The sequence below is a fragment of the Paenibacillus sp. GCM10027626 genome, assembly GCF_042676285.1.
In the GTDB taxonomy this organism is placed as follows: Bacteria; Bacillota; Bacilli; order Paenibacillales; family Paenibacillaceae; genus Paenibacillus_Z.
The window spans coordinates 1-57,671 of record NZ_JBHTHC010000024.1 but is presented as its reverse complement, the minus strand read 5'-3'; the positions used below and the strand labels follow the sequence as shown (position 1 = coordinate 57,671).

53 protein-coding genes and 1 riboswitch (1 of these 54 running past the window's edge) are annotated in these 57,671 nt (G+C 50.4%); of the genes, 19 read left to right on the top strand and 34 right to left on the bottom strand.

Annotated features, from left to right (window positions below; genetic code table 11):
• Nucleotides 1-919, bottom strand: the 5' end (the start) of a protein-coding gene (locus tag ACFQ0N_RS31640) for a DNA polymerase III subunit alpha (protein ID WP_379334061.1). Its footprint begins 2,651 nt before the window's first position; the window shows 919 of its 3,570 coding nt (coding positions 1-919); the start codon lies at nucleotides 917-919; its stop codon lies off the left edge, out of view.
• A gap of 143 nt (nucleotides 920-1,062) precedes the next feature.
• On the opposite strand from ACFQ0N_RS31640, the gene ACFQ0N_RS31635 reads away from it, so the two are divergent.
• From ACFQ0N_RS31635 to ACFQ0N_RS31625, 3 genes are all read left to right on the top strand, one after another.
• The gene (locus ACFQ0N_RS31635; protein WP_379334059.1) at nucleotides 1,063-1,395 is read left to right on the top strand and encodes a YtrH family sporulation protein; all 333 of its coding nucleotides are present in this window, start codon (nucleotides 1,063-1,065) and stop codon (nucleotides 1,393-1,395) included.
• Nucleotides 1,396-1,397: 2 nt separating this feature from the next.
• Entirely contained in the window at nucleotides 1,398-1,901 is a 504-nt protein-coding gene (locus tag ACFQ0N_RS31630) for a sporulation membrane protein YtrI (RefSeq protein WP_379334057.1), read from the top strand.
• 85 nt (nucleotides 1,902-1,986) lie between these two features.
• Nucleotides 1,987-2,274: a YtpI family protein gene (locus ACFQ0N_RS31625; protein WP_379334055.1), complete on the top strand. Its 288-nt coding sequence runs from the start codon at nucleotides 1,987-1,989 to the stop codon at nucleotides 2,272-2,274.
• A gap of 144 nt (nucleotides 2,275-2,418) precedes the next feature.
• Here the strand turns inward: ACFQ0N_RS31625 and ACFQ0N_RS31620 are convergent, their stop codons facing one another.
• Complete coding sequence (locus ACFQ0N_RS31620; protein WP_379334053.1) at nucleotides 2,419-3,765, bottom strand: DRTGG domain-containing protein; 1,347 nt, start codon at nucleotides 3,763-3,765, stop codon at nucleotides 2,419-2,421.
• Between the two features lie 165 nt (nucleotides 3,766-3,930).
• Between ACFQ0N_RS31620 and ACFQ0N_RS31615 the strand changes: the two genes are divergently transcribed.
• From ACFQ0N_RS31615 to ACFQ0N_RS31590, 6 genes are read left to right on the top strand one after another with little or no spacing between them, the layout of a single operon-like run.
• Nucleotides 3,931-5,295: a YheC/YheD family endospore coat-associated protein gene (locus ACFQ0N_RS31615; protein WP_379334051.1), complete on the top strand. Its 1,365-nt coding sequence runs from the start codon at nucleotides 3,931-3,933 to the stop codon at nucleotides 5,293-5,295.
• Nucleotides 5,296-5,320: 25 nt separating this feature from the next.
• Nucleotides 5,321-6,472, top strand: coding sequence for a YheC/YheD family endospore coat-associated protein (locus ACFQ0N_RS31610; RefSeq protein ID WP_379334049.1), 1,152 nt, complete (start codon nucleotides 5,321-5,323; stop codon nucleotides 6,470-6,472).
• A gap of 48 nt (nucleotides 6,473-6,520) precedes the next feature.
• Nucleotides 6,521-7,894: a YheC/YheD family endospore coat-associated protein gene (locus ACFQ0N_RS31605; RefSeq protein ID WP_379334047.1), complete on the top strand. Its 1,374-nt coding sequence runs from the start codon at nucleotides 6,521-6,523 to the stop codon at nucleotides 7,892-7,894.
• The gene (locus ACFQ0N_RS31600; protein WP_379334164.1) at nucleotides 7,894-9,030 is read left to right on the top strand and encodes a YheC/YheD family endospore coat-associated protein; all 1,137 of its coding nucleotides are present in this window, start codon (nucleotides 7,894-7,896) and stop codon (nucleotides 9,028-9,030) included. Before ACFQ0N_RS31605 ends, ACFQ0N_RS31600 begins: the two co-directional genes overlap by 1 nt.
• Before the next feature lie 22 nt (nucleotides 9,031-9,052).
• Entirely contained in the window at nucleotides 9,053-9,493 is a 441-nt protein-coding gene (locus tag ACFQ0N_RS31595; protein WP_379334044.1) for a GNAT family N-acetyltransferase, read from the top strand.
• Between the two features lie 18 nt (nucleotides 9,494-9,511).
• Nucleotides 9,512-10,648 carry a YheC/YheD family endospore coat-associated protein gene (locus ACFQ0N_RS31590; protein ID WP_379334042.1) on the top strand — a complete coding sequence of 379 codons (1,137 nt, stop codon included), beginning with the start codon at nucleotides 9,512-9,514 and terminating at the stop codon, nucleotides 10,646-10,648.
• Between the two features lie 91 nt (nucleotides 10,649-10,739).
• On the opposite strand, the gene ACFQ0N_RS31585 is transcribed toward ACFQ0N_RS31590, so the two are convergent.
• Nucleotides 10,740-11,729, bottom strand: coding sequence for a phosphodiester glycosidase family protein (locus ACFQ0N_RS31585; RefSeq protein ID WP_379334040.1), 990 nt, complete (start codon nucleotides 11,727-11,729; stop codon nucleotides 10,740-10,742).
• A gap of 305 nt (nucleotides 11,730-12,034) precedes the next feature.
• Nucleotides 12,035-12,133: riboswitch (guanidine-I (ykkC/yxkD leader) on the top strand.
• An 89-nt stretch (nucleotides 12,134-12,222) separates the two neighbouring features.
• On the opposite strand from ACFQ0N_RS31585, the gene ACFQ0N_RS31580 reads away from it, so the two are divergent.
• Together ACFQ0N_RS31580 and ACFQ0N_RS31575 are read left to right on the top strand one after the other, a co-directional pair.
• Nucleotides 12,223-12,567, top strand: coding sequence for a DMT family transporter (locus ACFQ0N_RS31580; protein WP_379334038.1), 345 nt, complete (start codon nucleotides 12,223-12,225; stop codon nucleotides 12,565-12,567).
• Nucleotides 12,567-12,881, top strand: coding sequence for a DMT family transporter (locus ACFQ0N_RS31575; protein ID WP_379334036.1), 315 nt, complete (start codon nucleotides 12,567-12,569; stop codon nucleotides 12,879-12,881). The genes ACFQ0N_RS31580 and ACFQ0N_RS31575 overlap by 1 nt, the downstream gene beginning before the upstream one ends.
• A 1,212-nt stretch (nucleotides 12,882-14,093) precedes the next feature.
• Here the strand turns inward: ACFQ0N_RS31575 and ACFQ0N_RS31570 are convergent.
• The 3 genes from ACFQ0N_RS31570 to ACFQ0N_RS31560 are packed head-to-tail and all read right to left on the bottom strand — an operon-like array spanning nucleotide 14,094 to nucleotide 15,922.
• Nucleotides 14,094-14,450 (bottom strand): YolD-like family protein, encoded by a 357-nt coding sequence (locus tag ACFQ0N_RS31570; protein WP_379334034.1) that lies wholly within the window; start codon nucleotides 14,448-14,450, stop codon nucleotides 14,094-14,096.
• Nucleotides 14,451-14,463: 13 nt separating this feature from the next.
• Complete coding sequence (locus ACFQ0N_RS31565) at nucleotides 14,464-15,726, bottom strand: DNA polymerase IV (protein WP_379334032.1); 1,263 nt, start codon at nucleotides 15,724-15,726, stop codon at nucleotides 14,464-14,466.
• Nucleotides 15,716-15,922 carry a hypothetical protein gene (locus tag ACFQ0N_RS31560; RefSeq protein ID WP_379334030.1) on the bottom strand — a complete coding sequence of 69 codons (207 nt, stop codon included), beginning with the start codon at nucleotides 15,920-15,922 and terminating at the stop codon, nucleotides 15,716-15,718. Before ACFQ0N_RS31560 ends, ACFQ0N_RS31565 begins: the two co-directional genes overlap by 11 nt.
• 161 nt (nucleotides 15,923-16,083) lie before the next feature.
• Here ACFQ0N_RS31560 and ACFQ0N_RS31555 point away from each other — a divergent pair, with 161 nt between their 5' ends.
• Nucleotides 16,084-16,929, top strand: coding sequence for an ATP-dependent DNA ligase (locus ACFQ0N_RS31555; protein ID WP_379334028.1), 846 nt, complete (start codon nucleotides 16,084-16,086; stop codon nucleotides 16,927-16,929).
• 102 nt (nucleotides 16,930-17,031) lie between these two features.
• Here ACFQ0N_RS31555 and ACFQ0N_RS31550 read toward each other — a convergent pair whose 3' ends face one another.
• From ACFQ0N_RS31550 to ACFQ0N_RS31515, 8 genes are all read right to left on the bottom strand, one after another.
• Nucleotides 17,032-17,601 carry a manganese catalase family protein gene (locus ACFQ0N_RS31550; RefSeq protein ID WP_379334026.1) on the bottom strand — a complete coding sequence of 190 codons (570 nt, stop codon included), beginning with the start codon at nucleotides 17,599-17,601 and terminating at the stop codon, nucleotides 17,032-17,034.
• A gap of 36 nt (nucleotides 17,602-17,637) precedes the next feature.
• On the bottom strand, nucleotides 17,638-17,904 hold the full coding sequence (locus ACFQ0N_RS31545) for a spore coat protein CotJB (RefSeq protein ID WP_379334024.1): 267 nt from the start codon (nucleotides 17,902-17,904) through the stop codon (nucleotides 17,638-17,640).
• A 2-nt stretch (nucleotides 17,905-17,906) separates the two neighbouring features.
• Entirely contained in the window at nucleotides 17,907-18,137 is a 231-nt protein-coding gene (locus ACFQ0N_RS31540) for a spore coat associated protein CotJA (protein WP_379334022.1), read from the bottom strand.
• A gap of 143 nt (nucleotides 18,138-18,280) precedes the next feature.
• A complete protein-coding gene (locus ACFQ0N_RS31535) occupies nucleotides 18,281-19,615 on the bottom strand; it encodes a hemolysin family protein (protein WP_379334020.1) in 1,335 nt (444 codons plus the stop codon).
• A 35-nt stretch (nucleotides 19,616-19,650) separates the two neighbouring features.
• Nucleotides 19,651-20,778, bottom strand: a complete 1,128-nt coding sequence (gene yfkAB, locus ACFQ0N_RS31530; RefSeq protein WP_379334018.1) for a radical SAM/CxCxxxxC motif protein YfkAB — start codon at nucleotides 20,776-20,778, stop codon at nucleotides 19,651-19,653.
• A 122-nt stretch (nucleotides 20,779-20,900) separates the two neighbouring features.
• Nucleotides 20,901-22,013, bottom strand: coding sequence for an HD-GYP domain-containing protein (locus ACFQ0N_RS31525; protein WP_379334016.1), 1,113 nt, complete (start codon nucleotides 22,011-22,013; stop codon nucleotides 20,901-20,903).
• 141 nt (nucleotides 22,014-22,154) lie between these two features.
• Nucleotides 22,155-23,000 (bottom strand): undecaprenyl-diphosphate phosphatase, encoded by an 846-nt coding sequence (locus tag ACFQ0N_RS31520; protein WP_379334014.1) that lies wholly within the window; start codon nucleotides 22,998-23,000, stop codon nucleotides 22,155-22,157.
• A gap of 41 nt (nucleotides 23,001-23,041) precedes the next feature.
• Nucleotides 23,042-24,499, bottom strand: coding sequence for a bifunctional metallophosphatase/5'-nucleotidase (locus ACFQ0N_RS31515; RefSeq protein WP_379334012.1), 1,458 nt, complete (start codon nucleotides 24,497-24,499; stop codon nucleotides 23,042-23,044).
• Between the two features lie 448 nt (nucleotides 24,500-24,947).
• Here ACFQ0N_RS31515 and ACFQ0N_RS31510 point away from each other — a divergent pair, with 448 nt between their 5' ends.
• Entirely contained in the window at nucleotides 24,948-26,021 is a 1,074-nt protein-coding gene (locus tag ACFQ0N_RS31510) for an HD-GYP domain-containing protein (protein ID WP_379334010.1), read from the top strand.
• A gap of 54 nt (nucleotides 26,022-26,075) precedes the next feature.
• Here ACFQ0N_RS31510 and sufB read toward each other — a convergent pair whose 3' ends face one another.
• Genes sufB through sufC form a run of 5 tightly spaced genes read right to left on the bottom strand, consistent with a single transcriptional unit; the run spans nucleotide 26,076 to nucleotide 31,259 of the window.
• Nucleotides 26,076-27,473 (bottom strand): Fe-S cluster assembly protein SufB, encoded by a 1,398-nt coding sequence (gene sufB, locus ACFQ0N_RS31505; protein ID WP_379334008.1) that lies wholly within the window; start codon nucleotides 27,471-27,473, stop codon nucleotides 26,076-26,078.
• 45 nt (nucleotides 27,474-27,518) lie between these two features.
• Nucleotides 27,519-27,938: a Fe-S cluster assembly sulfur transfer protein SufU gene (gene sufU / locus ACFQ0N_RS31500; protein ID WP_379334006.1), complete on the bottom strand. Its 420-nt coding sequence runs from the start codon at nucleotides 27,936-27,938 to the stop codon at nucleotides 27,519-27,521.
• Nucleotides 27,925-29,154 (bottom strand): cysteine desulfurase, encoded by a 1,230-nt coding sequence (locus tag ACFQ0N_RS31495; RefSeq protein WP_379334004.1) that lies wholly within the window; start codon nucleotides 29,152-29,154, stop codon nucleotides 27,925-27,927. The genes sufU and ACFQ0N_RS31495 overlap by 14 nt, the downstream gene beginning before the upstream one ends.
• A complete protein-coding gene (gene sufD / locus ACFQ0N_RS31490; RefSeq protein ID WP_379334002.1) occupies nucleotides 29,151-30,458 on the bottom strand; it encodes a Fe-S cluster assembly protein SufD in 1,308 nt (435 codons plus the stop codon). The genes ACFQ0N_RS31495 and sufD overlap by 4 nt, the downstream gene beginning before the upstream one ends.
• A gap of 21 nt (nucleotides 30,459-30,479) precedes the next feature.
• Nucleotides 30,480-31,259, bottom strand: a complete 780-nt coding sequence (sufC, locus tag ACFQ0N_RS31485) for a Fe-S cluster assembly ATPase SufC (RefSeq protein ID WP_379334000.1) — start codon at nucleotides 31,257-31,259, stop codon at nucleotides 30,480-30,482.
• 453 nt (nucleotides 31,260-31,712) lie between these two features.
• Here sufC and mtnK point away from each other — a divergent pair, with 453 nt between their 5' ends.
• Nucleotides 31,713-32,933, top strand: a complete 1,221-nt coding sequence (mtnK, locus tag ACFQ0N_RS31480; protein WP_379333998.1) for an S-methyl-5-thioribose kinase — start codon at nucleotides 31,713-31,715, stop codon at nucleotides 32,931-32,933.
• Nucleotides 32,934-32,952: 19 nt separating this feature from the next.
• Nucleotides 32,953-34,011: an S-methyl-5-thioribose-1-phosphate isomerase gene (mtnA, locus tag ACFQ0N_RS31475; protein WP_379333996.1), complete on the top strand. Its 1,059-nt coding sequence runs from the start codon at nucleotides 32,953-32,955 to the stop codon at nucleotides 34,009-34,011.
• A gap of 53 nt (nucleotides 34,012-34,064) precedes the next feature.
• Here mtnA and ACFQ0N_RS31470 read toward each other — a convergent pair whose 3' ends face one another.
• On the bottom strand, nucleotides 34,065-34,376 hold the full coding sequence (locus ACFQ0N_RS31470) for a YunC family protein (RefSeq protein WP_379333994.1): 312 nt from the start codon (nucleotides 34,374-34,376) through the stop codon (nucleotides 34,065-34,067).
• 205 nt (nucleotides 34,377-34,581) lie between these two features.
• On the opposite strand from ACFQ0N_RS31470, the gene ACFQ0N_RS31465 reads away from it, so the two are divergent.
• Nucleotides 34,582-35,085, top strand: a complete 504-nt coding sequence (locus ACFQ0N_RS31465; protein ID WP_379333992.1) for a hypothetical protein — start codon at nucleotides 34,582-34,584, stop codon at nucleotides 35,083-35,085.
• Between the two features lie 66 nt (nucleotides 35,086-35,151).
• On the opposite strand, the gene ACFQ0N_RS31460 is transcribed toward ACFQ0N_RS31465, so the two are convergent.
• Entirely contained in the window at nucleotides 35,152-37,074 is a 1,923-nt protein-coding gene (locus ACFQ0N_RS31460; protein ID WP_379333990.1) for a putative bifunctional diguanylate cyclase/phosphodiesterase, read from the bottom strand.
• A gap of 26 nt (nucleotides 37,075-37,100) precedes the next feature.
• Entirely contained in the window at nucleotides 37,101-37,493 is a 393-nt protein-coding gene (locus ACFQ0N_RS31455; RefSeq protein ID WP_379333988.1) for a DUF423 domain-containing protein, read from the bottom strand.
• A 91-nt stretch (nucleotides 37,494-37,584) separates the two neighbouring features.
• Between ACFQ0N_RS31455 and ACFQ0N_RS31450 the strand changes: the two genes are divergently transcribed.
• Together ACFQ0N_RS31450 and yhbH are read left to right on the top strand one after the other, a co-directional pair.
• Nucleotides 37,585-38,022 carry a hypothetical protein gene (locus ACFQ0N_RS31450; RefSeq protein WP_379333986.1) on the top strand — a complete coding sequence of 146 codons (438 nt, stop codon included), beginning with the start codon at nucleotides 37,585-37,587 and terminating at the stop codon, nucleotides 38,020-38,022.
• 71 nt (nucleotides 38,023-38,093) lie between these two features.
• Complete coding sequence (gene yhbH / locus ACFQ0N_RS31445; protein ID WP_379333984.1) at nucleotides 38,094-39,248, top strand: sporulation protein YhbH; 1,155 nt, start codon at nucleotides 38,094-38,096, stop codon at nucleotides 39,246-39,248.
• 97 nt (nucleotides 39,249-39,345) lie between these two features.
• Here the strand turns inward: yhbH and ACFQ0N_RS31440 are convergent, their stop codons facing one another.
• From ACFQ0N_RS31440 to ACFQ0N_RS31430, 3 genes are all read right to left on the bottom strand, one after another.
• Complete coding sequence (locus ACFQ0N_RS31440; RefSeq protein ID WP_379333982.1) at nucleotides 39,346-40,278, bottom strand: nucleoside hydrolase; 933 nt, start codon at nucleotides 40,276-40,278, stop codon at nucleotides 39,346-39,348.
• A gap of 135 nt (nucleotides 40,279-40,413) precedes the next feature.
• On the bottom strand, nucleotides 40,414-41,181 hold the full coding sequence (locus ACFQ0N_RS31435) for a helix-turn-helix transcriptional regulator (RefSeq protein ID WP_379333980.1): 768 nt from the start codon (nucleotides 41,179-41,181) through the stop codon (nucleotides 40,414-40,416).
• A gap of 17 nt (nucleotides 41,182-41,198) precedes the next feature.
• Nucleotides 41,199-42,452 carry an MFS transporter gene (locus tag ACFQ0N_RS31430; protein ID WP_379333978.1) on the bottom strand — a complete coding sequence of 418 codons (1,254 nt, stop codon included), beginning with the start codon at nucleotides 42,450-42,452 and terminating at the stop codon, nucleotides 41,199-41,201.
• Nucleotides 42,453-42,689: 237 nt separating this feature from the next.
• On the opposite strand from ACFQ0N_RS31430, the gene ACFQ0N_RS31425 reads away from it, so the two are divergent.
• Nucleotides 42,690-43,547, top strand: coding sequence for a class II fructose-bisphosphate aldolase (locus ACFQ0N_RS31425; protein WP_379333976.1), 858 nt, complete (start codon nucleotides 42,690-42,692; stop codon nucleotides 43,545-43,547).
• A 258-nt stretch (nucleotides 43,548-43,805) separates the two neighbouring features.
• Here ACFQ0N_RS31425 and ACFQ0N_RS31420 read toward each other — a convergent pair whose 3' ends face one another.
• The 9 genes from ACFQ0N_RS31420 to ACFQ0N_RS31380 all read right to left on the bottom strand — a co-directional run bounded on the left by ACFQ0N_RS31420 (nucleotide 43,806) and on the right by ACFQ0N_RS31380 (nucleotide 57,369).
• Complete coding sequence (locus ACFQ0N_RS31420) at nucleotides 43,806-44,141, bottom strand: hypothetical protein (RefSeq protein WP_379333974.1); 336 nt, start codon at nucleotides 44,139-44,141, stop codon at nucleotides 43,806-43,808.
• Between the two features lie 35 nt (nucleotides 44,142-44,176).
• Entirely contained in the window at nucleotides 44,177-44,674 is a 498-nt protein-coding gene (locus tag ACFQ0N_RS31415; RefSeq protein WP_379333972.1) for an SMI1/KNR4 family protein, read from the bottom strand.
• A 159-nt stretch (nucleotides 44,675-44,833) separates the two neighbouring features.
• Nucleotides 44,834-47,827, bottom strand: a complete 2,994-nt coding sequence (locus tag ACFQ0N_RS31410; protein WP_379333970.1) for a GAP1-N2 domain-containing protein — start codon at nucleotides 47,825-47,827, stop codon at nucleotides 44,834-44,836.
• Nucleotides 47,827-49,086, bottom strand: a complete 1,260-nt coding sequence (locus tag ACFQ0N_RS31405; protein WP_379333968.1) for a TRAFAC clade GTPase domain-containing protein — start codon at nucleotides 49,084-49,086, stop codon at nucleotides 47,827-47,829. Before ACFQ0N_RS31405 ends, ACFQ0N_RS31410 begins: the two co-directional genes overlap by 1 nt.
• A 15-nt stretch (nucleotides 49,087-49,101) precedes the next feature.
• Nucleotides 49,102-49,737, bottom strand: a complete 636-nt coding sequence (locus tag ACFQ0N_RS31400; RefSeq protein WP_379333966.1) for a beta-mannanase — start codon at nucleotides 49,735-49,737, stop codon at nucleotides 49,102-49,104.
• Nucleotides 49,738-49,759: 22 nt separating this feature from the next.
• The gene (locus ACFQ0N_RS31395; protein ID WP_379333964.1) at nucleotides 49,760-51,043 is read right to left on the bottom strand and encodes a VWA domain-containing protein; all 1,284 of its coding nucleotides are present in this window, start codon (nucleotides 51,041-51,043) and stop codon (nucleotides 49,760-49,762) included.
• A 58-nt stretch (nucleotides 51,044-51,101) separates the two neighbouring features.
• On the bottom strand, nucleotides 51,102-53,531 hold the full coding sequence (locus tag ACFQ0N_RS31390; protein ID WP_379333962.1) for a transcription initiation factor TFIID: 2,430 nt from the start codon (nucleotides 53,529-53,531) through the stop codon (nucleotides 51,102-51,104).
• 2 nt (nucleotides 53,532-53,533) lie between these two features.
• The gene (locus ACFQ0N_RS31385) at nucleotides 53,534-56,923 is read right to left on the bottom strand and encodes a tubulin-like doman-containing protein (protein WP_379333960.1); all 3,390 of its coding nucleotides are present in this window, start codon (nucleotides 56,921-56,923) and stop codon (nucleotides 53,534-53,536) included.
• An 86-nt stretch (nucleotides 56,924-57,009) separates the two neighbouring features.
• Entirely contained in the window at nucleotides 57,010-57,369 is a 360-nt protein-coding gene (locus ACFQ0N_RS31380) for a hypothetical protein (protein ID WP_379333958.1), read from the bottom strand.
• Nucleotides 57,370-57,671: the final 302 nt, after the last annotated feature.

The window sequence follows — 57,671 nt, the reverse complement described above, 5'->3', positions numbered from 1 at the left end:
CTTTGCACAGCGCCGCCAAATAATCCGCACTGCTCATCCCTTCAGGAAGCGGTGCAAAGGCCGGGAGCAGCGTCCGCCCGAAGGTTAGCTCAAGGTTGCATTTGGCGGCAATTTCCGCCGTGCGCGCAACCGCCTCCGGCACATGGCGGAACAATGCCTCCATCTCCTCGCCGCTTTTCAAATAAAGCTGATCGGTCGCGATGCGAAGACGTCCTTCCTCCTCGACCGTTTTGCCGGTGCCGATGCAGATCAGCACATCCTGCATGACGGCATCCGCCGCCTCGATATAGTGGACATCATTGGTCGCGGCCAGTGCAATCCCCGTCTCGCGGGACAGCGCGATCAGCCCCTGCATGACTTTCTTCTGATCAAGCAGGCCGTGATCCTGCAGCTCCAGGTAAAAATCATCGCCGAAAATATGCTGATACCTGAGGGCAGCGGCTCGCGCCTCCTCAGGACGATCCTGCAGCAGGAGCCAGGGCACTTCGCCGCGCAAGCAGGAGCTTAGACAGACCAGCCCCTCCGAATGCGCTGCCAACGCCTCCATATCAATCCGCGGCTTATAGTGAAAACCTTCCAAATGACCGATAGAGCAAAGCTTCATCAGATTTTGATAGCCGATCCTGTTCTTGGCCAGCAGAATTAAATGGTAGGCCGGGTTTTCTTTACGGGAGCCTTTATCGAAGCGGGAGCCGGCAGTAAGATACATCTCGCAGCCGATAATCGGCTTGATGCCGTGCTCGCGGCAAGCTTTATAGAACGGAATAGCGCCGTACATGACTCCATGATCGGTCAATGCCAGCGCCTTCATTTTCATGTCTGCTGCACGGGCTGCCAAATCCCGTATGCGCGCGGCTCCATCCAGCAGACTATATTCACTATGCACGTGCAAATGTACGAAATTATGACCGTCGCTCATCGGTCTTAGCCCTCCCCCCGCATGCGCAGCATCTTTTTCTATTAGTTTATCATATTGCCGCAGTTTCCGCTCATAGAATGATAGTGAGGAAGACAAGACTTCCCTATCAAAACTACATTCAGCCTGGGAGGCGAAAGGTCCTTATGTCTCTTGCTCATGTTCTGTCTGTCGCCATACTTGATTTTTTCATTGCGTTTGGCGTTGTGTTCGGCGGCGCGATGCTTGCCGGCATCGGCTCTGTCTTTCTATTTATGCCGCCGGCAACAATGATGCTGAACACCGCCTCCCAGCTTAAAATATGGGCGCTTGTCGCAGCTGTCGGCGGCTCGATCGATCCGATGCGCATCATCGAAAGCAATATTACGCAAGGCCATCTATCGCCTGTAGCCGTGCAAATCTTTTATATGGTATGCGCCTTTCTGGGCGCCCATCTCGGCACGGAGCTGATCCGCTGGCTGTGCAGAGGAGCGATCTGACGATGCGAGTCCCGCCCTTTGAACGCTACCGCTCATTCATGCAGGGAATGGCCGGATTTGTCGTCGGCCTTATCGTTGGCGCGATGCTGTACCATATGTTGTTTATGGCGAGCTTCGACGCCTTGAAAAATGTAAACCTTCAGCTGGAAGGAAAGCTCGTTCAATATGAAAAAGATATTAAACAGCTGACAAAATTCAAAAATCAGCACAGCATTATCAAGAGCATCATGCCGATTATGGAAGACGATTTGAAGCGGCCGATCGACGAGTTAACGCAAACCGCTTTAAAAAATCGGCTGCGCGACAATTTGGAAGTATTGCTTGGCCACAGCATTTACGATATCGATTCAGATGCCAAAATTGCCCGGCTGCTTCTTAACCGCAAAATTTTTTATGACATCAATAAGAAAGATTACAAGATTGAAATCAAAACGATGCTCGTCGTCGAAAATGTGCTGCGCGTCTGGTTTAAGGCAGAGGTCTATGAGCGCGGTGTCGCTTCCTGAGCGTAAATTTCGCCAAATGCTTCCTCTCGTGGTACAATAATTATCATCTATTCACTGCACAGGAAAAGGAGCTGCACCACTGTTTATGGTTATTTTGAACTGGCTGCTCGTCATCTGCGTTTTCGCCTCACTGTTTGGCTCAGTCATTTACAGCTACAAAGCGCGGCGGGCAAAAGATACGCGGCTGCGCGGCAAGCATACCGCCGTAATGAACATTATGATGGGCCTTATGCTGCTGCTTGTCGCCTTGCTGTTTATGCTTGTATACAGCGGATCTACAATCAAGGTTATTATCGGCGCACTGTTTATCGTGATCGGCTTGTTCAACCTTTTTGCCGGACTGCGCAATTACAATTTGTACCGCCCGCGATAAACGCGGATAAGGCTGCTCTCCATTCAGGTAGCCCACGCAACTACTTTTGAGAGCAGCCTTTTTCCATCCGGCCGGGAAGCTGAGAAATGCGAGTTCAAAAAGTCGGGTTTTCAGCACCGAGAAGGCCCGCGAGAACCTGAACCTCTAGAACGGATCGATCAATTGTGCGGTCAGCATCGCCTTGGCCGCCAGGCCGTGCGCATCGGACAGCTCGACCTCCAGCTTGGCGTTTTTGCGGCTCATTTCGAGCAGCTTCGGCACAATTCGCACTTCGCTTTCCAATTGGATCGGCCGTACAAAATAGCTCGTCAAGCTTTCCACCATATGGTCGCGCTTGCCAAAATCTCTGACAAGGCCTCTGGCCGCTTGTGTCATTAAGGCGACCAGCACCCCTTCGGAAATAGTCCCGAGCGTCCCCGACATTTGCGGTGTAATTTTGCCGCGGTATACCCAGCCTGCCCCCTCTTTCTCCTCCGTCTTGGCAAAGCCTGCCCCGATCAGCTCGTCGAATGTCTCGCCCGATTCCGACTGGCGGCCGGTGTAGCGCATCGCCTCCAGCACCTCGCTGCGGCTGATTGCAGCCAGCAGCTTTCGGTTTTTATCGACAATCGGAAGAAGATCGATCCCTTCCGCAACCATTGTATGGGCAGCCGAGGTAATCGGGATATTCGGCGCCGCCGTAATGAGATGGCGGGTCATCAGTTTGTCAATCAGCTGGGTGGCTGCCGCCCCTTCCGCATCCTTTAATGTCATCATGCCGACAACCCGTCCGCGGTCATCAAGTACAGGAAAGCGCGACCCTCCGGTGCGCACCGACAATTTGTGAAAATCGCCCACCGTCTCGCCAAGCCGCATCGTCTCGACCGGACGGCTGTACGTGACGATATCTTCAACCAGCATAATTTTTTGCTTGATCAGCCGGTCAAACATAGCCCGGTTAATCATCGACGCAACGGTAAAGGTATCGTGCTTGGAGGAAATAATCGGCAGTCCTTGCCGATCGGCCAGCTGCTTCACTTCCTCGCTTGTGCCAAAGCCCCCTGTAATAAGCACGCCGGCGCCCTGCTCCAGCGCACACCGGTGGGCGCCTTCCCGATTGCCTACAATAAGCAGGCTGCCGGCATCGATATAGCGGACCATTGCCGCCAGCTCCATGGCACCGATGACAAATTTATGTAAGGACTTGTCAAGCCCCGCCGCTCCGCCGTACAGCTGTCCTTCAACAATATCCGCCACCTCGGCAAACGTCAGCCTTTCCAGCGAACCGCGCTTTTTTCTTTCAATGCGCACCGTTCCGATCCGCTCCTTCGTGCTGACGAGCCCCAGCGTTTCCGCCTCTTTGATCGCTTTATAGGCCGTGCCCTCACTGACATCGAATTGCTCGGCCACCGATCTTACGGACAGCTTGGTTCCTATTTTCATTTTCTCAATCAACTGGATAAGCTTTTCGCGTTTCGTCGCTGTCTCGCCGTGTTGCTCCTCGATCGACATCGTCATCCTCCTCCCAAAATAAAAATCAGGCTTATTCTACCGCCCAACTCAAGGCTTGCGCTAATCACCAAGGGGTAGATGTCCTCATATGATGAAGTAATTCGTGTCGAAGACCTTTCAATCGCCAACTGTTCGTCGTTACTATCCAGCCGGAAGGAGACTCCCATGCTGAAATCAAAAATCGCCGTACATGTCATCAGCTCGGGCATACTTCCCGAAGATACCATCATGCTTGGCGAAGCTTATTTGAAACAATGGAAAATTCCGCTTGGCCAGCCGATAACGCTCAAATTCGGCGCACTGCGCCAGCCTGTCAAAGTCGTCTCTGTCGTGAAGTTCGATGGGATGCGCATTAGTCAGCTGCTTGCAGGGCGCATGGGGATTCATGCTGACTGCCCCTTGCGGATCCAGTATCGCAGAGATAGCTCCACCTTGTCGCTCGGCCCCTTGATCGGGGTGCTTATCAGCCGCGACAATCCCGAACTGCCCTCGCGCCCTTTCGGATCGATTACGTTATTTTGCCGAGAGCTAGTTGCCGCTTGTGCCGCGCAAGGCGCTTATGTCTATTTCTTCACCCCTGAGCATATTCGGGGGATCAGCACAGTAGAAGGCTGGATTTATGAAGATGGCTGGCGCAAAACAGCACTGCCTGCACCGGACATCGTCAATAACCGCCTTACCTCGCGCAAGCTGGAGAATAGACCCAGCGTACAACAATTTTTAAAAGAAGTAAAACTGCGTTACAACACCACTGTCTTCAACGAAAAGTTTCTGGATAAAACTGAAGTGTTCGATGCGTTGAAGAAGGACGCGGCATTAATCCGCTATTTGCCGGAATCTCATGTGCTTCGCACGTTCACGACCTTAAAGACGATGTGCACCCGCTACAACACCGTTTTTATCAAACCGGTCCGCGGCAGTCTGGGCAAAGGCATTATCCGCGTCTCACGCGCTGAAGGAGACAAATATTTAGCTCAGTACGCAACAGTTGGCGGAACTAAAAAGCAACAGTTTTCCAGCTTGAACAAATTATTCACTTCCCTTTCCGGTAAGATGAAAACAGTCAAATACCAGATTCAGCAAGGGCTGAATCTTATTACGATCAACGGGCGCCCTGTCGACTTCCGGGCGCTCGTGCAAAAAAATCAAACCGGAAATTGGTCCTTAACCTCCATCGTAGCCCGTACCGCAGGCAATCATCATTTTGTCTCCAATCTCGCCCGCGGCGGTACACTTAGCACGGTGAAGGAAGCTGTCATGAAATCAAACTTGTCCTTTGCAAGCAGCAATGACGCGCCTGCCCGCCTGCAGAGGGCGGCACTGGAAATCGCCAGAGGAATTGACAGTCACATTCCGGCTCATTTTGGCGAATTGGGCATCGATCTTGCAATGGATTCCGTCGGGCGCATTTGGCTGCTTGAGGTTAACTCCAAGCCTTCCAAAAACGACAATACACCGCTCCCGGATCAAAAAATTCGGCCGTCTGTCCGCAATGTGATCCGCTATTCAAGGCATTTAGCCGGCTTTTAATCTGCATGAAGGAGGTTTGCTTACCATGACCAATCACAGGCGAAATATCGGCGTTCTTATTAGTGACTCATCCGATAGCGAGACAGAAACTGCACAGCTTCCCGAAAGCGGGTTTTGCCGTGAATTGTGCAGCCATGGAGCAAAGCTCGGATTGTTTGTCTATCTTTTCCGCGCTTCAAGTGTTAAAAAGCTTGGCGACACGATTACAGGATTCGTTCCTGCCGCGTCAGGCTGGAAGATAGCCGACTGCCCGCTGCCGGATGTTATCTATGACCGGAGCATGGAGCGGGGCAGCAATAAAAGCATACTGCTTGAAGAGCTGCGCAAACATCATTCCTTTCTCCTTCTAAACGGCTCATTGCCTGGAAAATGGATCGTATACAATGCTTTACAGCAAGATCCTTCCATCCGCCCCCTGCTGCCCCCCACCTGTCGCTACGAGGGACATCGACAGTTAATGAGTCTGGCCAAACAATATAAAAGCGGCCTGTTCCTCAAGCCGATCGCCGGCTGTCAGGGGCGCGGCGCACTCTGTATGCAGCATAGCGGCGGGACGTGGTCCGTCAGCGGCAGAACAGTGCGAAATCACTCCTTTCATCGCAGTTTCCCTTCTCTGGACACTTGCACTGAATGGATCGGGCGCTTCATTCGCTCTGCTTCTTATATCGTACAGCCTTATTTGCAGTTAAAGGATAAGGAGGACAGAGCATTCGACATCCGGACGCTCATCCAAAAAGATAAGCAAGGGGAATGGAGCATGACTGGAACTGCCCTTCGCGAGGGAGCTTCAGGAAGCATCACAGCCAACTTGCACGGCGGCGGTGCTGCGCAAAGCGCACAGCCGGCATTAGCAAAGCGTTATGGCGAAGAGCGCGCTCTTGCCTTATTGCAGCAAATTCAACTTGTCAGCATGCAAATCGCCCTCAGGCTCGAAAAAAGCTTCGGCCGCCTATGCGAGCTCGGGCTCGATTTCGGTATCGATCAGGACGGACGTTTATGGTTCATTGAAGCGAACAGCAAGCCAGGCCGGCTTTGTATGCGGGAAGTAACAGATATAGCAGCACAACAAGCTGCCTTAAAGCCATTGCAGTACGCGTCGCTTCTTATCCAGCGTCGTTCCCCTCTGCTTTCTGTCCACTGTCAAATCCCTGCTGATGCGGCTGTTTGCGAGCATTAGCACGATCGCAATATGAATCCAGAGGAGATCCAACCAGGAGGTTCATCCATGAGTTTGACATCGTGTCATGTTCACTTCACACCTAGCAGCGATAAAGTCATCCACTTGTCGGGATCGCTCCTTAAATCACTGCAGTTATCCGGCAAGAAAACCGTTCATCTCAAGCTCGGCAAAGAGTCCATTACCGCTTCATTAAAGCAGATCAAACGCCCCGGGCATCACTTATATTTGTCAGCCGGCGTCCGCAATACGATCAGGGTGCCCAAAAGCGGCAGTGTTTCCTTACTGCAAGCGAACGAGAACGATATTAAGCTCGGGCCGCTGATCGGCGTGCTTACCGATACTTCAGCAAGGTCGACCGCGGCTCCGTTCGGCTCGCGCACCGGATTTATCCGGCAGCTCCTGCGCACTGGAGAAAGCAAAGCCTATTTCTTTGCCTTTACTCCGCGCGACATTAATTGGCAGCGGCAGACGGTGTACGGCTACTTTCTAAATGGCCAGAATGGCTGGCATCGGCGAACCGTGCCGCTGCCGGATGTCGTTTACAACCGGCTCTCCAGCAGACGGGCGGAAACGAGCAGCAGCATTATTAGTTTGCGTGAACGGTTCGTCCGCCACAAAATTCCCTTTTTCAACTGGAGCTTCTTCGATAAATCAGATGTTTACCAAATGCTCGACCAGGATCTCGAGGCTTTACAACATCTGCCGGAATCAATCAATAACCCGAAGCCGGAGAAAATTAAAGAAATGCTCACGAAACATCAGTTTTTATACTATAAACCTTCGGCCGGCAGTCTGGGCATCGGCATTTATCGCTTGACATACCATCCCAAGCAGGGCTATTTTGCCCGCTATCGCCGCAACGGCTCCAACGTTTTGCTGCGCTTCACCCGCTTCCAAAGCTTGATGCGGATGCTGCAAGGAAGACACGGCAGCGGCTTGAACCGCTACGTATGCCAACAAGGCATACGGCTGGTAGAAATAGACGGCTGCCCGCTCGACTTCAGGTTTCATATGCACAAAAATGGAGAGAACAAATGGGTTCCCGTCGGCATCGGCGCCAAAAAAGCTGGACGCGGCAGCGTCACCACCCATGTCAAAAACGGCGGCTCCCTGCTTACGCCCGAGCAAGCGCTCAGCCGCACCTTCGGCGACCGCGCAGAAGATGTGCTGGAAAAAGCCAAACGGGTGTCCGTCAAGCTATGCGAGGCTATCGAACGGAATTTTCCTCATATGCTTGGCGAGCTCGGACTTGATATCGGGATTGATAAAGATGGTGAAATTTGGATGTTCGAAGCTAACTCCAAACCCGGACGCTCTATATTCACTCATCCGGCACTGCGCGCACAAGGGCGCGACTCCTATATGCATATCGTCGACCATTGTATGTACCTGAGCCGCTTTAAAGGGAGTGAAGAATGATGCTGCCGGAACAGCAGGAACTAATAACTGAGCCGTCCTCGCCCAACACGAAGCCTGTGCTGGCGATTCTTACAATTGATGACGATGTCCAGTTATTTCGAGGTAACCGCAGTAATTTCGCCGATTTGATCCGCACCGGCAAATCTCATAACTTTCTCGTTTACGTGCTTACGGTTAAACATTTAAACTTTAAAAGAAAGATGCTGGAGGGATTTACCTACGACGAGGATAATGACCTATGGATTCGTCAGCAGTTTCCCTTCCCTGACTTGATTTATAATCGGATTCCGCTGCGCGAGGATGAGATGCAGCCAAGAACGAGGCAAAAGATCGCCGCTTGTATGCGCAGCCCGCGCGTCCAGTTGTTCAACCCTAAATTTTTTAATAAGTGGAGTCTGTTCAAATGGCTGCGTCAATCCAAGATGACAAGGCCATATACGCCGATGACCCGCCGCCTGCTTACGCAGGAAAGCCTGAAGGTAATGATGCGGGAATTTCCGTATCTCTATCTGAAGCCGATAAGCGGCAAGGCCGGGCATGGAATAATGACGATTAAGGTGCAATCTGAAAAATCGCTGCCTTATCTTCTCAAAGTGCAGGCGGATAAAAAAAGCGTCACCTACAATTGCGCTACATTGCAGCAGCTGTGGCAGCGCATTAAAAAAGAAAGCGGCGGCGAGCGCTATATCGCCCAGCAAGGCATCCGGCTTGCGGCCTTTAACGACCGCCGCTTCGACCTTCGTGCACTCGTTCAAAAAAACAAGTCCGGACAGTGGGATCTGTCCGGACTTGGCGCCAGAGTCGCGGGCTCCCTAAGTATTACGACTCACGTTCCGCGCGGCGGCAGCATTGAGGATCCGCAAAAATTGCTAGTAAGCGCATTTGGCCAAGATGAGGCGCGTAGACTATTAGGTAAAACACGGAGCGCAGCGCTAATGATCGCCAAGCAAATCGAACGCGGCTCCGGCCATAAGCTTGCGGAAATGTCCATGGATTTAGGCGTTGATCGTACGGGCGGCATCTGGTTTTTTGAAGCGAATGCCAAACCGATGAAGTTCGATGAGCCAGAAATCCGCAAAACCTCGCTGGATCGGATTTTCCAATATGGTAAATATTTGCTTCGTTCAAAAAAATAGGTTGGATTGGAGGTGCTGAGAGATGCGCATCATGCTTCTGCCACAAAATCGCTGGCATGAATTCCGCGATATACTCCCGGCATTCGCGTACCGTTTTGGCGAACAGCGGCTGACGGCCGACGGGATGGGCACGCTGTGCTCCTTGCTCTCGGCGCCCCCCTCCCCTGCTTCTTCCGCAGTCATTACACTTGCGATCGAGCATCAGAAGCTGCTCGGGTTTGCGGTTGCCAAAGATGCCGGCGAGCTCGCCTGCCTTGTCGTCGTACGTGCGGAAATGCGCGGCAAGGGCATCGGAACTAAGCTGATGCAGTCGTTGTGCCGGCATTTCGGCACCCTTACATGCAATGTTGCCTGCGATAATTATTCCAGTATGCAGATGTGCTTCCGGGCTGGAATGGCAGCAGTCAGCATGCATGAGGGCCCAACCGGAAAGATGACGCTTCGATTCGTACGCACGCCATAACAGCTAGGAGGAATTCGCATGGGACAGCCCGTGCTTGGTATATTAACCCTTTATCTCAATGAAGACCGGGCGCTTGAAGAAAGACCCATTTATCAAAAAATGACTTCCGCCGGCAAATCGATAGGGCTTGACGTTTTTGTTTTCACACCGCAGGACGTCAACTACAAACAAAATCGGATTCACGCGATGGTCTATAACCCGGAAACAAAGAGCTGGACAAGAAAATGGCGCACCTTCCCGCATATGATATATGATCGCTGCCGGATTCAGCGCAGCCGCCGCTTTGAGCAATTGCTCCACTTCCGCAAAAAATACGGTCATCTCACTTTTTTGAATCGGGTACTGCGCAATAAGTGGACGGTATACAAAACGATGCGTGCCGACGAACGCTTCCGCAAACATCTGCCCGCAACAACCATGTACGACAGCATCCAGGACGTCCTGCTTATGTTGCGCAAATACCCGATCGTCTTTTTAAAGCCGATCGGCGGTACTGGAGGACGCGGCATTCTCAGAATCGAAAAATTGCGAAACGGGCAAGTCTTAATTCAAGGCCGGGATCAATCGCGGCGTATAATCAGTCCGCAGCGCGTGCCCCTCTCATCGCTTTCCAGCCGGCTTGCCAAATGGGATCTTAAATCGAAACGATATATGGTACAGCAAGGCATCCAGTTAAAGCTGCCCAACGGGCGCGTGCATGATTACCGTATGCTCGTCCAAAAAAATGGGCAAGGCCTGTGGGAGGTGACCGGCTGTGCCGCTAGAATCGGAGCGCCGCGCAGCATCACGTCCAATCTGCATGGCGGCGGAGAAGCTACGTCTATGAGCAGCTTGCTGGAGCAATGGCTCGAAAACAGCGATACGGCCGGGGAAGTAAAGCAGACCGCCGATAATTTCGGTGTTGAAACTGCTGCCTTCCTAGAAAAATCATATGGACGCTTATGTGAATTGGCGCTGGACATCGCCATCGACCGCAAAGGCCATATTTGGCTGCTGGAGGTCAATCCAAAGCCGGCGCGAGAAGTATTCAAGCAGGCGGGGGAGAAAGAAACTTACCGGCAGGCTATTACACGACCGCTGGAGTACGCGATGTGGTTGTACGCGCAAAAAAAGCAGCGCAAGGAAGCTAAGGAAGCTGCTGTGACCCCTCTATAACGAAAAAGAGCAAGTTCTGGTCATGATGACTTCAGAACTTGCTCTTCTCAACACTGCATGGCCAGTGGCCAACAGCCAGCAGCCAGCTAAGCTACCATGTACTCGCATCAATGTCCTGCGGACGCAAGCCTTCCCAAATATTCTTGATCTCGGCTTGTTCCGGGTGCTCAAATACTAGCCACGCCGTAGGCAAATACCTTCCTTCGCCGCTCTTGGTGGAAGGCTTGTTCATAATAACATTGTCCTTGACCAAAATTGTCGACGATCCGCCGTCCAAATTAGCGGCAATCACGGCGCCGCGCTCCAACAAAATATTTTGCACGTCAAAAAGATTAACGCCGACACTATGTGTCGCATCGCGTCCGTCTATAATAACGAATAATATCGCGCCGTCCTCGCGCTGCCCCATCGCCGTTCTCGGCGCGATTCCCCAGCCATCCCCGGCGTTTTTGATTAATCCTTTGCCATTGACAATAATGCGCGGCTGAAACGTCACTGCCTCTTGAATATTCATATCCAGCATTTCTTGCATCGTATAACGGCCGGCGATCATTTTGCCGTCCTTGTCAATGCCGACAATATTGGTTGAGCTTTTCTTGCCCAGGTCATTGTAAAAAACTTTGCCTTGAGAAATTACGACCCCGATTGGCTGGAATCCATTCCCGTTCCAGTTCGGATCGGCAAATCCCCCTCCATTGACAGCTGCAATTGCACCAGTACGCTCCGCCATGTCACGCACGCGCTCCCCGCGCCCGCGCTTAGCCGGCACGCCCAGACGGAGCTTGGTTGGATCGTTTACTGTCAATACAAAGCCTTTGTAGCCAAAGCCTTGGGAGCCTTTGCCGCTAATTTCCTCAACTTCAATCAGCGGCTTCTGCTCATCCGCCTTGTCCGGTACAGGCGGCATTGTAATGGTATGGGTATCGCGCTCTACTCCCATATCGTCGAATCGCTTATTGTATTCGGCAACCCGTTTATCAAGCTCTGCTTTTCCAATTACATATTTCGCCCATTCGCGATGCTTGGTCGTAATAATTGTATCTGCCATTAAATAACGCAAATTCGTACCCGAAGGTGTCAAAAAAAGCCATCCTAACCCAAGGCTAGTAACTAACATGAAAATCGATAAAGCATAAAGGATTACAGTACGCAGTTTACGACGTTTCTTTTTTGCCGGCTTCTTCTGTTTTTGAACCGTCAACCTCTCTTTACGGCTTGGCAACGTAACTTGTGTCTCTATCTCTCCCGCTCTCCTTACTTATGCAAAATGATTCGTAACATCTATACGACGACTTAGCCCGTCAAAATGTTTCAATATTTTCACTTGCATTTTCATATCTTGTCGGATAAAGTATAAGAAATTATATGTGCAAGCGCAATTATATATTTTTGGTTTTCTAGGGTTCCGCGGCTATGCCGGTCTGGTCCGAGGGAAAACGCGCCGCTTACGCTGCGAGTACACGGAGGGAAAAAAGCCCGGGAGATATCGGATACCGATATTTCCCGGGCTTTTTTTCCTGATTGCTTGTGCACACTTTTAATCTGGAGAGTAAGAAAGGAGCTGGAAGCAAGCCATGAAGTTGACCTGGTTAAAAGTAGTTGCCGCTGCCCTGTTTGAAGTGGGCTGGGTCATTGGCTTAAAGCATGCCGAGACCGCTTTGGAATGGAGCGGCACTGCCATTGCTATTGTTGTAAGCTTTTATTTAATGATCGATGCTAGCCGCGATCTGCCTGTTGGGACAGTGTACGCTGTCTTTGTCGGATTAGGTACAGCAGGAACAGTTATTGCCGAGATTATCCTGTTTGACGAGCCCTTCAAAATAGCCAAAGCTGCGCTCATCATTCTCTTGTTAGCCGGCGTCGTTGGCCTCAAGCTCGTTTCAGGTAAGACGCCTGCGGCTAAGGAGGAGGGCAAATAATGGCTTGGATTAGTCTTATTTTTGCCGGCTTATTCGAAATGGCCGGCGTCGCCATGATCAATAAACTGAATAAGGATCGCAACTGGCAGGCGTTATGCCTGATGCTCGCTTCCTTTGGCGCCAGCTTTATTTTTCTGTCGGTTGCCATGGAGTCGCTGCCGATGGGAACGGCTTATGCCGTCTGGACTGGCATTGGCGCCTCCGGCGGCGCCATTCTCGGCATGCTGTTTTATAACGAGCCCAAGTCCGTTCTGCGCATTTTGTTCATCGCGATGGTGCTTGGCGCTGCCATCGGCTTGAAGCTGATCTCGTAGCTTTTGATGCGGCGGCATGCTCGGGGGATACCTATTCCAGCGACCTGTGTTAGCTCCAAAAACAGGCGATTGGAAGTTTTCGCGGACAGTGATCCGTTATTTGCGAATTTTGGCTGATTTTCGCGGCGATTTGAGCAGAATAACGGAACCAGTGTCCGCTTCCCTACCATTTCGGCACGTTTGTTCACAGATAGCGGATCTACGGTCCGCTTAGATCCGCTCAAGGTCCGGTTCACCCACATTACCAAGGAACCTCAACAGACGTCGATGCTGCGAACCATTGTTGGAGCGGGCGAGATCTAAGCTGCCGCTAACGAACCTGAGAAAACCTGAGAATCCTTATTGGGCCCAAAATGAGGCCTTGTGGGCTGTAACGAATCTACCAATCGTTATTCACCGAAAATCGGCCGCTTCCCGGCCTTTTTTCCATCAATAGCGTGTCTCTGGTTCGTTACACGCGGATCAAGCCGATTTTTCGGCCAATAGCGTGTCTGAGGTTCGTTAGCCCTAATCGTCAACATAGGGAGGATGAAATGGATGGCATTCGGTGATATAATAAAGAAAATTGTTTTTTGTGTGAGGGGTGCAAAATGAAATTTGGTAAACGAAAATTAGAACGTTTTGCTGATATCGTTTCGTTGATAGCTGACGTTGTCTTCTACATCCCACGCTTACTAATTAAGCTTTTTACTTAATCCTGCCGGGTGTTGCCTCCCCTTTTTCCAGTTTTTGATCATATCGGCTCATACAAGCACCCTTCCTTATTCAATCTTCTTGCCAGCATGGATTGCGAGTTCACCTTCATGCCAAAGTAAACCCAGTTGAGGACTCGTACCTTTTTCCTTGGAAGCAATCACCCCACCTATGGCTGGCGTATCGTTATGGATCTACATGTTCGTCATGTTCTTTCGTGGCTCATGGATGAGCCTAATGAAGTATAAGGGAACGTTCAGACCAGAGGTTACCTGATTAACCATTGCCCGCAATTCATCTATCCGTCCAAAAAGAATTTGTTTTCCCGCACAGCCTGGAAACTTATAAATTTGAAAAAAACCGGGAAATATCAGTATCCGATCTCTCCCGGGCTTTGTTACCACATAAGAATTTAAAAAACGCAGCTTCCTTTGTGGAGATCATTTCCTAATGAGCAAACTCTTCTGTTCTAATATGCTCATTAACCAAGCGGCTCTCCCGCACTGAAATATTCAGTCTTTATCTAAATTGATAATTATCCACCTTCAGTATTCGTTTAAACTCAATCCACTCATCCCCAGCTGCAGCCTGCAGCAAAATCTTGCCGCGGCGCTCATCCACCCTGACGACATACCCGGTTATCTGTTCATCCTCGTACTCATCAAAGAGCGTTACTGTTATCTCTGACTTATACTCCTGAGACTCACTAATCTTATACATAATATCCTCGATCGCTTGACTGTCCAGCTGCGGTTTTTCACGCTTTTTTAAACTCTCCCGGTGCTGGACGATCTCAAGCTTATGCTCCGGCAGCATCATGCGGCTGCTTTCCCAAAATAGATTGCTTCCTGGTGTTAATTTATTGACCTTCCCCATTCGTTACATCTCCTTATTTATAATGACCGCCGATTTTTACTGCTCGATCAAGCGCTTGGCCGGCTGCTGTTTTGGACACAGCGCGGATGATCACCCCATCTCCATATTTATTTTTCAAGCGGTCTGTAGCAGCCTCAAGTTTACCTAATCGTTCTCTTGTATCATTAAAGACCAATTGATACTCATCAGCCCGCTGGAAGCCGGTAAGTGATACACCGATCCTCCTGACGGGCAACCCGTCCCAACGCTGATCAAACAACTGGCAAGCATTGTAATAAAGATCGTTTGTACAGTTTGAAGGGTAGCTCATTGTCATCTGCCGATTAAAACCCGTTGGATGATCATAATCCGCTCCTTGGCAGCCGACAGATAATGTGCGCCCCATCTTACCGATTGAGCGGCAGCGCCGCGCTACAAGCTCACAAAGCTCAAGCAGTATGACTCTAATGTCCTGCCGGGTGTAATAATCCCGCGGCAGAGTCATCATATGGCCGACTGATTTTTCGCCGGCATGTGTACCGGGGGTGACTGGCGAGTCATCTATCCCATTAGCGACCCGCCATAATACTTCTGCCTGAATATCGCTATCCTTTCCAAAGCGCGCGCGAAATCGGCGTTTTACATCAAGAAGAGGAGTCTGTGCCAGATCACCGATTGAATTGATTCCCAGCCTTGTAAAGTGGCCAGTCATGCGGCCGCCAACCATAAACATTTTGTTAATCGGGAGCTGCCAGAGAGTGTTGGCAAGCATCTCGCGCCGCAGTTCAAATATTCCAGATTCATTTTTCTTCGCGAAATTATCACAGGCCGTTTTGGCTAAAATCTTGTTTTCCCCGATGCCGACCCTGGTGTGGACACCGGTGATCGTTTTGACCTTAAATTGTATCTGCCTGGCCAAGCTCTCCGGACCGCCGAATAAATGTATCGACCCGGTCACATCTAAAAACTGCTCATCAATTGAATATGGTTCCACTAAGTCAGTGAAGGACTCGTATATCTGGGTGATCTGCATTGACATGTCGATGTACAATTGCATGCGCGGCTTGATGATAACAAGTTCACGACACTTGCCGAGAGCTTCACCCAGCCGCTCTGCAGTCGTCACCCCGTATGACTTGGCAATGGGGCATGCAGCCAAGATAATGCCTGAGCGCCGTTCTGGATCGCCAGCGACTGCAACAGGCTTATCATGAAGCTCCGGCCGCAGCGACTTTTCAACTGATGCATAAAATGACTGACAATCGACAAGCATGATCACCCTTTGTTTAGATGACACGTTTAATCACCGGCTTCGGATTAATGGCCAATATACTGTTTATCTTCAAGGAGCGCGGCGCGTTTGCCGTCATGCAGAAAACACGAATACAACCGTTTGTTACTTTATTGATGTGGACTTTACGCTGTGTAATATCACCTTTGTCATTCTGATAAATGACCTCAACAGTACGCCCGATATATTTAGCTATGTCCATCCTAACCCCTCCATACGAACGTTTGATCTTATTATATGCACAAACACTCGTTCGTATTCAAGAGATAATTATTTCCACTACATTTGAGAAAACAGAAGTCCCAGCAAGTACCACCACTGCTCGGTTTAACCCTGCGCTATAATCGAAGGGAGGTGTTTTTTATGTTTTTAAATCCAATGCTGCTCGAAAAATGCGAAAAACCTTTTGATGACGACCGATTCATCTATCAGCCAAAAATAGACGGTCATCGACTCATACTCTCGCGTATTGGCTCCGATGTCCGTTTGTATACACGCAATGAGTTGGACGTCACGCGTAAATATCCGGAATTACATAACGTGCCTGTTGACACGGCCGACGTAGTCCTGGACGGGGAGGTTGCGCGGATGGATGAGACGGGGTGGATCGATTTTGAAATGATAATGGCACGATTCAGAATAACAAAAGAACCGTGGATTAGAGAAGCGGCGCGAACAAGTCCGGTACTCTACTACGTTTTTGACGTGCTGCTCTATAAAGGAAAAGATATAAGGAGATGGCCGCTAGAGGAGCGCCAGGCGTTGCTGTCGCATATCCTGACGCCTAACAGATATTACTCGACGGTACTTTCCGTTGAAGGGAACGGAACAGACCTATTTAACGTTATCAAATCGCATAGACTTGAGGGGATCATCGCGAAACGGAAGGATAGCGTTTATGTCGGCCGGCGTTCCGACAATTGGCTAAAAATCATCAATTACCAGTACACAGATGTTCATATCGCAGGTTACAGAAAAGAACAGTTCGGCTGGCTCGCGCACAGAAACGGGCAACCAGCTGGTATTATCGAACTAGCGGTACCGGCCGTAAAACGTAACGAGTTTTATCGCGCGGCCAAAACGTTTGTGACCGGAGAGGATCGGAATTTTGTTTATGTGCGGCCAGTGATAAAAGCACGTGTCCGCTTTCGGAATTATTATAAAAACGGACTTCTACGGTCACCGGAATTTGTAGAATTCGTTGTATAAACTGGCTACGAAAAACAAAAACGGCCTCGCCAGCATACTAAAGCCCAGGAGAGATCGGAGACCGATATTTCCCGGGCTTTTTTTCTTATCGCTTGTGTACTTTTAAAATACTTTTTGCTGCTCCCGGTCTGCCTTTATTATTTCGACAGCTTCCTTGAAGCGCAATGCATGCACAATTTCGCGCTCGCGCAAAAATTTCAGGCTGTCCTGCAAATCGACATCATCCGTCATATCGATCAGCCATTGATAAGTAGCCCGCGCCTTCTCCTCAGCCGCTATGTCCTCATAAAGATCTGCCAACGGATCATTTTTAGCCGCAATATAAGCCGCTGTCCATGGCACTCCGCTCGCATTGTTATAAAAAAGCGCGCCGCCATGATTTACAAAACTTTCGCCCAGTCCCGCTTCCTCCAGCTGCCGCGGCGTTGCATCTTTCGTCAGTTTGTATACCATAGTGGCGATCATTTCGAGATGGGCAAATTCTTCCGTGCCGATATCCGTAAGCAAGCCTATCACCTGATCGGGGATCGTATAACGCTGATTCAAGTAACGGAGCGCTGCCGCCAGTTCCCCGTCCGCCCCGCCATACTGCTCGATTAAATACTTGGCCATGCGCGGATCGCACTTGCTCACTCGTACCGGGTACTGCAATTTTTTATCGTATACCCACATGAACGCTCTCTCCTCTCCGGATATGCCTTCGCCTCGCTACACTTGCCATGGCCACGGCGTCTCCACCCACTGCCAAGGGTATTTAGAAAAACTGTGGCCAAATTGCATAAGCGGCCCATACAGAGATTCAAATTGATGAGCGCACTGCTGCCGCTGTTGAGCGATCTGATTGAATTGCTGCACCGCCTGAGAATCGCCCGGATGGGTATCCAGATAAAGCGTTAAATCCACTAATGCGAACTCCAATTGCTGCAATTGTTCCAGCAAAACGTAATACTGCTCATCCAGTTGTTTATGCGACACCTCTATTCCCCCCCTTCCGGCAAGCTGTAGTGTGAAGTGTATCCGCTATAGAGCGCCGGCCATAACGTTCCGCGATGCATCGCCTCATGCAGCGGAAACTGAGGCAAATTCATCGGCTGAAAATGAATATACTGGTTCGGGGGTACGACATACGTCTTGACACGCCTGGGCGGGCAGGGGTCAAAAGGCCCAATGAATGGATACCACTCCCGAATTTGTCGGTTTGTGTGCACACAAAGTCCTCCCATTTTTCTTTTTTGGCATTCAATTCATCCTATGACAGCCGCCTAAAAAAATGCGAAAAAAAGATGGGGCGGAATTTGTCCCGCTCCATCTTTTTCGTTTAGTCTGACAAAGGCCTGCCCGCTATTGCTCGTCAACCTCCGGCTCCGCCAAGCTGCGGCTGCTTGCGGTAGATATGAACCCGCAATACCCGAAGTTTGACGCTTTCTGCCACTTCGAATACATAATCGTCGTATTCCACGGTCTTTCCTTTAACCGGATTGCCCTCCAATCGGGTAAAGAGCCATCCGCCGATCGAGTCGACGTCCTCATCTTCAATATCCAAATGGAAGAGCGTGTTAATTTCCTCGATGAGCATCCGCGCATCAACCGATGTCACTTCACCTTTGACGACGATTTCCGGCAGCTCCTCCTCATCAAATTCATCGCGGATATCGCCGACAATCTCTTCCAGAATAAGCTCTGTCGTCAGCATCCCGGCTGTGCCGCCATATTCATCTACAACAATAGCCAGCTGTGACTGCTTGCGCTGCATCAGACGCAGCACATGGCTGACTTCCATCGATTCCGGCACATTAAGAATCGGCCGCAAAAATTTGCGCAAATCGTGCTCCTCATCCGGATCCGCCGTCAGCAAATCGGTAATATGTACAAAGCCGATCAATTGATCCTTATCCTCGACACACACCGGAAAACGTGTATGCTTCTTTTTGTACACGATTTTCAAGTTATCGGCGAATGATTGATCGGCATACAAGCAATCCATATCTGTGCGCGGCAGCATCACCTCGCGGGCCAAGCGGTCGGAAAACTCGAAGATGTTGTCAAACAGCTTCATCTCGTCCTTGTCAATCATCCCGCTGCGTGCGCTTTGCGTCATCAGTATCCGGATCTCTTCCTCTGTATGCACATCATGCTCACTAGTCGGTTCTATGCCGATCAGCCTTAGCAAACGATTGGCCGCGCCGTTCAAGAGCCATATTGCCGGGAGAAACAGGCGGTAAAACAAGACCAGCGGCATCGAAAGCCAAAGCGACGTCGATTCAGCCCGCTGAATAGCCAGCGATTTCGGAGCAAGCTCTCCCAGAACAATATGCAGGAAGGTGATGGTGATAAAACCGACAACTAGCGAGATGCTTGAAATCAGCGTCGGATCTGTCAGCCCGAACCGATGGAGCAGCGGCTCCACGATATACCCGGATATAGCAGGTTCGCCGACCCAGCCCAGACCAAGCGATGCCAGTGTAATCCCCAGCTGCGTAGCCGACAAATAGGCATCCAAACGTTTGTTGACTTGCAGCGCGTAGCGCGCCCGTTTGTTGCCTTCGTTAACGAGCTGGGTCAGCTTGGATTGCCGGACCTTTACAAGAGCGAATTCTGCCGCAACAAAGAAACCATTCAGAAACACCAACACAATTACGAGCAATAAGTTGAGCGCAATTAGTCCCGCATCAAACTCTGTAGCCAATAGCGCAAGTCGCCCCTTTCAGACTGACATTACATTTATATAATCGCCTGCCGTTTGGAAAAATCGGTTTGCTTATAGTACATTTCTTTCACAAGCAAATTCGGTCCGCAGCAGCTTGCAGCCGGGCAATAGCAGCCAACGCTTTGCGCAAGCGGACTGCTGAGCCAGCGCTCAAACAGCTCATCCAGCCGATCCTCGCGAATATTCCCAAAGGCCGGAAGATCGGAAAAGTCGGTGACAAACACATCTCCGGTAAACAAATTGACATTAATCCGATTGCGCCCATCCGGATCGTTGCGCACAGTCACATTTTTTTCCTGCGCAAGCCGTGTAAGCAGCGCCCGCTCCGCTTCATCCTCACTGCAATGGTAAAACGGCAATGTGCCAAACAGCATCCAAATATCCGCTGAACGGTGATCAAGCAGACTTATTATAGCTTCTCTCATTTGCGCTTTACTAATCATCGGCAGATTGGCCGCAAATGCGCTCGGATACATCGGATGAACCTCATGCCTGCGGCACCCCATCTCAACGATCAGCCGGTGAATATCGGCCATTTTTTGATGGGTGCGATAATTAATCATCGATTCTGCCGAGACGAGCATTCCTCCGGCACTGAGCTTGCGCGCATTCTCAATCATCCGCTCATACATCCGGAGTGCAGCCTGACGAGGGACCGCATGACCGCTTCTGGCAAAGCCAATCTGATGAAATTCATCAACAGAAGTATAATTGAACGAAATATGCATGACATCCAGGTACGGGGCCAACGCCTCATAACGGCTGTAGTCCAGCGTCAGATTGGAGTTGATTTGCGAACGCAGCCCCCGGTCGCGGGCGTATTTCAAAATCGGAACGATATAATCCCTTACTGTTTTTTCTGAAAAGGACGGTTCTCCTCCTGTAATGCTGATGGTTTGCAGCTGTTCGGCTTCATCCAGCCGCCGCAGCATATCCGATAACGGGATTTTCTCAGGCTCAGCCATCACCAGAGTATCCCCGACGGCACAGTGCTCGCAGCGCATATTGCAAAGGTTCGATATAGTCATCTCAATACCGGTCAAACGATGCCTGCCATACTGCCGCAAGGAACCGATCGGATCCCATGGATCATTATCGGGAGATAAGGGACGAGCTATATTCGAAATTAAATTCGCTTTCAATAAAAACACCTGATTTCACAATTATTTTACCGTAACTACCATTTTAATGTTCATTGCCGCCCGTTGCAAATCCTATAAAAAAAAGAGCCGCGGCGGCTCCGTATCGCAAGACGCGATATGATTTATGCACCTGATGCAAAACGCTTCTGCTCATCGTTGACGCTGACGATCATCGCCGACAGATCCTCGGATAAATTTACTTCATAAGGAATCGCCAGCTCCTCGCCGTTCTCATTGTATAACACGCGAACGATCGGCCGGTGAGCGCATGACGGATTCAGATCAACGACAACGCCCGATTCTCCCGTTTGCAGCTTGACCGTAAGGCCTAAAGGATAAATCGCGACTTTATCCCGAAAAAATTGCAGCATCCGCTGTTCATACATGGTGCCGGTACCCGCGTAGAGAGATTCGACAGCCTGATGGGGCAGCATCGGGTTTTTATAAACTCTGGTTGATGTCATCGCATCATACGAATCGACAATGCCGATCCATTTGGCATATTCGTGGATTTCATCGCCTTTAATGCCGCGCGGATAGCCGCTGCCATCGAGCCGCTCATGATGCTGATAAGCGCAATGCGCTACCACTAAAGGAATGTTCGGCTCATCCTTCAGCAGCCAAAAGCCGCGTTCAGCATGGCGCTTCATCTCTTCATATTCTTCAGCGCTGAGCTTGCCCTGCTTCTTCAATATTGTCGTGCTGACTTGCGTCTTGCCGATATCATGCAGCATCGCTCCAAGCCCTAAAGTCATCAGCTCATCTCTGGAATAGCCGGCTGCAATGCCGAGTAACGTTGCATAGACGCATACGTTGAGCGAGTGCTGAAACAAATAATCGTCGACGATGCCCATATTCATTAACATAATAAGCGCGTCCTTCTGATCGGTCAGATCATCCAGCACCATATTCATAATATGGCGAAAGGGCTTGTCAATGAAAGGATAAGTTACCGTCCCTTTACGATTTGGGCGTTCCATAATATCGCGAAAATTACTGCGGATTTCCGTTAGCGCCCGATGCCGGGTCTCGTCCTTCAACACATCGGGAATTTTCAAATCGGCTGTTTTCGGATCCTCAACATACACGAAACTGACGCCATACTCAGACAAGCGGTCAATTAGCTTGCTGGTTAGCTCTACATGTTCCGCAAGCAGAATCGTTCCTTCCTCGGAATAGATTTTTTTCGCCAGCCTCATCCCCGGACGACATAATTGAGTGGGCAATAACCGCATTGAAGCGCCCCCTGCCTGCTTCTATTTTCCTCATTTATCTAGCGCGAAGCTAATCCATATTGCTAATTTACGCAAATTTCATTAATTAAGCAATATAATATTCGGCAAATGTCGACAATTTTCCTGCTTCCCCGCTCAAAATTATCGCATAATAAAAAACCAGAATAGAGCGGCAACGAAAAAACGGTAGAACGCGAAATGTTTCAGCTTCACTTTTTGAATATGCTTCAAAAACAATACAACGACCAGCCAAGCCACAACAAACGAAACAATAAAGCCGATGATGAAGAAAGGCAAGTTGGACCCGCGAATATAAGCGAAGTTCTCCAGAAGCTCAAAGCCGGTTGCAGCAGCCATAATGGGGATCGCCATAATAAAGGAAAAATCTGCCGCGGCGCGGTAGCTCGTGCCGACGAGCATGCCGCCGGCAATTGTCGAGCCTGAACGGGAAAAACCCGGCCATAGCGACAAGCATTGCAAAAGTCCGATTTGGAAGGCCTGCTTATAAGTGATGTCATCAACAGTCTCCGCCGTCATGCGAATTTTACGGGAATCGGCCAGCCATTCAGCAGCCCACATGTACAAGCCTCCTACAACGAGCGAAAGCAGCACCGGCAGTTGATTAAAGCCTTCTCCTTTAATGATGTCCCGCAGCAAATAGGCTAGCAGCAGCGCCGGCATAATGCCGAGCGCGATATGCGCTAAATTTAATTTACGTCCCATTGCCTTGGCGATTGAAAAGCCTTGAACCGGTTCAATTTTGCGGGACAGGCCCAGCAAGCCTGCAATCCGCGTTCGATATACGAGTGCAATTGCCAAAATTGCAGCCAGCTGAATTACGATTTCAAACGTAATAATCTGCTGATTGTCCGGCGAGTAACCAAGCAGCTTATTGGTCAAAATCATATGACCGGAGGAGGAAACCGGCAAAAATTCAGTCAACCCCTCTACAATGGCCAACACGATTGCATTTAATAATTCTCCCATCGTCTATCGTCACCGCTCCTTCATGCCTTTCAAAGAACGGCTTACGGATTTATAATCCTCCATCGGGTCAGATGACTGTCCTGGATTGCCGTGCTGCTCTTCAGTTGTTCCGCAAGCACGCCTCGAATAAATTCCGGCAAATAATATTGAATGTCTGTACCTGTCTTAATCGACTCATAGCCGATTCCAAACGTAAACATATCTATCGTGCCGACAATATATTCGCGCTCAGCCTCCAACGGCTGGCCATTCACTTCGATAGCGACGATTTTTTGATCAGGCTCACGAGCCGGATTCCAGGCAATCGCCAGGCCGTCCACTGCCAGGGTGCCCAGCACCGAGCCGCGAAAGCCAAAACCCCGAATAGGCTTTTCGATATAATCGGGCAGCAGCGATTGCTCCAGTGCCTCTTTAATAGCCTGTCCCGTCAGCTTCATGCGGCACGGATTAATTGGCGAGGGGCACAGCGCATGCAGCTCTCCCTCTGTCACATCTCCGACGGCCAGCCCGCCCAGCAATTGACCGGCGTTAACGAGGCCGATTTCCGCTCCAGTCCACCGCCGGAGGCCGGAAGCAAGCATATTGGCCAGCGGCGACTCCTGTCCATTCCGGAACGGTAACGGCTCGGACAAATGAACAATTACCCTGTTCAAGCGCTCAGCGGCAGTATTTTTATAACCCGCAATAATTTCAGCCGCCTCCGGATGCTCTTCATAAGCCGAAACCGGAATGCAAGCTGCAGTAAGCTGCGGACGCACATGGCCTGCGGGCATCCTTATCTCTACGCGCCCAATGTATTCGCCGAATTTTCCTGCCGCGCATACCAGCGTGCCGTTAATTCGCTCCGGCTCTTCAAGCAAATGATGGGTATGACCGCCTAATATAAGATCAATGCCGTCAATTTGCTCCGCCATCATGCGATCAAGCGGCAAACCGAGATGCGACATGATGACAACGACATCTGCCTGCTCCCGCATTGCTGCCACCTGCTCTCTTACTGCAGCAAGCGGATCGGAAGCGTCCCAGCCAAGCAGCGTATAAAAATTCGCGAAAGCCGCCGTTACACCAATCAAGCCAATTGCCAAGCCGCTTTTTTGCACAATGGCAGAAGGCTGCAGCCATTCGGGCCGCGAACTCGTCCCGTCCCGGCCGATAAGCTTCATGTTTGCACAAATCGGAATAAACTTCGCCTGTTTTCCCAGCTTCTCCTCCAGCTGCTCTGCCGTAAAAGTCAAGCCCTCATTGTTGCCGAGCGTCACAGCCTCGTAGCCTGCTGCGTTAAGCAGCGCAATGTTGACCTCTCCGTCACTGCCTTCTGTCTCCGGCCGCATCCGGTCCATATGATCGCCAATATCGACAACCAGCACATGATCGCATCCCAGTTCCCGCCGCGTGTCAGCAATATAGGATGACATTTTCGCGGCTTGCTCCAACCGGCTATGCACATCATTGCTGTGCAAAAGTACAACTACTGGCGCGTCCTGTCCCCTATTGCTCATACATGCCTCCGCTATATTAAAAATGTAGAGTCGTTTCATAAAACTGACTCCTGTATGCTTCATGATCTGCAGCGTAAGCCAATTGCAGCATTCATTGCGCCCTTGGCTCATTTACACCTTTAACAAGCATACCATTTTCATGCTGAATATGGTATGCTGCGGCTTAATTACCGGCAGGCCGAACTTTGCTGCGGTCAAAAAGAGCGGGCAACTGTGAGTCATGCGGACAGACGATCCGTTATGTAATGAAGCATATGCCGCAAGCATCAATACCATTCATATTAATGACAAGCTTTTACCCGCGAGGCAAAATCCCGCCCATCTTCATGACAAGGACCTTTAGAACCATTACCTCCCTAACTCTCTTATTGCCATTTTATCGCTTTATTGCTACCATAGACTTAAATTAAAAGTAGGTAAAAAGTGAGAGAATACTCCGAGGTGGAAGATGAGGATCTATGTAGCTGATTTGAAAGATGGCGACAAGCTCGCACAAGACGCATTCAACCTGCACGGGCTGCATGTATTGTCGAAAGGAACGGCACTGTTCGAGAAAGAAATCACTTTATTGCTTCAGCATCGCGTGGAATACGTCGACATCGATACTTCAGCCGCTGCAGTACAGCAGGCTCCTGCTAAAACCGACCGCCCCCTGGAAGCCGAACTGAATCCGAAATGGCTGACAACAATGGAACCGCTCTACCAAGAAGTCGTTCAAGGCTGCGAGCAGCTGTTTAAGGAGGCCTTTCAGACCGGCAAGATTGAACAATCCGCTGCTGCAGCCACCTTTCAGCCGCTGCTTGATAACTTCAAGCTGGAGCGCGATGTCGTATCCATGCTGCTGCTGCTGAATACGAAGGACGACTACACCTATCAGCATTCTGTACAAGTAGGCATGTTGTCTTACTATTTGGCTTACTGGCTTGGATACGATGAGCAGGAGGCCGTACAGATTGGACAGGCCGGCTTCTTGCATGACATAGGCAAATGCAACATAACCGACGATATATTAAACAAACCTTCTCAGCTCAGTTATGAGGAATTCGAGCTGATCAAGAAGCATCCTGTCCATGGCCATACTATACTCAGCAATTCCATCGGCCCCGACTCGCTGGCTGCAATTGTAGCTTTGCAGCATCATGAGCGAATTAACGGTTCCGGATATCCTTACGGTCTGCGGGACAACGAGATCCATCCCGTCTCGAAAATCGTCGCCGTAGCCGATATTTACAGTGCCATGATTTCTACCCGCGTCTATCAGCAGAAGCGCGATTTGCTGTATGTGCTCAAGGAACTATACAAAATGAGCTTCACAGAACTGGATGCGAATACGACTCATACGTTCATCAAGCATATGATTCCCAACTTCATCGGCAAACGCGTCGAGCTGCAGAGCGGCGAGATGGGAACCATTATTATGACGCATCCTTCGGAATTTTTCCGGCCGCTCGTGCAGATCGATGATACGTTTATCGATCTATCGCAGGAACGGTCTTATGAAGTTAAACATGTTTTTATGTGAAAAAAGAGCGCCAGCTCTCGCTTCCTGAAGAAGCAGATTTGGCGCTCTTTTTTATTAACCGATGGAGCCTTCCATTTCAAATTTGATCAGACGATTCATCTCTACTGCATATTCCATCGGCAGCTCTTTTGTAAACGGCTCAATAAAGCCCATAACGATCATCTGCGTCGCCTCTGCTTCCGTCAATCCGCGGCTCATCAGATAGAACAATTGATCTTCTGACACCTTGGACACGGTCGCCTCGTGCTCCAGCGTAATATTGTCGTTCATAATTTCATTATACGGGATTGTATCTGAAGTCGACTCGTTGTCAAGAATGAGCGTATCGCACTTGATGTTGGCCTTCGATCCTTCCGAATTGCGTCCGAATGAAGCGAGACCGCGATAAGTCACTTTGCCGCCATGCTTACTGATTGATTTCGATACGATCGTGGAAGTCGTTTCCGGCGCCAGGTGCAGCATTTTAGCACCGGCATCCTGATGCTGCCCTTTGCCGGCAACGGCGATCGACAGTACCATGCCTTTTGCGCCGCGGCCTTTCAAGATAACTGCCGGATATTTCATCGTCAGCTTGGAGCCGATGTTGCCGTCCACCCATTCCATGGTCGCATTTTCTTCAGCTACCGCACGTTTTGTAACGAGGTTGTAGATGTTTGGCGCCCAGTTTTGAATGGTCGTGTAGCGAACGCGCGCGTTTTTCTTGACGATAATTTCAACTACTGCGCTATGAAGCGAGTTAGTGCTGTAGATTGGAGCTGTACATCCCTCAACATAGTGCACGAAGCTGTCTTCATCCGCGATAATGAGCGTGCGCTCGAATTGACCCATATTTTCCGAGTTAATCCGGAAATAAGCCTGCAGCGGAATTTCACATTTTACACCTTTCGGAACATAGATAAAGCTGCCGCCGGACCATACGGCGCTATTCAGCGCGGCAAATTTATTGTCGGTCGACGGAATAACTGTGCCGAAATGCTCTTTGAAAATTTCCGGATGCTCGCGCAGCGCAGTATCTGTATCCATGAAAATAACGCCTTGCTTCTCCAGATCCTCTTGCATGCTATGGTAAACAACCTCGGACTCGTATTGCGCGGATACGCCGGCCAAAAACTTTTGCTCCGCCTCCGGAATACCGAGCTTGTCGAACGTTTCTTTAATCTCCGCCGGTACTTCCTCCCATGTTTTCCCTTGCTTTTCAGAAGGCTTGACATAGTATTGAATATCGTCGAAGTCCAGATCGTCCAGATCTCCCCCCCAGCGCGGCATCGGCATTTTGTTAAATTGCTCAAGCGCCTTCAGGCGGAATTTCAGCATCCATTCCGGTTCGTTTTTCATTTCGGAGATCGTGCGGACAATTTCCGGTGTCAAGCCTTTTCCAGTTTGGAAAATCGCTTTGTGCTCATCGCGAAAACCATATTTGTATTCTTCCATTTCGGGCATTTTTTTAGCCATGTTGCGTAAGCCTCCCTTGCAGAACGCACGCCGGCGTTCCTTATTTTAGTTGTCCTGCTCGATGCCTTTACGTAATGCATTCCAAGCAAGTGTCGCGCATTTGATGCGTGCGGGAAATTTGCTTACCCCGGACAACGCCTCTATGTCCTCATAATCAAATTCGACGGACTCGCCTTTGATGAAGGAAGAAAAATTGTCTGCCAGCGCCAGCGCTTCATCCAATGACTTGCCTTTAACGGCCTCCGTCATCATCGATGCCGACGACATACTGATCGAACAGCCTTCGCCAGTATATTTCGCCTGCTTCACTTTCCCGTCTTCGAGTTGCAACTGCAGCGAGATGCGGTCACCGCAGGTCGGGTTATTCAAATTAATCGTCACCGAGTCTGCATCCATCGTGCCGCGATTGCGCGGATTTTTATAATGATCCATAATGACTCGACGATACAAATCATCCAATTGCATGACCGAAGAACTCCTTTGTCTGATGGAGGGCGTCCGCAAGACGGTCAACGTCCTCTTCGGTATTGTATACATAAAAGCTTGCGCGCGCAGTAGCGGAAACATTCAGCCAGCGCATAAGCGGCTGTGCGCAGTGATGGCCGGCGCGGATCGCAATCCCTTTCGTATCAAGCACTGTCGCCACATCGTGAGGATGGACATCTTCAATATTGAAGGTAATCAGTCCTGCCCGCTCGCGCGGTCCCGGTCCGTAAATGGTCGTTCCTGCAATTGCGCTTAAGCGCTCATAAGCATACGACGCAAGTTTATGCTCATGCGCTTCAATCGCATCAAGCCCGACTTCCTGCAAGAAATCGATCGCCGCTCCCAATCCAACCGCACCGGCAATAATCGGCGTGCCTCCTTCAAATTTCCAGGGAAGCTCCTTCCAGGTCGACTCATACAAATCGACAAAGTCGATCATTTCGCCGCCGAACTCGATTGGCTCCATCTTTTCCAGAAGCTCTTTTTTGCCGTACAAAACGCCGATTCCAGTCGGGCCGCACATTTTATGGCCGGAAAAAGCAAAGAAATCGCAGTCCAAATCCTGAACATCGACCTTCATATGCGGGGTGCTTTGCGCTCCGTCCACAACCATTACGGCGCCGTAGCGATGGGCGACAGCAGCAATTTCCTTCACCGGATTGATCACGCCGAGTACGTTGGAGACATGGACGATGGACACAATTTTCGTCCGATCGGTTATTGTACGCTGGGCATCTTCCAACGTTATCGTTCCGTCAGCCTGCAGCGGAATATATTTCAACACAGCGCCTGTCGCTTTTGCAGCCTGCTGCCATGGAATCAAATTGCTGTGGTGCTCCATCGGCGTAATGACGATCTCATCGCCCTCGCCGCAGACTGCGCGCGCATAGCTGGCAGCTACCAGATTAAGCGCCGTCGTGGTGCCGCGCGTATAAATAATTTCCTGCACACTTTTGGCGTTGAGAAAAGCGCGGATTTTTTCGCGGGCGCCTTCGTAAGCATCCGTCGCCCGGGAACCGAGCGTATGGACGCCGCGATGCACATTTGCATTGTCCGACTCATAATATTTTTTCATCGCATCAATGACGGAACGCGGCTTCTGCGAAGATGCCGCGCTGTCCAAATAAACGAGCGGATGCTCATTTATATGCTGATGCAGAATCGGAAATTGTTCCCGAATCGCATTCACATTCATACTTCCAGCTTCCTTTCAAGCAGACGCTGAAGCTGTTCCCGCACCACATCGATCGGAATTTCCGATACAACCGGCGCCAGGAAGCCATAAATAATTAACCGCTCCGCTTCCTGCTTCGAAATCCCGCGAGACATCAAGTAGTAAACCTGCTCCGGGTTCACCTGGCCAACGCTCGCAGCGTGCCCTGCTGTAACATCGTCTTCATCGATCAGCAAAATCGGGTTCGCATCTCCGCGCGCTTTCGGGCTGAGCATTAGCACTTTTTCCGTTTGCACGCCGTTAGCTTTGGTAGCCGCCTTCTCAATCTTCGTAATTCCGTTAATAATCGCAGATGCCTGGTCCTTCATTACTGCGCGTGTCACCATATTGCTGTCCGAGCTGCGTCCGAAGTGAACGGCCCGCGTCGTCAAACTCATCTGCTGTTTGTTCGAACCGATGCTGATTACTTTCGCATCAGCGCTCGAACCATTGCCTTTCAGATGCGATTGCGTGTCTGAAAGCACGTGGCCGTCATGAAGATCGCCGACGATCCATTCCATACGGGCATCATTTTCCACAATTGCGCGGCGAATCGTCATATCGATTATATGCTCTGCCATATGATGAACAGTAGCAAAGCGAACTTCTGCGCCCGGCTTCACGAACACTTCCACAATCGCCTGCTGTACAAGCGAAGTCTCTGCGGCAGCCCGTTCGCTGACGACATTTTCCACATACGTCACGCGGCTGTGGTTGTCCGCGACAATCAATACATGCGGAGCGAATGAAGCCTCGGCATCGTCGCTGTAGAACAGGGCCTGCAGCGGCAGCTCAATTTCTACGTTCTTCGCCACATAGAGGAATACGCCGCCATTCCAAATTGCAGAATGAAGTGCTGTCAGCTTATCTTCATCTTGCCCGACGGCTTGATAGAGATACTTTTGCACCAAATCTCCGTGCTCGCGTACAGCTGTCTCCAGGTCGGTAAAAATGACGCCCTTCGCTTGCAATTCTGCCGACAGCCGGCTCCATACCGCGGACGAGTTACGCTGTACGACAAGACCGGCCGGCGTCTCCCCGCTCAGGCTGCGAACTGCTTCCGGCAGTTCATCAACCGCAGCTATAGCGGCTTGCGGCTTATCTGCGCCAAGCGCCATCAGCTCCCAGCGATTGATGCGCACTTTTTCCGGCTTTGGCCATTCAAGCTGCTCGGCCAGCTCGGCGCCTTTGCCGCGTGCGGCTGTGAGCCAATCCGGCTCGCCCTTGCCGCGGGACAATGCTTCTACTGACTGACGGTTAACCGGAGTCGTTAGTTGTGTACTCATTGCTTACTGCCTCCTTTCCGCCTAAACCTGGCCAACGGTTTCGTCTTCGATGCCCAGTTCTTCTTTTACCCAATCGTAGCCTTCATTCTCCAGACGCTCTGCCAATTCCGGTCCTCCGGATTTCACAATGCGCCCTTGCATCATAACATGGACAAAATCTGGCTTAATATAGTTAAGCAGACGCTGATAGTGCGTGATGATCAAAAAGCCGCGGTCCTCTGCACGCATAGCGTTAACGCCAGCCGCAACAATTTTGAGCGCATCGATATCAAGACCCGAATCAATCTCGTCCAAAATGACGATTTTCGGATCAAGCATCATCATCTGCAAAATTTCGTTACGCTTCTTCTCGCCCCCGGAGAAGCCTTCATTCAAATAACGGTGGGCAAACTCGGGATTCATGTCCAGCTCTTTCATTTTGCTTTCCATTTGGCGGATAAATTTGATCAGGGAAATCTCATTGCCTTCTTCGCGGCGGGCATTGATGGCACTGCGCAAAAAGTCGGAGTTCGTCACGCCGGCAATTTCACTTGGATACTGCATGGCGAGGAATAGTCCGGCACGCGCGCGCTCGTCTGTAGCCATCTCAAGTACGTCTTCTCCGTCGATCGTCACGCTGCCGTCTGTCACTTCATATTTCGGATGTCCCATCAGAGCGGAAGCCAGTGTACTTTTGCCTGTACCGTTCGGACCCATGATCGCATGCACCTCGCCGCCCTTGATGGATAGGTTAATCCCTTTCAAAATCTCTTTATTCTCAATTTCGGCTTTTAATCCGTCGATGACAAATTGTGTTGACATAAGTATGTTTCCCTCCATATTATGGATGCCAAAGCTTGAGTCTTCGAGGTTGCTAATAATGGCTAGTTGTTGCTATACTAGTACTTCGAACTACTCATTCTGGTTGACAATCCTCATTAATAATCATTCTAAAATGATTCTCACTGATTCTCAATAATCATTTTAGTATAAGTCTGATTATAAAGCAATCAACTCCGCCAATAATCCTGCAAAATAAGCTGTTGACGGGTAGTCTGCCCGGCTTGCTTGCCTGTCGGCAGCTGTTATCATTATCACCGAACACGACCAAGCCTAATCTTGCCATAATGATCGTTCCTCGTCAAATTTCACATCTATAACTTTTCCTATAATTTAAGTAGGGTATTCCAACCCGAAAAATATTTCGCTATACTGTTCTAAAGATGCGTGTTCAAAAAGTCGAGTTTTCAGCACAATACAGGAGGTGGACATTCAGTGTCTGCTTATCATCCGTTAACCGAGCAAGAAGCGGTCGAAATCGCCCGCAGTTTGTCAGAAATTTTTACCGGGGACGCCCAGTTGCAATGCCGCGAGATCGGCGACGGCAATCTGAATCTCGTCTTCCATATTACAGACCCCGCCAGCGGGCAAAGCGTTATTATGAAGCAGGCTCTTCCTTACGCGAAAGTTGTAGGCGAATCCTGGCCGCTCACCCTAGACCGCGCCCGCATCGAAAGCGAAGCGCTTCAGCTGCAAGGAGAGCTGGCGCCCGGGCTCGTCCCGCGCGTCTACCGCTACGATCCCGAGCTGGCGCTGACAATTATGGAGGATTTGAGCGATCATGTCATTATGCGCCGCGGCTTGATTGAGGGCGGCAGCTATCCGCTGTTTGCCGATCATATCTCCACCTTCATGGCCAATACATTGTTCTATACTTCTGACCTTGGCATGAATCAGCAGGAGAAGAAGTTAAAGGTTCGCGCATTTATTAATCCGGAATTATGCAAAATTACTGAAGATCTCATCTTTGACGATCCGTATACACACTCAAGCAACAACAATATCGATCCGGCCATTCAGGATGCTGCGCAGGCGCTTACTGAAGACAGCGAACTTCATTTCGAGGTTGCGCTTCTGCGGGAGAAATTTCTCACGCAGGCGCAGGCGCTTTTGCACGGCGACCTGCATACGGGCAGCATTTTCATTACGCCGCAATCGACGAAAGTCATCGATCCGGAGTTTGCTTATTACGGCCCGATCGGCTTTGACATCGGCGCCGTGCTGGCAAATCTGCTGCTAAATTATGCCTCCCGCGAAGGCTGGGATGCATCGGAGGCCGTTTACGAGCAGTACAAAGAAAATCTGTTGACGATGATAGCCGACATATGGACCCAATTCGAAGCAAAATTCCGTGCTTTGTGGGAGCAGGTTTCCGTAGATCGCCTTGCTTCCAGCTCAGCCGCTTACAAGGACCATTACATGCTGCAGCTGCTGCGGGATACGATCGGATTTGCCGGCTGCAAAATGGTGCGCCGTATTGTCGGGCTCGCCCATGTAGCGGATATTGACACTATCGCCGACACAGCCGTTCGCGAGCAGGCGCAGCGCAAAGCGCTGGCCATCGGCACGGCGCTTATTAAACACAACCGCAAGGCTCGCTCCATAGAAGAAGCAATCGCACTTGCCGCGGGTGCTTCCGCGCTGGCTAACGCCTAGTACAGAAAGGAATTTTATCATGACACTTACGAACGATACTGCCCTGCAATCGGTCATTTGGGCAGAGGAAAAACTTGATTTGCTGGACCAGCGGCTTTTGCCGGAAGAGACGGTGTACCTCCCGTTGACTACTGTTCAGGATGTATGGGAAGCGATCCGCCATCTGAAGGTACGCGGCGCACCTGCGATCGGCATAGCCGCCGCCTATGGCGTTGTCCTCGGCAGCCGATCTGCTGAGGATGCTTCCTCCTGGCTCAAGGCCGTCGAGGAAGCTGCGGGCCATCTGGCTACATCGCGTCCGACAGCCGTCAATCTCTTTTGGGCGCTTGATCGGATGAAGGCATTTGCCGGCTCGCTGGCTGCAACCGGTCAGACGCTTGCCGGCATGAAGCAGGCGCTGCTCAATGAGGCGATTGCCATTCAACAGGAGGACGAGGCGACAAACCGGCGGATTGGCGAGTATGCACTATCCTTATTCGAGGATGGCATGGGGGTGCTGACGCATTGCAATGCCGGCGGTCTGGCAACGGCCAAATACGGTACAGCGCTGGCTCCCTTCTATCTGGCCAAGGAACAAGGCATGTCGCTGCGCGTGTACGCCGATGAAACCCGCCCGGTACTCCAGGGCGCCCGCTTGACCGCATTCGAGCTGCATCAGGCCGGGGTCGATGTCACCCTGATCTGTGACAACATGGCCGGCATGGTCATGAGCAAAGGCTGGGTGAACGCGGTTATAGTCGGTACAGACCGCGTTGCAGCTAATGGCGACGTCGCAAATAAAATCGGCACCTACAGCGTGGCCGTGCTGGCCAAAGCTCACGGCATCCCCTTCTACGTCGCTTGTCCGTTGTCAACGATTGATCTGCAGACCGCTTCCGGGGATCTCATTCCGATCGAAGAGCGCGATGAAGCGGAAATTACCGAAGGCTTCGGCAAGCGCACCGCACCGCAAGGAGTCAAAGTATACAACCCGGCATTTGATGTGACGCCGCATGAGTATGTAACAGCGATTATTACAGAAAAAGGGATCGTACACGCTCCATTCGATGTGAATCTAAGAAAATTATTTGAAAGCTAGGAAATCAAAGGAGCAACCCGTCGGCCTTGCCTGCCTGCGGATTGCTCCTTTTTTTATGCCGTAGCCATTATTTTGACAGCGTCTTTTCCTATCATTCCCGGTACAATTCCAAGCGCTTCCGCCGCTATTGTAACCGATTCGAGCGGCCCCTCCAGCAGCTCCCCGATCGTCCGTACGCCGACAGCCCGCCCTGCAATGATTCCCCGGTCGGCAAGCCGCTCATTCAGCAGCCCTACATCAAGCGCGCCGCACATAATATATCCTTTGTCCGTCGTTACTACAAGCAAGGTCGTTTTCGGCAGCTTCACTTCGATGCCGATAGCGCTAACACCGTCTTCTAACGCAATTGGAATCATGTTCATCATACGAAACCACCTCCATTAGTCCTATAGCAGCAGCAAAAGTTTAATTACTCGTTTTGATCAATATATGCCAAAAGTCGGATTCTGTGTAGGCAAACTGCACCAGGCCGAAATGCAAAATACAATCTTTTCTTTCCAAGAAAAGACTACATCTTGCAGGGCTCTATATGATATGATAGTTACATTAGCACGACCCTATGGAGGCATTATGAACCCAACTGACAATAAGGAAAAATCAGGTACAAATACCTATATGTTTAATGTGGACATTCTCGTCGAAGGAAAGACGAATGCCATTGCGCTAGAGCAGCTTCTGCACATTCTTAACCAAGCATCGTTTCGTGATTTCCGCATCGTCTCCGGCCTGCAAATGGGCAGCCTTATCGCGCAGCATGAGCAGCAGGGCAGCATCTGCCAAATTGTCATTCCCGATCCTGCGCGGGCATCAGGGGGGACGACGGTGCCGGGTACGAAGATTGAGCCCGACTCGTCAGCCGATTCAGCGGCTGCTATGGCCAAGCAAATCCAGGGCTTAATCGCCGAGAACCGGCTCATACGCCTCAGTGTCAATAAGGGGCACGGCGTAAAGCTAAACATTCCGTGCCGCGTCATTCAATTCGATGAGAATACACAGACGATCACTGTCTATCACGTTGACGAGAAGCAAGTTTATGCCTTCACCTGGAATGAAATCGATGATTTCGTTATTTAAAGCACAATAGGAAGGGGCTGACCCGCAGTAGTGATCAACTCACTGCGGGTCAGCCCCTTCGCCATGTTATGCCGTCCTGCCGGATGTGCTGAGCAATTGTTCCATATGCTCGCTGGGCACCGGCGGACTCCAGAAATAGCCTTGCATCTCGTCGCAATTGTGCTGCTTAAGAAAGTCCAGCTGCTCCTCAGTCTCAACTCCCTCAGCTATCACTTGCATATTCAAATTATGACCAAGCGCGATGATCGCGGCTACAATTGCCGCATCTCCGGGATCATGCTGCAAATCTCTGACGAAGGATCCGTCAATCTTCAAACGATCTATCGGAAAGTTTTTCAGATAATGAAAAGAACTATATCCAGTGCCAAAATCATCTATACTAATATTGACGCCGAGTTTCGACAGCTCGAGCAGGCATCGTGTCGCATAGCCTACATCCATCGTCATCGTTTCCGTAATTTCCAGATCCAAATATCGAGGGGAAAGTCCTGTCCGTTCCAATATTCCCGCTATTTTGGCCGCTAAATTTTGATGAAGAAACTGGCGGATAGACAAATTCACGGATATTGGAATAATCGGCAGCCCCGCTTCCTGCCACGCTTTATTTTGCCGGCACGCTTCCTCCAGCACCCATTCCCCAATCGGAACAATCATCCCGCTTTCCTCGGCGAGCGGAATGAACTCCCCAGGCGAAATAAGCCCGCGCTCCGGGTGCTGCCAGCGAATTAACGCCTCGGCACCTACTATTTTCTCCGTTCCAAGATGAACCTGCGGCTGATAATAGAGCACGAATTCCCCATTGCGCACAGCGCGCTTTAATTCATGCTGCAGTGTGATCCGTTTCAAAGAGCTGTTATCCATCTTCTCAGAATACAGCAAATAATCGTTTTTGCCGCCTTCCTTCACTCTTGCCAGCGCCATCTCTGCCTTTTTGAGCAGCGTCTCGGCTTGGTTGTCCTCTGAAGCAGGCGATCCGGTCATCGCAATGCCCATGCTCGCGGTGACATGAAGCGGTGTTCCTTGCAATTCAAAGGGCTCCTCCAGCACGTTCAAAATCCTTTTAGCTTTCATAAACAGCTCGTCCCGGCTGCTTACGTATGGAAACAATATGGCGAATTCATCGCCCTCCATCCGGGCAGCCACATCTTCCTCAGACAGGCTCCTCGTTAACCGTTCCGCCACCTGCAGCAGCAGCATATCGCCAAACTCGCGCCCAAACGAGGTATTATAAAGCTTGAACCAGTCCAGATCCATATAAGCAATGGCCAAAAAGAAGCCTTGTTCCTTCGCTGTGGCGAGCTGCTCATTCATATGGATCATAAAAGACCGGCGGTTCGGCAAGCCAGTCATATCATCGTAATAAGCCATGTAACGGATCCGTTCCAGATTGCGGCGGCGATCACTAATATCATGGCTGAAAATGACGACCCCGTCCGCTGCGCCTTCCTTTTGCAGCGGAGCAGAAACAATGTATACTTCGATCGGATGTCCGTCGCGATGGAGCAAGCGCAAAGTTGCCGCCTGATATTCTCCATTCAGGGCGCGTTGAAACTTGCGCTGAACCAGCTGACGGCTATCGGATTCCACCAATTGCAGAAAAGGTTGTCCGACAAGCAGCTTTCTTTCATAACCTAACAGTTCTCCGGAAGCTTCGTTTATCTCAATTATGTCGCCTGCGCGATTAAGGATCGCAAGCGGTGCCGGACTATGACTTATGATTGTGTCGACAATCGGCTTGTATGCCGCGTCTGCCGGTCCGCTGCCTCTTACAATCGCGGGAATAATCCAGCCTAGCTCCAGAGCCATTGCGATGAATACTGTTGCGAATGCACTTGCCGGGTAAACGGCAGGCACGAGCAGCCAATACGAGATGACGATCCACAAAGAAGCAAAGCCGCCAATGCAAAAAGCCGCAATCCAATAGCCGCGTACATTCGAATGCCTGCGCAGCGGCCGGATGTCCGAATCTGCTGGCATATTTGTACGCATATGCTTCATTGCCCCTCTCTCAAGTTTTATTTTGCCGCTTTCCCTTTACTTGTGCGCAAAATCGCTAAGGCAGTAAAAGCCCAAGCAGCAATAAAGGCTACGCCGCCAAACGGTGTAATCGGCCCAAACCATTTCAAATCAGTCAGGCTGAGCGCATATAAGCTGCCGGAAAACAAAAAAATGCCAATATGCATAAGAATGCCGGCCCAGCGCAGTCCTTTGCATGAAGCCATCCGTTCAATCAACAGCCCGATCACAATTAAACCGATGGCATGATACATATGGTAACGGACGCCTGTTTCAAATACGGCCAGCATATCGTCTGTTATTTTCCCCTTCAATCCGTGTGCGCCAAAGGCGCCCAGCGCCACAGCCAGCAAGGCATGAATGGCGCCGTACGCCCCTACTCTTGAAATCATCTACTTTAATCCCCTTTCAATCATATTAAAGAATCGGTTACAATATCAGGAAACCAACCTCAAAACGGTAGTCAAAAGGAGAGCTTATCCAATGAATGAACAACAATTCCAGTCACCACACCAGCAATCGCCGTTTCCGCCTTATCCGGGCTATCCGGCAGACAGTGTGCCGGCCAAGCAGTCCGGTCTCGGTATTGCGTCCTTCGTTCTGGGCATTGTGAGCATTCTTGCCTTTGTCATCTGTCTCCTCGTAGCGACATCTTCCATTATGGACTACATTTCTGACGACAGCAAGGTCATCCTTGATGTCGAAGATGTGAGCGCCAACGTCACGCTTATTTTGTCCGTACTGATGATGTTCGGCAGCCTTGGGCTTTCTTTTATCGGGCTGATCCTTGGAATTATTGGCGCTTGTATGAAAAATCGCCGCAAAGCGTTTGCTATCGTCGGGATTGTACTGAACGCGCTGCTTGTGGTCGGCACCGGTGCGCTCATGCTGCTCGGCGCGGTTTCTCAGAGTGCGCTCTAGGCTTCCAGCATGAACGGCCGCTCGCTTGAATACAATGTATAATCAAAGCAATCGGCGAGGAGGCGCAGCACATGGATGCCAACAACGAACCGCTTTTTATCGTGTCGCGCGAGGATTGGTCTTTGCACCGCAAGGGCTACACGGATCAGACCAGACACCAAGAAAAGGTACGGGAAGCCATTAAAAAGAACTTGCCGGACATCGTGACGGATGAAAGCATCGTGCTGTCGGATGGGAGACGTACAGTCAAAGTACCGATCAAAAGCATCGATGAATACCGATTTGTATACAATCACAACAAAAAGCAGCATGTTGGGCAGGGTGACGGCGATTCCCAAGTAGGCGACGTGCTTGGCATCGATCCGAAGGCCGCTAAAAAGGGAGCCGGCGAAGGAGCTGGCGATCAACCGGGCGAAGACTACCTCGAAACCGAAATAACGATGGACGAACTGGAGGATATGCTGTTTGACGAGCTGGAGCTGCCAAATCTGGAGCAAAAGCAAAGGGAAAACGTGCAGGCCACCGACATCGTATTCCATGATATTCGCAAAAAGGGGATCATGTCCAATATTGATAAAAAACGAACCTTGATGGAAAACCTGCGCCGTAACGCCACTGCCGGCAAACAAGGAATCGGCGGCATTTCACCGGATGACCTTCGTTTTAAAACATGGCAGGAGATCCAGAAGCCGGAATCCAATGCCGTCGTCCTTGCCTTAATGGACACTTCAGGCAGTATGGGCACCTTCGAAAAGTATTGCGCGCGCAGCTTTTTTTTCTGGATGAGCAAGTTTTTACGGCGAAAGTACGAGCATGTGGAAATGGTCTTCATTGCCCACCACACCGAAGCGAAGGAAGTGTCGGAGGAGGAGTTTTTCACTCGCGGCGAAAGCGGCGGCACAATCTGCTCCTCTGCTTACCAGAAGGCGTTAGACATTATTGACAACCGCTACCCCACTGCGAATTGGAACATTTATCCTTTCCACTTTTCCGATGGCGACAACCTGACTTCGGATAATGAAAAATGCGTCCGCTTAATCGGGGAACTGATGAGACGCTGCAATATGTTCGGCTACGGGGAGGTCAACCAGTACAACCGCAGCAGTACACTAATGTCCGCCTACAAGCATATTGATAATAAAAAGTTTGTTTATTCGATCATAAGGGAAAAAAATGAAGTATACAATGCACTCAAAACCTTTTTTTCCAAGCCTGCGCCGCATTGAGAAAAAGAGCTGCCCCGGCAAGTTATCGATAGCGGTAACTTGTCGAGCAGCTCTTCTTTTTTAAAATCGCGCCAAGGACGGCGTCAGCCGTTTCTTCTTATTCAGCAGCTTTAGCGAGTTTGGCGAACAAATCTTTGAATATCGGATCCCGGTTGGCAAAATAGGCCGCGCGAATCAAGTGGCGCGTCGCGTCCTTGCTCCAGGTCACTTGATCGGTCACCACCGGGCTTGGCACTAATGCCGATGGAATCCACGCTTCATTAAGCAGCCAGGCAATAACCGAGATGTCCCAAATGACGCGCGAATAGCCAAAGTGGTCGTCGCAGCAGCCTTCATACCGCTCGGCAAGGAAATCGCCGATCGCGCCTTTGCCGCGCACATAACGTTCAATTTCCGGAAGCGAAGTGAGCAGATGAGAAGCTACACCGAGGCATGGCACTAATACCAGCGGCACGCCGCAATCGAAAACCGCCTGAACGGCAGGCACATCCTGCTCCAGATTGAACTCCTTCGTATCCTTCCAGTCCAGCGCATGTCCGCCAAGCCATACGACTACGATTTTGCTAATAATTCGCGGCTCCAGCAAAATCGCAGAAGCGACATTCGTGATTGCCCCTATAGCCACTACATATAAAGGCTCGTCATCCGGCGCAGCCATCGCTTTAGCGATCAAGTCGCGCACCGCTTCGCTTTCAACGGGCTTGCCCTTTTCCGGCAAATAGCTTTCCGAGCCGCGGAATATAAAACCGTCTACCGGCACATTAAGACGCGTCAAAATGCGAACAATTTCGTCGTAGCTTTTTTCCATGCCGTCCTTGGGCCCTTCCGACAAGGAGTTATAGAACGGGGCAGCGTACACCGCCTGCAAATTAATTTTGTCTTGGGACAGCAGTGCATACACAAGCGCGAATTGGTCATCAATTTCATTGAAAGTATCCGTATCGAGCACCATGTTGACTTTGCCAGCTGGCGGCTGCAGGCGGCGAATGCGCATTTCATCAGAAATAATCGGAAATTGTGGATAAGTCATGATCAATAAACTCCTCCCGGATCTGTTCATCCAATGATAGAAAACGGCGGACATCCCCGCCTCATTCCCTTCTAATTTTAAGCATGAACAGGCCGATGAACTAACATGAACTGGCTTATTTCTTATACGAAATGGTTAACCTGGCAGCGAATTGTCGTTAACGTGCAGCTTGCGGTAAGCTACCGGCGTCAATCCCGTATCCTTTTTGAACATCATGCTGAACTGCGGCGGATTGCTGAACCCGCATTCCAGGGCAATTTCGGTCGCGCTCTGTTCCGTCTGGGCAAGCAGCTGCTTGGCCAACTGAATCCGGTTGCGGATAATATATTGCATGGGCGAATAACCCGATTGCTCCTTGAAGAAATGGCGAAAATGATCATAGCTGTAGCCTAAATGACGCGCCAGCTGAAACAAGTCGATTTTTTCGGTGCAGTACTGCTCCATATATTTTTGGGCGTAGCTTACCTTTTCGCTCGTTTCCCTTTCTGCCGGCCGCTTCATCTTCCTGCCCGCGGCGACGATTAACTGGCAAAGCAATCCATGCAAATTGAGGTCATAGTAAGGCTCTTTACTGCCCAACTCGCCCATCATTTGCTGCAAAATGTGCAGGACTGTGCCATCTTCATCCTCGTAAAGCCCATTATCCAGACTAAGACGTTCATGGTCGTAGAAGAAGCAGATAAAGAAAACTTCCGAGTCGGTCGTTCTATACTCATCGTGCTTGCATCCGGGCTGTATAATCGTGAACATGCGGCGGGCATAATGATAGCGCTCGGCGCCAATTTTCGTCGTCCCAGTCCCATCCACATAGTAGACAAGCTCATAATTCGAATGGCTGTGATCATCGATATGGCTGCCGCCCTCGCGGCCGACATGAAATAAAAAATCAAAAGAGACATTCACTTTTCATACCCCCGCCTTTAATGGAGCTCCTTCCCTGCTGCGCCGCCATAATCTCTGCCCGCCTGCACATCTTTCCCCTGCTTTCCCATCATCACAAATACGGCAATGCCGATCGCGCCGCATACGGCAGCTCCTAACAGCAGAGCGGACAGCGGGACGCTCCCCGAGAGCAAAGTGCTAAGTATCGGCGCCACTGTCCCGCGAATGCCGAACAAGAGCAAATGAAGCCCGAATACAACCGCCTCCCGCCCCGGGGCAAGGCGAAATACATAAGCTAAAATACCGATATCCCAAATGGCGTCGCCAAGGCCCTGTATACCGCTGCCGACCAGCACGGCCGGATAGTTGCCAAAAACGGCATATAGTAGCGGAACGACTGCAAATGCCGCAATGCCGTACACCATCGTATGTTTGGCAGAATAGCGGTCGATCACCCAGCCGACAACAAAGTAACTAGTTAAAAGACAGCTGTAATAAGCCACCCTGGCCAGGCCAATCTGCACATTGCTGAGCTGCAGCAGATCAACCTGGATAATTTGATAAAGCGGCGCAGCCAAAATATTGCCAAAGCCCGAAAATGTCGTAGCGAGCAAAAAAATGGCCAGCTCCTTGTTTTCCCTGACCAACTGCATTTGTTCCCGCAATGAAACGCGTTTTGCTTTTATTTTACGCGGCTCTGCAGTGCCGCTTTCCCGTACGCGCGAAAAAATCAGGATAGAGAGCACGCCCGTGATAGAAGCCACAATCAAAGGTCCTGAAGGCCCTGACGCGTCCGTCCAGCTGCCGATTACATAAGCAAGCGGGATCATAAGGATCCCCATCAGCACCCTCACATTGGCCATCAGCTTGCCGCGGTGCTGCGGCGGATAGAGCTGGGTAACCAGCGAAGCGTAAGCCGGCGCCTGCACCCCCATCAGCACTTGAAAAAACAGCGCTGTAATGACATAAACGACAGGCGCGCCAAAAAAAGCAGGCAGCAAAATAAGCGCCCTGCCGATTAAATTCGGAAGAACGACATAAGGCTTAGGCCTGCCCCGCTCAATAAATGAGGCCCATAATGGCGAAAACAGCAGCCCGACGGCCGGTGCAGCTGCCAGCATGCCCACTTGCAGGTTGGTCGCTCCCTCCCGGATCGCCATAGGCATGTAAAACTGATTGAACACAACATTGAACATGCTGAACATCATGGAAGCAGTCGCATCATAGCGAAAATTATTCCATGCAACCGGCTCCAGCTGGAGCTTTAACCGGGACAAAAACTTGGCTGCCATCCTGCTCTCTACCCTTCTCGTGTCACATTCTAATTTCATCCCACTAGTGCCTACAATAGCACGAACGGACGAGAAAGGAAACGAGGAAAATATTAGTGCATTATTCTATGATCGACGACAAAATTTGAGCTATATTTTTGGGTCAGGCATTGCTAGTTGGCCATATTCCTGTTATCCTTTTCTTTTAGAAGAAGAAACCATACTACACACACAAGAAGAACCTAAGGAGGACTTGAAATGGCATTAGTTTCAATGAAGGACATGCTGAACAAAGCACTTAAGGATGGCTACGCCGTTGGCCAGTTCAACATCAACAACCTGGAGTGGACACAAGCGATTCTCGCTGCTGCTGAAGAAGAAAAATCTCCAGTAATTCTTGGTGTTTCTGAAGGCGCGGCTCGTTATATGGGCGGATTTAAAGTAGTTACAGCAATGGTAGCTGCTCTTATTGAAGAAATGAAAATTACAGTTCCTGTTGCAACTCATTTGGATCATGGATCCAGCTTCGACAAATGTAAAGCGGCAATCGATGCAGGCTTTACTTCCGTTATGATCGACGCTTCCCATCACCCATTTGAAGAAAACGTGGAAATTACAAAAAAAGTAGTAGAATATGCACATAGCAAAGGCGTATCTGTAGAAGCTGAGCTGGGTACAGTCGGCGGCCAAGAGGACGACGTTGTTGCTGACGGCGTTATCTATGCAGATCCAAAAGAATGCGCAGATCTTGTCCAAAGAACTGGCATCGATTGCCTTGCTCCGGCGCTTGGCTCCGTACACGGCCCTTACAAAGGCGAGCCAAACCTCGGCTTCAAAGAAATGGAAGAAATCTGCAAATCGACTTCGCTTCCATTGGTTCTGCACGGCGGTACAGGCATTCCGGTTGAGCAAATTCAAAAATCGATCTCCCTGGGCACTGCAAAAATTAACGTAAACACCGAGAATCAAATCTCCTTCACGAAAGTTGCCCGTGAAATTTTGACAACTGATGCTGAAGTATACGATCCTCGTAAATTTTTGGGCCCTGGCCGCGAAGCGATCAAAGCAACAGTCATCGGAAAAATGCGCGAATTCGGCTCTTCCAACAAAGCCTAAGCATAGTAAAATCCCCGCAACTGCTAGTGGTTGCGGGGATTTTTTGTACAGCAAGCTGCAAAGCGAGCGGTTTTTCATCTAACGGAAGCTACAGACGTTATTTCGCCTATTTGCCCCCTTTTTGAATTCTAACGGATGTGGGCGACCTTAATTGGTCGTTTCTTACGAAATCGTGCCAAATATCAGCAAATAGCGGCGCATAGTTCCGTTACAATTTCAGATCGGCCAAATTTTCAAAAATAGCGGCCGTGATATCCGTTAGCGTTTGTTCATGCGCCAGGAGGCTGAACCCCCTCCCGGGGGGGAGCGGATATAATCAAGGCTATATGTAATACAGCTTGCCTGCCATACGTTAAACCCTTCAATATATACGGAAAAGAGCGATTCGATTTGCTCCTGCGCTTCCGCCGCACCAAGCTTCTCCTCTGCCGCGCTTGCTGCAAGGCTGCGCACCTGTGCACGCAGCTGCTTATAGAGCGCCGCCGCCTTCTTCGCTTGCGCGGGTGTAATGCCTTCCCGGCCATCCAATGAACGGAATGGGTTGTCCAAATTATCCGCCAGCCATTCCGGCTTGCGCGGCTGGTGGACAGACAATTATTAAACAAACTACATTGATTTACCTTTATTTATCACTTGAACTCTATTGAATTCGACATAATTAATTCAAAAAATTCTTCAAGAGTATTTGCTACTTTTTCAATTTCTTCGAATTCGGGCTCATATCCACGTACAATAGCACCTTTATCATTTGTTAAATCAATCGCATAGAAGGAATATCCACCATCAACTGACATAACTATTGGCAAGTAATTATCCCACCACGTAGTTATTTCTGATTTCCAAATATAATCATCCATTGCTGCTTCTAAGCTGAGCAATTCATATTCATTCCATTTAAATGCACTATCTGAGCTATTATTGAACTCATCCTCACAAATAAACCAAGTCTTCTCATTTGATGTAATACATTTTTCAACCACACTTAAAAAATCTAAATATTCATTAGGGATTTCTTTATATCTAGATATAATGCTACTATCTAAATTTAATTGAAACCCAGATTTTTTGGTTATATCCCAACCGTTTTCATTAGCCCAAAGAATAAATTCGCCAATTTTTTTATTCATATTCCACCTTCTAAGCATTTTCTAACCACTCCTGTTTAACTATCCTGACCTGTTAGTTGAACAAGGAGAAGGCAACTCTATATTATAGGCGTGAAACGTTATAAATTCTATAAGGTGGACAAAGGCAACCGACCTATTGGATCGGCTACCTACTCTTGTTCATTTATTGACTTTGTGCAATACGGAAAGCTTATATTTCACTTCTCCTGCCCGGATGACGCTGTTAGCCGGAATATCGGCCTGCTTGTCGAGGCGAACAACAACCCGGCTCGTATAGCCTTCTTGTTCAGCCGCTACATTGCCGCTTTGCTCTGGCCCAGAGCCGGTTCCTGTACTGCTCCCCGATTCGGATACGCGATTATTCGGAGTATCGGACTTTTCGCTGCTGGTAGCATCAGGCGTTTCTGCAGGCGTAGTTGCCGGTGGAGTCGCGGACTCCGTCACAGGTGCATCTGCAGATCCCGTCGGCAGCGCCGATACCCCGACTTGATTGCCCTCCGTATTGTCATCCGCCGCATCCGCGCTGCAGACAGGAAAGAACGCAAGCTTCGTATATTCAACTGCTTCAACACCCGGTGACTCTATCGTTATTGAACTCGGTGCAAAACGGGTGCAAGCTGCCGCGTCCTTGAACAAGAACACCAGGGAGGTCGTTGCCGCTTGCCCCCCGGACGCCGGGGTTTGCTCCACATATACGAGCGTATTCGGCTGAACGATGTCCGGTTCTGCCGAAGGCTTCACCTCAGGCAGAGCCGAACTCTCCTGATTCGTATCATCCTTGCCGGACAATGATATGAGGCCGGCAACGACCAGAGTAATGCCTAATGCAATAATGGTTGTAATCATCGTCATTTTACGATTCCGCCGGAAAAATTTGGCAATCGGCGAGGAAAGCTCCCGTTCAGCCTGCTTATATACAGCTGTGAGGGTAGCACCCGCCCTGTCGAGAAGCTGCTTCCGATTCGCCCGCTTTTTGAAAGCGTTGCGGTCATATTTCTTAAAATAACCGACTATGGCTGTCGAGTAGGCCGGCACGAAACCTCTTGGCCTCATGAAATCAGGGTGCTTCTCCGACCACTGGAAAAAGCGGTATACGGTCATCTTATTCGAAGCGTTCTGCTGCAAATAATCGAGCAGCTTCGCGTAATCTACCGTTTCCATATCCGAACTACGCAGAAAGGCAAGCGATAGCCGCGGATATCCGGCGGGCTCCAACTGTCCCGCCAATAGCCGGCGGCCGACCTGCTGCACCCTGTCAGTCTCTTCCGGGGACAATAGACTGAATAATTCTGCGGTCGGCTCCGGGAGCGCGAACCATTCATAGAGGGCAAACAGCTCAAAGGCGGCCGATTTCTGCCTTGTATCCTGCAGTTGTCCGTTCCAGCGCTTCAGCTGATCCTTATGCTGAAGGAATTCCGCAGACGCGAGCTGATCTTTGGAGAGCTTGTCCAGATCAAGCCCGGTAAGCATCGCGCGATAGACTTCAAATTCCATATCCTGGTAAAAGTAAATATCATCATGCGAAAGCGGCTGCTTCTCTATTCCTGACCGAGCTTCCTCTTTCAGCCTGCGCAGCTGCTCGAAAACTTTGCCTGCCGCCGCTATCGAGTGGCGCTCACCGGCAAGTTTCTCCATCAACTGCTCGCACGCAAGCGTATGAAACGATTCATAGCCGAAAAGCCCCGGGTGAGCGTTTCCCCACTGCTCGATCAGCTGAAGAACGCTTTTTGCTCCCGCTGCAGCCGTAAGCTTCTTCTCCAGAAAGGGAACGAACAAGCTGGCGGCTATCCTCGAATCAGTCAGCAGCTTTGCGAAGAACGTTTTGCTTAAGTCAGGGTTGCTTTCTACGGCAGCATAGAAGGAAGCGGCTAATTCCTGTTCGTTCTGCATATTCGCATTGTTAAGTGCCAGGATGAAAAAAGAGACCAATTTGCTTTTGATATTTTTGCCGTCGATTCGGTAATAATCCTTAAAAAAATCTACAATGAACGGTTCCGGCATTTGTCCTTGCCGCACACGATCGAACTCATAATCAAAGCGGGACAGGAACAAATCATTCAGCCGATTCTTGGAATCCAGCGAGCCGGATGGCTGCAAATAATCGAGCAGGCCTCGCAGCACTGCGGTTTTGTGCGTTTCATACAGCGTATCGTTGCCTTCCTCAATCTGATAGATGACGCATAGCTCATGATAGCTGGCCGCAGCGATTCGACGTTCAGGCCCCATGTCTTCCAGCATCACCTCAGCAAATTGGAAGAAGCTGTCCGCACGTTCAGGGCGATCTAGATTGTCCCATGCGAAATCCAAATACGGCTGGTCCATACTCTCTAAATCGACATTCATTATCCGGTCGTTAACAAAATCAAACGTATAATCCTTCTCGATGCTCCGGTCCCCCGGGCGCAGGCTCCCCTGCTCAACGAACGTAAGATGCACCGATTTTCGGCTTTGCGGCTCTTTCGCATACGTGATAAAGCCAAGCTGCTTGCGGTAGGCGTAGGGCAAGCTCGCATAAAGCAGCGCAAGCAGCTGCTTTGCTTTGATAGAAAGCTGTGCAATCGGCACATCGAGGGCAACGTAAATCTTCTTCTTGCCGCCGACTGCGGCCATCACCGCATACAGCAGCTGCTTAAATGGCTTCTCTCCTATATTCAATTGCGCTAATAGGGAGCGATAGGGCAATTTAGCCGCCGCCCCCGGTTGAATCGGCAGATTGGCCAATTCCGCAATTTCCGTGCCGTTATCGATATCATAGCTATCCGCAAAGAATGCTTGCAGCCAGTTCTCATAATCATTGTCCGATTCGCTCTCGTGACCGCTTGGAATAATATAGTTATGTGTAAAGAACGCACTGCGAAGTCCGGTGAAATCCGCTGCCTGATAGATGCTGCACCCGAGCACAATATCGCCATTATCCAGATGGAGCAAATGCATCGTTTCTGGATAAGCGGCTCCGTCCTTCTCGCCGCGGGCTGCCAGTTCGGTTGGGGCGTCATAGATACAGAGCGGATGAAGCACTTTTTTTATAAAAGAAGGGTCTAAGCCGCCGGATTTGGCGATCGTATCATAACCCTCAGCGGACCTGAAAATACCGCGTCTTTCCCGTGCATACATCTGCTGCTGGATCATCCTGCCGGGCTTAGAATCGCGCACTATTCTCTTCTCCCCTCGATGTAGTTCAGCTTATAAAGCAGCCAAATGAAGGGCTCGTCGACCCGGATTGGACTAACGACGGTTTGCAGCTTCTGATCCACGGGATTGCTGCCCAGCGCGGACACCGCATAATAAGCCGTATCTTTGAAATAGACGTCCATCGTCCCCTTGAACGGCCGATCGACCTTCTCGATGAACCGGCGGACTTCGCCGTCGATATTTTCGAATTCAGTCAGATTGAAATAATTCTGGTGCACGATATTATTAAAAATATTGCTGTTCGATTTAATGTATTCGCCATCCTCATCCTTCAAAGAATGAAGCATGTCGCTCTTCGTCAGCACGACGGCTGTCGGAATATCCGTTTTGTTGTTTTCCTGATAAGCGATGAAATCGCCGAACATCGTCAGTACGACATCGCGCGGCTCGTCGTATTGGGAGACCCATTCTCCCGGCTTATCGCCGAGGTTCATTCTGATTTTCTCGCGGATCGAACGAATTTGCAGCGGATCGACCATCAGTAGAATACCTGCCGAGTTTTTAATATGCTGACCGTGCAGGCCGAGATAATCCTGCTCTACCATTCCCTCGCCCGCCACGTCAAAAAATACGAGCGTCAGCGGCGGCTTCGTATCGTCTTTAAAGACGAATTGGAAGATGAACGGCTCCTGCATCTTCTCCTTCTGGGTGGATGCAAGCAGATCGCCGCGCTCGAATAACGGTTCCTCGTAATTGATGCGGAACTTGCGGCTGATCTCAGCGTTGAGCGGCATGCAGGCTGCGTCGAAATGGTCCGCAGTCGTGTTCTGCAGCGTATGGATCAATGAAGTCATATACACCGATTTGCCTACCTGGGAAGCGCCTATAATGGAAATAATGTTGCTGGGCACCTTGCCTGCCGTCACCGGAAGCTCGTTATGGCATCTCGGGCAAAGCCTTCTGCGGGTCAGCTCGCCGTAACGGTCGTTGATTCCGATCAGCACATGATCGGAGTATATCCGATGCTCTTCGGGCACGTCCTGCGGACGGAGCACCGCTTCCATATCATGCACGGAATCGAGGCCAAAGCGTTCGCGGTATTTGTTCAGCTCTTCGTCTTCTCCAAGCGCATAATCCTCATCGTCCTCACGGGAATGGGCAGCTCGAAAGACGACCTCATCCGGCGTGAATTTGCTGAAGCAGTAGGGACAGACAATATCGTAGAACAACGGCCGCTGCTTCGCCTCCGGCTTTTTTTTGAAAAGATCGAAAATGCCCATGCTCTTCTACCTCCTCTACACTGAAATCAACTCGTACATTTGCCCGTATGTCCGGCCATCGGTGAAAAACAACCGAATAAAATCCTGTTTGCCGACTTCAATGGCAGGCAGGACGGTTTTTCCCGCTGCAAATGTCGCGACAAACGGATACAACATACCATCATCTTTATTCGCGGGGTAACCGCCCTGCTTCTTCACGTAGCAGAGTACGTCCTTCGCGATCGGGACTTCTGTCGTCACCTGAATTTGAATCGTTTTGAACTTTCTCCAAAAACCGCTTTTATCCGAGATTGTATAATAAATTTTCGCCCTGCCGGCACTGATTTCTATGCTGTTCCCGCGATCATGTTGAAGGATAAGTTGCGGGCCGCCGCTCCCCTCCTGACAGGCATATACCGTAAAGGAATAACGCCCGATGCCTTCTATCCGGTTGTGGTAGCCGTTATTCGCTTTGTACTCCGCCCTTGTGTACAGCTTCAGATTGCCGGTATCTCCATCAGCGGCCTCCGCCTGCTCAGCTGAAGTTTTCCGGATGTAAACCGCTTCTATGCTCCGCGGCCAAATCCAGCGCAGCGTGCATCGGTCCTCCTCGACCTGGCGGGTCAAGCCGCTGATGACCGGAGAACCATCCTCCGCATCGATAAACTGCATTTATATCCGCCCCCCGCATCGTTTAAAATCCATGGCTACGGCTATCCTTCGTCCGTCCACCCATGCCGGCAGCGGGAATGTCACGGCTGCTGCCTTTTCTTCCGCCGCCCCGCGGCTTGGTGCCGTTATTCTCGCTAATTGGAACAATGAGCGTAAATAATCCGATGATGGCCGCCAGCACTAGCGCAGCGACAAACCGGGAGACTCCGTCTGTGAACGCATGCCCGGACAATCCATTATCCAGAATATAGCCTGCCAGCAAGCCGCCGACGATGCCGCCAGCGCCAAAACTTACCGCCAGGAAGCGGTTGTCGAACAACAATCCCAGCGATACCCCGACAGCTATTCCGATAATGCCCAGCGACAAAATACGCAGCAGCATGTAAAATGTGCTGTCCGCTATCGCATCTGTACGCTCTGTTAATAATGTTCGACTATCGAGCTTGTCGTATATATTTTGGAAGACGAGCGTCAGTCCGCTTGCTTCCGACACATCGTAATAGCTTCCTCCGGTGGAATCGGCGATTTGCTTCAGCAAAGCTGAGCCTTTGGCATCGGCAACGCTGAGGCCGACCGTATTTACGGCGATTTGCTTCTCTTTATAGGCGGCAATTTGCTGGTTGATATCCGATTCGCTGAAGCCGTCTGACAGCAGCATGACCATTGTGCCGCGATCGGCATTTTTCCTGCCTTCAATCGACTTCATCGTCTCTGCCAGCGCAAGGCTGAAGTCCGTTCCTCCGTCAGTTGGTTCGAGTGCATCGATTGCCGCATTCACCGACTTCTTGGCCTGCGTGCTCAGACTAACAAAAGGCTGCAGCAATTCAGCGGTACTGCTAAAAACAACTACAGCCACCTGTTTGCCGCTATCCATATTATTAATCAACTGCTTCGCTGCCGTATAGCGCTCGTTGTCAGGATCATTCTCCAGCATGCTTCCTGAATTATCGATAACAAGCACGATATCCTTCACCTGCTTCGCGCCGCTGAAATGCAGCCCGTAAATAAGCTGAAGCAGGCCGCCGACAACAAACAGCAGTACTAGCGTCGCAGGTACGAGCAGCTTCCAGGATAAACCGGAATAGCGCTGTCTCCAGGAAGACCCGTTTAACCGGGGCACAATCATTTCGGCAATCAGACAGGACAGTCCGATGCACAAAGCAAGAACGCCAAAATAGAGACCGACGACGATGAAGCGCGGCCAATTTCCCAATAGCGCGCCCAGCATAACTTCGCCGACCGCGAATCCAATTGCTCCGCCTATCAAGCTGAACAACAGAAGAAGCACATTTATTTTTCGTTGCATGAATGACAACCCCTTTTCCGCTTGCTAATGGACCGCAGCGATTATCCATGTATCCCGGTCAGCGAAGCTCAGGCAGAAGGGATGGATGAAGTGTGTGGAATTCGTACCCGTTCTGTAAATAGGTTTCATAATAGACTTTGCCGTTTCGATAATACATCAAATCTTCTAAATGAAATCCGCCCATTATATTCAATTTCTCGACTCCGCTGCTGCGCTTCTCGTGCACACAGCCCAGCTTGTAGATGCGTGACATTTCGTCAACGCCAAGAGCAAAGCGGATAAACTCGGTCTCCCGATCTCCGAACAAATATTTTTCCTCGTAACGATGCTCGTGCGTATAATCGAGAAGACGGATATGGATAACCGCGTTATCCTCCAGCGTTCGGTACAGCCTGTGGAACAGCTCATCCCTCGATAGAGCTTTGCGATTGCTGTAATCAACGGATACATTCGCCCGCAGCAGAAGTTCCTCTTCGAAAGTCTGGACAAAGGGCTCTGCGGTCAAAATGAGTTTACGGCATATACCGATCAGGCGCTCTGCAAATGCGTGTCCGCCTTGCTCAAGAGGCTCCATCACATTGCCCATAAATCGTTCCTCGAAGAACGCCGATGCGCCGCGCTTCTCTTCGATCTCCTTCATGACATTCTCGGTAACACGCTCATAATAATCGAATATGTTCTGCCCGATATAATCATCCGCCGATTGGATGCTTTGCAGCGCCGCTGCCTTGAACTCTTCCTCCAGCGTAGCCACTTGAACAACGCGGGTTCGGTATTCCTCATGCATTTGCTCCAGCTCGCCTGCAAACCTCCGGTATAAGGCAAGCTCCGTCTCCAATCGCAACTGCTGCCACTTCTGCAGATAGACCGTATCGAATAATGCGCGAATAAAGGCGCGTAAATTTTGCTTGTCCATAAATGGAATCCGTTGGAACTTCAAGTCCTCAACGCGTATTTCCCGGGTACGATCAAGCTCCTCCCGGGCGAGATCGATTTCTCTGGCCAAATCGCGCATTCGGGAGCGCACGGCCTCCAGCACACTGCCTGCCTCATTCTTCTCGCTGGTCCAGTCGGACATCTGATAGAAACTGATCTGCGGATGCTCCTTCATAGCGCGGTTAACGGTACGCCGCAGCTCTTCCGCAACTTGTACATACCCAAGGCGTTCCTCGGCCGAACGGATGAAATGCTTACAGAAGAATTCGGCGCAGCCATCGCCGAACAAAGCTTCCTCGGCCTCGCGCAGCGACATGCGCCGTAGTTGTTCATACCGAATGCCGCTCGTCAAGAGACCCTTCATATCGACAAGATTATCCTCGCCTGGAACAAGATCGGCCACTCGCTCCTCCAGCGCAGCGGAATCAAGCCCGAAGAAGGCCAGCTTCTCCTTCATGCTTGGTTGAGGCGCGTTTTGCAGCCGTGCGGTAATTTGCTTGAGAAAATGGTACAACACGGTTAAGGCAATCGAATAATTGGGACGTTTCACCTTAGCCAGTCCCGCCGAGACGAAACCCTGTCTTCCCGATTCGGACATCAGGCTGTTTTTGAAGGACGAATTGTTGTAGCTCACATCATTGGACTGGACCTGCGCATCTTTCCTTTTCCTGTTTTTCAACAGCAGAATGTGGCAAATGATCTCATAGTTGTCCCTCATCCCATTAAGGGTCGTAATCCCCCGCTCGTTGCGGTTGGACAAGACATAAACAAGGTCAAACAATGCAGACGGCTTATGAATGACCGGAATGGATAAGCCGTCTCCGGTCATCAGCAGCGGCGCGGAGTACGAGTAATCTGGCCGCTGCATCCCTTCAAGCTCGCGCAGGAAGCTGATTCCCGCCGCGCTGGCATAGCCGAACGTCTCCGATTGCTCCCGTTCGTTAATCAATGTGTACAAATCCATTTGCACCGATTTGAACAACTGCAGAAAAATCGATTGCGCAAGCAGCGATATTTCCGGAACAAGCACGTTCAACGGGTCGTCAACCCTGGTTATAACAGCCAAATGAAGACGATCGAAGGAGGCGTACAGGCGGCCGTAATCTGCGATCGTATCGCTGACCTGCCTAAGCGCCCTGTTGAGATCGACCAAATATTGCCCTTTCTCTTGAAAAGCGGCTCCTATGTCCTTGCGTCTTGTCCGGTTGTCGCTTTGCCCCGTCGTTATTCCGGTTAGCGCAACCTGCATGACCCTGGGAACGGATCGGCCATAATGAGCTCCGCGGTATGCTGAGGCGTGATCAGTCTCTTGGCCAATCGCGACGATGGCATCCGTTTCACCCGATGATACATGGAAGTAAATAACACCGGCATTGTTATCCCACTTCTGCTCATTCGAGTGAATCATCGGTTCGATCGCATGCCCTGCCTCATCGCCGATAAATAGAAACACGGTCGGATAATGAATGCTGCTCTGATCATCCTCAAGACCGCTTATCTGCTGCTCGGCCGCCGAATAGTCGGATGCGAAACGTTCCAGCAATTCTCTCATAGCTATTTCAACTTCCTGCGGATTTCATTAAGCTTTGTCGTCATTTCCTTGTAGAACCGGTGCATGTCCTCGCCGTTAGCCAGCTCGACCTTCTCGTATTCGAGACGCTCGCGCGCATCAAGGAATGTGGCCAGCAGCTCCTCAAGCTTGGCAAGCAGCAGTGCAGTATCCTCCGTTGCCGTAAGTTCCGTTACCCGGCGCGCCGCTTTGCGCATGAGCGTGCTGCGACTCTTCTCATCGAGATTGCGGAAGCTCTCGAATACCTCATACTCGACATAGCTGCTGCTCTTCATTAAATTAGCGAAAGGCGGCCAGGCTTCCTCCTCCGGCTCACGGTCGTACAAATAAAGCGCACCCTTCCTGCTGATCGTCTCCGTGTACAACGCCTCGATAAACTGATCGAGCCATTTCTCCTCATCCTGATGCTGAAGAAGCAGCTGCTCAAGCTCGGCCGACTTAACCGAAATGGACTCGTATTTCGCCAGTTCCTCACGGACCCGTCCCAGCAGCTCCGGCGAACGGATCAGATTTTCCTGCGCAAGCTCCTCGGTGAAGCTTCCGAATATATCCTTGGACGATTCGGGCTCCAGCCCTTCGGACAGAAGCCGCTTCAGCTCGTTCAACGCCCGTTTGACCTCGCCCAGATTCGGTTTTGCCGCATCCAGCTGCATATTGAAAGGTTTTAGCGTATCAGACAGCTGAAAAGGTTTCGTGAAACGAACGGAATATCGGCTGCTCGTGTTATTATCGATGCCTTTCTCTTCAATAACGCGGAAGCCCTCCGCTTTAACGAACTCGGCGCGTACCCTTGCGTTATAGCTTTTCACACGTGCATTGACGTACGTATCCCCCCAAGATTTCTCTGGAATCGGCGACGGCAAATACGTCCAATTGACCCGGTCGGTCTGCACCAGATGGCGCCCGATGCCTTCCTTGTCCAGAATCGTCCGTTCGTAGTTTTCCTCATATACCTTTAACGGGGTATAAACAAACAAAGGCACGCCATTTCTCGTATTCAGCCAGAAAATCCGGTTTTTGACTTCGCTTTCCTTGATCGTGAAGTGGGATTTGCCGATCGAGTTATTCTGATAGTTCCGGATACCCCGCAAAATGCTGGGCGCCTGCACCGGCACCGATACGAAGCCCCATGACGGTACATGCAGATTGCCAGAGCTGTTGCTGAGATGGAATACCGGCACGGCTTCCTCATCCAGTTTGCTCGCGATGTGGCGCTCGACAAATTTCTCGATTGATTCATCGTTCCCATATTTCATGACGAGGAATTCTTCCATCGATTTCGTAATCAGGTCGCCGAATTTATCGGTTAGAAATTCCGAGATCGAGCTGACGATATCGATTTCCTGCTCCTTCACCCATAGATTCGAATGATCCAGCAGCTCCTGTGTAAAGTCGCGGATCAGATCGTCCCCGTCTTTCTTATCCATTAAACGGCTGATAACATCGGAAATGTCCGGCACGCCGACAATATTCCAATAATAGGTTTTGTTCCCTTTATGATCAGCCTGCTCTTCTCCATTCGTGAGAATGTCGCCGTTTTTGGCAAAAATCGAATTAAGTACATTTAAAATTTCCGTGAACACGTTATAAATCCGGTTGTTCTCGTTGTTCAGCAGCTGGTGCAGATCCTCATAAAATTCAATCAGCTGCTCCATGCGCTCGACATCGGCATGCAGCCAGTACTCATTGATTTTCGCTTCGATATAGTTGTTTTTCTTCTTATCCTTGGACACGAACGCACTCTTCGCATCGCCCATGCGCTCCTCTGCCTGTTCTCTGGCCGCTTCGATTTCCCGCGGGAGCCGAAGCAGCCCCTCGCGCAGCGTCTCAATATAAGAGAGCAGCATCTTCAGCAGACAAAAGCCTTTCTCGGTATAGAGGAGACGGGATACATAGAACGGTCCCTGCTCCGGATGCAGGAACGTGCGGCGGATTTGATCGGTAAATTGCCCGACAATCTCGCCTGGAAGCTGTTTCTTGGCCTTGATATATTCCTCGCGCGCACGGGCCAGGAAGTTTTGCTCCAGCTCGGTATCCATGTTCACGGCTTGCATTTTGATCACGTTGTTGTAGCTCAGCCGTTCGCTGTTCTCGAAACCCGGCAGCGGCTCCGGCACGCGTGAATCGAACGTCTTCATCATCGTGTCGAGATCGATTCCAAGCTTGCGGGCAAACTTCTCCACGTCGTCCTGGCTTGGCGCTTTCTCGAACATTTTGTCCATTTTATTAAAGAGCCGGTAGGCCAAATACGTCGTCATTTCCTCGATCGGCAGCACCGCCGAAGATGCTCCTATAATGTTGTAATCGTAGTTTGCCGGATACATCTTGTTCATTTGGGCGATGTTCGTCCGAATGTTGCTGATATAATCATGAATGGCAAATTCTTCGCCGGACTGCTTTTCCTCGCTCGAAATAAAGTTCGTAATATTCTCTGCCGTCACGTTCATGCAGTAATCGTAAGCATTTTCGAGCAGCTTGCCTTCCGCATTGGTGGCTGAGATGAGATGGCATAAGTTGAATGGCGGAAGCGGCGAATTCACGGTGAGAATGCTGCCGTACTGCTGCTTGAATCGTTCTCCGCGGCTGTCCACATTCATCCAGTAGTCCAATTCCTTCAGTGCAGCATAGCCATTCTTCTTAATGTACTCGCGGGTATGATCGCTCAAGCTTTTATTGGCAAGGTTAATGTCCGGCGTGAACAAATAACCAAGCGTGTTTACCCGGTCAATACCTGCCGCGCCGTGATCGCGCTCAATAATGCCTCTGACGATATACGAAATATCGAGGAAGCAGCCACTGCCCGTTCCGCCGGATAAGCCGGTGAGTAGAAATACCATCAGCTTCTTATTCGTACCGACAGACAGCGTCTTGATTTTTTTGTCGATGCTCTGCACGACCTGGTTGATCTTCGTAAACAGCAGCAGCCGTCCTGCCTGGCGCACGCCGGCCGCACCGTTCATCCCATCGGTAATGCTCAGCTCCGGCGACAGCCAATCGGTTATGTAAGGCTCCAGAATACTGCGGTTTTGCAGCAGTCCTCCAACCTCGGCGTTGGACAGCAGCACGAATTCATTAATCGGATCCAGACCGATCCCTCTATACTTCTTGTTGCGGTCCTGTTCATTCGTTTCGAAGGCAAGGAATTCCACATTGTCGGGCTTATCGCGTTTTCTCTTTGAGACCGGATCCTCAGGCAGCTTAAAGCGGCGGTTGATCTGATATTTCAAGCGCAGCAGCGCATCGATGCCGGTACCGCCAAGTCCAATAATCAAGATCGGGTTATCAATCGTGTCCACCCGGATTTTCTCGCTGACAATGCCTCCGCCAAGCGAAACGTCAAGCTGCTGTATATGTTCCCTTACGATTGGTTTCATTCATTACGACCTCCTCAGATTATTCAACATCTTGAGTGGCTTCCGGTAAGCAATAAACTACATCGGAAGCATACGTTGGGCTCTATTTATACGAGATATTCGATAAATATCGTTTTGTCCACTTGCGCAAGCGTTACCGTAATGCGGTCCCCGCTCTTCATTTCCAATTCGCGGGATGCATTAACCGCCCTTCCCGACTTCTCAACCGTGCACGTGGAGCCGTTGTGCAGCACGATGCGGTCATTGCTGCCCGGTTTGAAGACCACTTTATCGGTTTCCTTCAGTTCGGGCGCCAGCTGCAGCAGCTGGTGGAGCAGCAGCTTGCCCTTGAAGGCAGACAGCTTCTTGTACTGCGGCGACGTTTTGTCGCCTGTGTTCTCATCCCGGATTTCAATGACGAGTTGCCCGACAAAACCGCGGTTCGCCTGCTTAAGGAGCCGGAGCACGAAATAGGCTGCTGCAAGCAAAACCGCCAGACCTATAACGCCTATAATGACGGGTACAACCGGGAATGGCTTCTCTTTGCCAGCCGGCTGAAATGTCGTATGACCCGCTGTCCCTGCCTTGGCCGTAATGGTAACCGGATCTGTTTCGCGGAAGAAGCTCTCCTCCTTGGCCTTTAATAGCCTCTCGGCATTCGCCGAGGCAGATGGGACAAGGGTTTCCTCATACCATCAAATTTGTTTTCCTCCTACTTGGGTAGGGGGATTTTTCAATTCATTCCATATTTCATAATGGGAAATATTAT

Excerpts from the sequence above, each read along its gene's own strand:
- ACFQ0N_RS31635 (WP_379334059.1), top strand. The coding sequence starts at position 1,063 with ATGTCTCTTGCTCATGTTCTGTCTGTCGCCATACTTGATTTTTTCATT.
- ACFQ0N_RS31630 (WP_379334057.1), top strand. The coding sequence starts at position 1,398 with ATGCGAGTCCCGCCCTTTGAACGCTACCGCTCATTCATGCAGGGAATG.
- ACFQ0N_RS31625 (WP_379334055.1), top strand. The coding sequence starts at position 1,987 with ATGGTTATTTTGAACTGGCTGCTCGTCATCTGCGTTTTCGCCTCACTG.
- ACFQ0N_RS31620 (WP_379334053.1), bottom strand. The coding sequence starts at position 3,765 with ATGTCGATCGAGGAGCAACACGGCGAGACAGCGACGAAACGCGAAAAG.
- ACFQ0N_RS31615 (WP_379334051.1), top strand. The coding sequence starts at position 3,931 with ATGCTGAAATCAAAAATCGCCGTACATGTCATCAGCTCGGGCATACTT.
- ACFQ0N_RS31610 (WP_379334049.1), top strand. The coding sequence starts at position 5,321 with ATGACCAATCACAGGCGAAATATCGGCGTTCTTATTAGTGACTCATCC.
- ACFQ0N_RS31605 (WP_379334047.1), top strand. The coding sequence starts at position 6,521 with ATGAGTTTGACATCGTGTCATGTTCACTTCACACCTAGCAGCGATAAA.
- ACFQ0N_RS31600 (WP_379334164.1), top strand. The coding sequence starts at position 7,894 with ATGCTGCCGGAACAGCAGGAACTAATAACTGAGCCGTCCTCGCCCAAC.
- ACFQ0N_RS31595 (WP_379334044.1), top strand. The coding sequence starts at position 9,053 with ATGCGCATCATGCTTCTGCCACAAAATCGCTGGCATGAATTCCGCGAT.
- ACFQ0N_RS31590 (WP_379334042.1), top strand. The coding sequence starts at position 9,512 with ATGGGACAGCCCGTGCTTGGTATATTAACCCTTTATCTCAATGAAGAC.
- ACFQ0N_RS31580 (WP_379334038.1), top strand. The coding sequence starts at position 12,223 with ATGAAGTTGACCTGGTTAAAAGTAGTTGCCGCTGCCCTGTTTGAAGTG.
- ACFQ0N_RS31575 (WP_379334036.1), top strand. The coding sequence starts at position 12,567 with ATGGCTTGGATTAGTCTTATTTTTGCCGGCTTATTCGAAATGGCCGGC.
- ACFQ0N_RS31570 (WP_379334034.1), bottom strand. The coding sequence starts at position 14,450 with ATGGGGAAGGTCAATAAATTAACACCAGGAAGCAATCTATTTTGGGAA.
- ACFQ0N_RS31560 (WP_379334030.1), bottom strand. The coding sequence starts at position 15,922 with ATGGACATAGCTAAATATATCGGGCGTACTGTTGAGGTCATTTATCAG.
- ACFQ0N_RS31555 (WP_379334028.1), top strand. The coding sequence starts at position 16,084 with ATGTTTTTAAATCCAATGCTGCTCGAAAAATGCGAAAAACCTTTTGAT.
- ACFQ0N_RS31550 (WP_379334026.1), bottom strand. The coding sequence starts at position 17,601 with ATGTGGGTATACGATAAAAAATTGCAGTACCCGGTACGAGTGAGCAAG.
- ACFQ0N_RS31525 (WP_379334016.1), bottom strand. The coding sequence starts at position 22,013 with ATGCGGTTATTGCCCACTCAATTATGTCGTCCGGGGATGAGGCTGGCG.
- ACFQ0N_RS31520 (WP_379334014.1), bottom strand. The coding sequence starts at position 23,000 with ATGGGAGAATTATTAAATGCAATCGTGTTGGCCATTGTAGAGGGGTTG.
- ACFQ0N_RS31515 (WP_379334012.1), bottom strand. The coding sequence starts at position 24,499 with ATGAGCAATAGGGGACAGGACGCGCCAGTAGTTGTACTTTTGCACAGC.
- ACFQ0N_RS31510 (WP_379334010.1), top strand. The coding sequence starts at position 24,948 with ATGAGGATCTATGTAGCTGATTTGAAAGATGGCGACAAGCTCGCACAA.
- sufB (WP_379334008.1), bottom strand. The coding sequence starts at position 27,473 with ATGGCTAAAAAAATGCCCGAAATGGAAGAATACAAATATGGTTTTCGC.
- sufU (WP_379334006.1), bottom strand. The coding sequence starts at position 27,938 with ATGCAATTGGATGATTTGTATCGTCGAGTCATTATGGATCATTATAAA.
- ACFQ0N_RS31495 (WP_379334004.1), bottom strand. The coding sequence starts at position 29,154 with ATGAATGTGAATGCGATTCGGGAACAATTTCCGATTCTGCATCAGCAT.
- sufD (WP_379334002.1), bottom strand. The coding sequence starts at position 30,458 with ATGAGTACACAACTAACGACTCCGGTTAACCGTCAGTCAGTAGAAGCA.
- sufC (WP_379334000.1), bottom strand. The coding sequence starts at position 31,259 with ATGTCAACACAATTTGTCATCGACGGATTAAAAGCCGAAATTGAGAAT.
- mtnA (WP_379333996.1), top strand. The coding sequence starts at position 32,953 with ATGACACTTACGAACGATACTGCCCTGCAATCGGTCATTTGGGCAGAG.
- ACFQ0N_RS31470 (WP_379333994.1), bottom strand. The coding sequence starts at position 34,376 with ATGATGAACATGATTCCAATTGCGTTAGAAGACGGTGTTAGCGCTATC.
- ACFQ0N_RS31465 (WP_379333992.1), top strand. The coding sequence starts at position 34,582 with ATGAACCCAACTGACAATAAGGAAAAATCAGGTACAAATACCTATATG.
- ACFQ0N_RS31460 (WP_379333990.1), bottom strand. The coding sequence starts at position 37,074 with ATGCGTACAAATATGCCAGCAGATTCGGACATCCGGCCGCTGCGCAGG.
- ACFQ0N_RS31455 (WP_379333988.1), bottom strand. The coding sequence starts at position 37,493 with ATGATTTCAAGAGTAGGGGCGTACGGCGCCATTCATGCCTTGCTGGCT.
- ACFQ0N_RS31450 (WP_379333986.1), top strand. The coding sequence starts at position 37,585 with ATGAATGAACAACAATTCCAGTCACCACACCAGCAATCGCCGTTTCCG.
- yhbH (WP_379333984.1), top strand. The coding sequence starts at position 38,094 with ATGGATGCCAACAACGAACCGCTTTTTATCGTGTCGCGCGAGGATTGG.
- ACFQ0N_RS31440 (WP_379333982.1), bottom strand. The coding sequence starts at position 40,278 with ATGACTTATCCACAATTTCCGATTATTTCTGATGAAATGCGCATTCGC.
- ACFQ0N_RS31430 (WP_379333978.1), bottom strand. The coding sequence starts at position 42,452 with ATGGCAGCCAAGTTTTTGTCCCGGTTAAAGCTCCAGCTGGAGCCGGTT.
- ACFQ0N_RS31425 (WP_379333976.1), top strand. The coding sequence starts at position 42,690 with ATGGCATTAGTTTCAATGAAGGACATGCTGAACAAAGCACTTAAGGAT.
- ACFQ0N_RS31415 (WP_379333972.1), bottom strand. The coding sequence starts at position 44,674 with ATGAATAAAAAAATTGGCGAATTTATTCTTTGGGCTAATGAAAACGGT.
- ACFQ0N_RS31405 (WP_379333968.1), bottom strand. The coding sequence starts at position 49,086 with ATGGGCATTTTCGATCTTTTCAAAAAAAAGCCGGAGGCGAAGCAGCGG.
- ACFQ0N_RS31400 (WP_379333966.1), bottom strand. The coding sequence starts at position 49,737 with ATGCAGTTTATCGATGCGGAGGATGGTTCTCCGGTCATCAGCGGCTTG.
- ACFQ0N_RS31395 (WP_379333964.1), bottom strand. The coding sequence starts at position 51,043 with ATGCAACGAAAAATAAATGTGCTTCTTCTGTTGTTCAGCTTGATAGGC.
- ACFQ0N_RS31390 (WP_379333962.1), bottom strand. The coding sequence starts at position 53,531 with ATGAGAGAATTGCTGGAACGTTTCGCATCCGACTATTCGGCGGCCGAG.
- ACFQ0N_RS31385 (WP_379333960.1), bottom strand. The coding sequence starts at position 56,923 with ATGAAACCAATCGTAAGGGAACATATACAGCAGCTTGACGTTTCGCTT.